Source organism: Alteromonas sp. BZK5 (assembly GCF_014349115.1).
Lineage (GTDB): Bacteria > Pseudomonadota > Gammaproteobacteria > Enterobacterales > Alteromonadaceae > Alteromonas > Alteromonas macleodii.
Genome location: NZ_JACSOE010000002.1, coordinates 57,672 through 115,342, shown reverse-complemented (window position 1 = coordinate 115,342; position 57,671 = coordinate 57,672). Strand labels below are relative to the sequence as shown.

Genomic DNA, 57,671 nt, shown 5'->3' with positions numbered 1-57,671 from the left:
TAGACGAACAAACCAACGTAGTGCTGTGCCCTACGCAAAACTATACAGCCTGCACGTCGAGTTGGCGCAATGCAAAAATGGTGTTTATAGATGCAAATGGAAACGGCGGCCGGGATAACAATGAGGTCTTAATTGTAGCAAGCGATCCACTTAGTAATGCCAATACCATCTCCGGTATAACCGGCAGCCTTATCTTCGACGAGCAAGGCGGAATAGACCGCGCCGCAACCATCACCTTATGTCCCAATAACAACGATGCAAACTATGCATCAGCACTTTTATTATCGCTTTACGGAAGAATATCTGTTGCCGTAGACAGTGATGACAACGGCAAAAAAGAAGACTTAGAAGGTAATGAGTTAAGCTGTAGCTAACCGTTCACTTTTCGTATCGTTAAGTTTCGAGCATTTTCTTACCAACATTCTGTGGGCGTCAGTGCGTCTTCACGTATTTTTATTACTCTACAGCTGTCCGTAGATGCTCTAGATGTCAGTGTAGCACTAATTTCATACATTCCCGTGTCGCTGATGGTTTGTGAGATGCGTACGCTGGCTATTCCAGAGGGTGGCAACGCATCGTGCGTTACGTACTCGCCTGTGAGTAGCCAACTTCGCGACTGAATTGCTTGGGCAGACAGAAGGTACGCTTTGACCTTGTTGAGCTGACTTAGTTGTTTGCTAGCGGTAATTGCCGACGTAGTCGCAACGCACAATATGCCTGCTATAGCCGTTGCAACCAGTATTTCTACAAGCGAAAACCCTTCAGTCAGATGATGTTGTATGTACGCTTTATAATTCCCTTCCATGGTACAGCTATCTCTCTAATTGAATTTCAGTACATTGAGATTACCAATATGAATTAAGCAGGGTAACTGGACTTACGCATGGCTTTTCACGCTTACACATCCAACAACAAGCTAAGCATTCCACAACGGAGATTGAATGGGTTTACGCTTGTAGAAATGCTAGTTGTACTGGCAGTAATCAGTCTCCTATCGTTAATTGCTATTCCTTCATTTGATGCATGGAATGAGCGAAATGCCTTTAAACATGCTGCCACCGGAATAGCCTCACTCGCAAAACAGGCGAGAATGAAAGCACTAATAAACAAAAAGAACATGTTCCTGATTGCGCAAATTGAACACAATAGCTGTGTGCTCGTGAGCGAAGAAGACTCGTGCTCTTGCGCCACCCGCCAAAGCTGTGCCTTGACTGAGTCGAGTTTCTTGTCATTGCCTTCGCGGTGGAATACAGAATTGAGCACAACCAATAATGAGGACAAGATTGTCGCGTTCAATAAAAACGGTACCCTCAATTTTGCGAGTAATACGACGCTAACGCTTTCAAGCCAGCGCTTCAGGGCAAAGTTAGTTATTAATACATTGGGGCGAATAAAGCTATGTAGCGTTCAGTCTATTTCTGGAATAGCGCCATGCTAATACATGTAATGCGTCGTGGCGCAATCAAGCCGTATTGTGGATATAGTCTCACCGAACTGCTGGTGGCCTGTGGCTTGGCAAGTATAGTGATTTCAGCCGTTGCAACTCAAGCGGCGCGGTCGCACATTGCACACTCATCAATTCAACACGCTACCAGCGTAGAAGACGACATACGTGCACTACAAAGTACAATTACACGACACCTAAGCAAAGCGGGTTTTGTTTACTCCCCTAACACCCTATCACCTTTCGGTGCGACCACAATCGAAAATACGGTATTCGAAGTAACCACTGGCCACCGCGCAAATGAGCCTGAAAATAGCTGTGTTACCTTTTCTTATGATAAGAACAAGGACGGCGTGGTATCGCAGGCTCAGGGGGAGTTTTTTGGATACCGATTGCACGACAATGCCATCGAGTACCGAGTAGCAGGGCATTCCTGTATACAAAGCGGTTGGTACGACTTAACCGATACGCAAACTACCGTTGCCACCAAATTCACGGTTAACCGAAGGCACAGCAGTAGCTGGGGAAGTGCCTATGAAATTGAAATAGAGTTGCACAGTAAAGTTGATCCTACCGTCAAAAGCGCCAGAACGTTCATAGTTGAGGCTGTCAATGCCTACGACTAATACCGAAATGCAGTGGCCTCAAAGAGGCAACAGAAAAACTGAGTTTAGAACAAGCCATGGAGGGGTTGTACCTACACGCCATACTGCACCGCTTCGTTTTCAGCAAGGCATCGCCGTGTTGGGAATTGTGGCCATATTATTAAGCGCTATTACCTTCTCAGCTATAAGTACATCACAGCAGGTTCAACAATTTTATACGATTGAAAAGACAAAGCGGGATACCGAGAAGGCGCATGTTACACACATGCAGCAAGTCAAAGAAATCGCCACGTTGTTACGAAGTCATTCGGTCTCGCAAACGTTGAATAGGATAGACACATCCAATGCAACGATACTTATTGAGCAGACCGATTTAGTTGGTGAAGAACAGCAGTCTTTGCAACACTTTGACGTGCGGGTTTCCCAAGACGAAAGTAATACGATTTTTACAGCTAAATTTCTGCGCTATCCGTCACTGTTAAGGCTACCTACTTCAACTCAACAATTATCATGGGACAATCAGCTTACCGAATGGCTGTTTAATCGAAGCATAGAGCACCTGAGTGCGACGTATTTTCCTCAAAGCGTTGCTAAACAGGATTGTGTGAACCTTCCGCCTGCCAGTATTTTCTGGATAGAGGGAGATTGCCAATTGGATAACGAAGATATTGCACACTCAGACGAAAACCAGCCTTTAATGCTACTGATAGTGGATGGCGACCTTTCACTTCACGCTGATACGCAATTCCATGGTTTGATAGTTATGCTTTCCACCACGCCATATACGCACACTTTGCATGTTTCACCTGAGGCATCTATAAAAGGCGCTTACGTTTCCAACCATCCCTTGAACACGAGTCTTGATGGGTCATTAACACCGTCCACCACGGTGCTAAAAAACCTTCAATCGCACACTACACTCGCTAAAATTATCCCTATCCCGGGTTCATGGTATAGGAATAACTCAACAAACGATTGAGCTGAATATTAGGTAAACGAAAAACCAGAAATAGAGGATCCTCAAAGATGCCTAAATTGAAAAATACAGGAAGTATTTTAATTGAAGTGTTGCTGGCACTGCTTATTTTAACAAGCACTACCACCTATCTACTTGCCACTCGCATTGATTCTAGGCTTCTCTTTCAAGTGACTTTGGATGAAAACGCTGAGCACAATGGCTCATTGAATTCGGATCGACTCGCTCTAGTTAACGACCCGGTTGACCAACGTTGGGATGACATCGCAATATTTGGTGAACCGTCATTACTGGTAATTTCAGCCCAATAGCACATCAACGCCACGTTTTTTAAGGCGTCAAAACGACCTGTGGCATTAATCGCTTAACGAATATCTACCAGTATTAATAATTAGCATGACCAGCAATATTCATCGGACTCAAGGGATCCATTGTTATTTTTATCCCACCCCTTTCTCCCATCACTGAAGTAAAACAACGTGCCATCTGATGCTTGACCTGTGCCGCTGACTGGCGTTGCCCTCAACTCATAAGCTGTTGCGCTGGCCGCTTGTATAGTTAAATTATAACGGCGATTTGCTTGGGGCTCAGAAGACGGAGAATAAGTAGAAAAAACGGCTGGCGCGCCGGTGTTTGCGCCACCACTTGCCGCACCTTCGTAACTGAAAGAACCACTGTGATGACGTTCCATTGCAGATGCGAACCCCAACAAGTCAGCCTGCCCTGTGCCGCGGTATCCATCGGCAATAACACCTTGGTAAGAAGGGTATGCAATGGCGGCAATAATGCCCACTATCGCCACAACTATCATAAGCTCAATTAATGAAAATCCGCTCTCTGTTTTTTTATGCTTCACAATTATTCCCTCTCTGTTTCTGAGTGCCAACTACCACGCTGAATTCGCTCGAATCTTCCGTAAATATTTTCAGCTAAACACTCAAATGCGTTAGTACATGCCTCGTCGTTGCCATCTTCATCAACGTCAATCACTGCTGAGACACATTCAGTACCCAAGCAAACCACTGGACTCACAATATCTTCTATAAGAATTTTGGTCTCTGGTGCGATGCCAGTTTGTTTTAATTCTGCTGAGCGGTCAGCGTCGTTAACTTCTCCGTCATTATTTACATCTGTGACGGCGTTGCCATTAAACATACTGACTAAATAAGCGCGACTATTACCCGTGGGCGGAGCACATGCACTGGTACTACTCACCGCCGGAACATAGGTCGTAAAGAACACCTTGTAATCGATAATTAGCGGAGAAGACAGTACCTTTTCACCGTTAGTGGTTAAATTCAAATACCACCCAGCCTTGTTAGCAAAGTCCTGTGAAGCCAACTCGCGCTCCCCCTCGTCACTACTATTTAAGGCATGACTCGTGGCGTTGTACATTCCACTCTCATAAACCGTTTGCATAAATGTGTAATTCCCATTTACATCACGGTTAAATACGCCGCTGTCTTTAAGCATATAAAAGTTGTCTTCAACTACGGTATCTAGCGGAGATGCACGCCATCCACTGCCAAGGGCTATGCCATAATACAACTCATCGCCTAGCGCTATCTCTGTTACGTCTGGCCCATAGTAGAAATGTCGGTTGGTTTCTGCTGTGTCGCCACCGAAGTCGGCAATGCGCGCGCCTTTTATAAAATTCGTACCTGAATTTCCATTATAGATGTCTAACCTGAATAACTGGCCGCCCATATCGGCCACATACATATGGTCCGCAAACCCATCGTTATCCCTATCAATAACTGAAATTCGCCCTGGAACGCTGTATGTCATATTCGTTAAGTTTAAATCCGCATCTTCATTACTTGCATGCCACAAGAGGCTGCCAGTATCAGCGTCGAACATAAACACAGCATTGCCAACGACATCATTTGCTCGAATAGCACGATCATCTTGTGCGTCATCGTAGCCACCGCCAACAATCATGACATTTTTAACTTGTCCGCCCATGTTCACTTTAGTGATTGTGGGTCTCGACCACGTCTGGCCCAACTTTGCCAGCGTCCCCGCCCCGCCTTCAATTTTGAATTTCAGCGTGGGTGAGGTCTTTTGCGTCACATCAAAGACATAATAATTACGTCCCCCCCTGCGCATACCAACATAAAGGTACTTGTTGTCTCCAACTGTTCTTAGAATCATGTCACCATCTAAGCCATATTTGTGCTCTAGCGATGATGTGTCTTTATAAAAATGATGTAGATTCTGCAGCAATGTTTTAGGCATGATGGCAAAGTTCTCTTCGCCTGTTGAAGTGTCGAATGAATGCAACATTCCTTGGTTGGTGGCGACAAAAATGGCCGAGTCGTCAGTACCGTAGTTAACAATTATAGGCTGAGAGTGAATGGGATCGCCCATTTGAGAGCGATAGTCAGTTGTACTTCCATCGCCGTTACTGTCTTTTACGTCCACGCCTCGAGTCCACTTTAAGATGGCATCTCTTAGTGCATTCGCATCAGTTTCATCCTGAATGGCAAGATCAGCATTCGTTATATTCGTATTGTTTTCGTGTAATTCATTGGCACTTCTTACAATGCTGCCCGTATCATTAAACACGTATATATTTCGGTTCCCGCCCAAGCGACTGGCTGCACCACCTTCACTTACCTCGCTACCGTCAGCAAGGGTTGACCAATAGCTGTGTGCATTTTCAGCAAAGAATCCCGTAACGCTATCCACCGCATTTAGGCTGTTTTTGTCGAGAATTTCATCACCACTTAAGCGATAACGTTTAAGGTTCCCTGGCCAAATCGCCCCCTCGCTCGGCTTAAATAATGCGAAGTATAATTCATCCCTATGGGTTAGACGGTTTAGCTGGTTAACCGCCACACCAGGCGACACAAAGGTTGCATTAATATCTTTTACAGAACGCAAAATAGTATTAAACGCCTCGAGCAAATCCGTACTGTTATCTGCCTGATAGAAACCACCACCACTTTGCAAAGCAAGCTGATTAAGGAAGTTGTTGGCGTTATTGTTCGCCGCAAACCCGATGGTGTGTGTAATAACCCTTGGGCCTATTACTGACGTTGACGCTTCACTGATATTTCTCACTAAATCTAGGCCGCACTTCTCACCGCTACTTCCGGTACAGCTTTTACCAAGTAACGTCTGAATTTTCGAAACACTGTGGTTGTTGTTCGCTTCACCGTCGGACAATAAAACAATGTGATTGTTTGTTTGGCACTGTAGGTCAGACACCGGTGAAATGTAACTTGCCGGTGTTGGGATCTGCTCAGTGATACAGTCGCTGTCTGACAAGTTGTCTTCCGAGCAGCCCGAAGGCAAAATTGAATCTGCACCTATGTAAGAGCTTCTGTGGCTCACACGAGTACTTCTTCGCACAGAGCTGCTAACGTCACTTTCCCCACGTTTTCGCCCATAATCTACGTCTCTACCGCCATAATAGTTAGCCGCTTCCAACAATGTGTCTACTATAGGGGTTAAACCGTTGGCGCTAAGCTCATCTATTTTGCTGATCAAATGTTCACGGACCGTTGCTGAAGCGTCAGGTGTCGCCGAGCCGTTAAACTTCACAATAAGCTTCGGTGCTTTAGATGGCGAGTTGTTATACGTATGCGCACCGCGGTACGACACAAAATCATCAAGAACAAAAGCCATATCGTTACCTGACCGCCACCCTGAACGATCCACAATTTGCTTAACAATGTTGCTCACGTCAGGCGTACGGTAGGTATAATTGTTGTAAAAATCAGGCATGGACCAGGTAATACCCGATGTTTTAGGCAAATTTCGTAAGCGGTTACGACGGTCTGGATGAAAATCAGACGCATCATCATCAGCTACGCCCCTAATGCGCATGCTCGGGTTACCATAGGTCACCGTACTGTAAGCAGTAAATTCAAGATACGCTTCTGTTACTACCGCCCCTTGAGGAATGTTCACATTGCGAAATCGAACGCCTATGTAATCATTGTAAGATGGGTGGAAGGTCAGTTCACTGCCGGTATTCGGGTAGCCGTTTACGTTCTCTTCCAAGTTATCTCGTGAACTGGCTACTTGATAAATTGCTTCGCCTTGAACACAGCCCGTAGCGGTAGAGTCATCATAAGTTACCACTAACTGTGGCGCACCACTTTGGCCTACGTCACTGGCTCTTACCTCACGAGAGCTTGCTGAATCGGTGCTAGAGCCTTCTATTAAAATATTAAGGTTCTTGCCGCCACACCATGCCGATAAATCGACGACTTCTTGAATGACTGCACTTATGTCAGGTGTGGTTATCACCTCGCCTGAGGCGGGAAAGCTATTATCGGTTGCCCACTCAACGTTAGCCGCGGTCTTCGTTCGCGCACTCAAATTGTTCGAAGACGAAGCAAAGGCCGTGCTTGATGCCGATGCTTCAGCTGATATAACAAGGGATGTACCCGCCACATTGAATTTTTCTGAAGTAAACCTAATGCTGGCATTAACGATTGTCGCGCCTTGAGGTATGTTTAACTCGGTAAAACGCAGACCAGAGGTTACGGTTTGGATACCGCTGCTTAATACAAGGTCATTGCTGTCAGTGGTAACGCTACCGTCTATTTCATGTGCGTCGTGATCGTCTTCGTTGGTTGAAATGATAATTTCAGGTCTTACCGCTTCATCTATATTGCGAACCGGATAGAGGATTGGGCCACCGTAATCCGAAAAACGCATCAAACCTGCGTTAATATTGGTCGCCGAACCGAGCGCTTCTTTTAGTGCATTCTGTACGCGCAACATTCGAGTTTGGCTGGTGTTATCGTAAGATCCCATACTTCCCGATGAGTCCATGATAAACAGCACATTCGGGTTATAGGTTACGGCGTTATTTGCGTTGCCTAGGTAAATATCAAGGTCGTCACCAAACGCAGAGAAACCGATACAGCTAAATAGTGTAATAGAGGCAAGGTAAGTCGAGAGTTTCTTCATATTAATACCTATTGAGACGCAGGGCCAAATACAGAGGCAGCCAAGCTGTTCGCCACAACAGAAGATTTACCCGCCACTTTCCCACATCCTCTGATAATGAATACATGGCAATTGACGTTACTTCCACCAATCACGTTACTCGAGCCTCGACAAGCCTGCTCTCTGATAAACGCAGTGCGCGACCAACTCTTTGACGAGGCCTCACTTTGATACGTGCCATCCACCACATGTCTGTCACCAACAGCAAGGCCGCCTTCAGTCATATATCTGTCAGTCCACTCCCCGTCATCGAAACAGCTCATTGAATCTGCTTCAGGGTCAAACACGTTACCCTGCCGAGCTTCCGAGAGCGGGTCTGTCTTATTCGGGTCGGTAAGTAGGGTTTCATCTTCAGATTCAAAGAAAACGCCCGCGATCGCTGCTTCAGCAGCATCAAAAGCCAAACCACTTTGCTGCATAGACACTGCCATTTTAGACTGAGACAAGCTACTGGTTACCGCGCTTACCCCTAAAACAGTGATTGAAAGCAACACAAGAAGTGCGAATACCATCACTAAGCCTTGTTGTTTCATCGCGAACTCCTGACAAAATTTTTCATATTTCGAAGTGCCAACGTTTTTGAGAACACTTGATAATAATGGGCCGTGTCCATCGTTTTAGATGCTTCGTTTAACAGCGCATATTTCTGAGACTGTGTTTGTCTCACTTCATTTTGATAGCTTTTAAGCATTAGCGCCCAGCGCAGTGACACAACTTGTTGATTAAGCGCCCTTAAATCTTCAATTTCATCTGCGGTTACATACGAAACAGCTTGCCCTTGAGAATTGGTAATGCTGCTTGAAACGCCGAACTGCACTTGGAAACTTTCGACGTTATCGAGCAATGTTACGGTAAGGGGCGATACTGTCTGCACCTTTAGGCCACGAAGTACCCGACCATCATATCCTGTGCACTTAAGTGTACTGCCGCTTACAAAGTAGTGATTGACAACGTGAAACTCGAGACCGCCATAGCCGTGCTGGTTTCCAGTACAATCTTCGTCACTTAGTAGGCTCACAACCAGCTTATCACTGCCGCCACTAGAGGTTTGTATGCTGCCTAGTGTCGCGTTGGTAGCGAAATCCCCTGCTACAGCGATGGGGTGATTTTCCACATAGGCCGCTTCGGCAACGATATCAACGGATGTATCCACATCCGCGACTATCTGATCATAACGGCCGACTTCATAGAATTCTGCAGAGAGGCGAGCCATGATAAAGCGGCCTGACTCTTGTACTTGAGCCACGGCTTGATTGAGCTTATTCGTCACACTACTACTGACGAGCACTTGAATAATCGCGCCTGATATCACTAACCCCAGCGTTAACGTAATCATTAACTCGACAAGGGAGAAACCCTGCTGTGGGCGGTGGCGACGTGCATTCATAATGTAATGTCCTTAAACACACATGCGTTACTGTCACCTTCAGATTCGTTACATCGCGCATTAAGGGTATGGGTCTGATTTCCCGAAGAAGCGACAGGCCACGTCAACAACACTTCTACACGAGAACCTGCACTACAGCTGTAAATATCTGCCGTATTGTTGTCGTCACACGATACCGACACTTTAGTTTGAGGATTGGTTTGTACCGCTGAACACGATAGCGCCCAACCATCGTACTCAGCCATCTGTGCTTCAGTACAAGCCTGGCCTTCGCAATTTGGGATCCCTGCCGGCCTTGCCAGACAGTAGCAGTGATAAGGATGAGACGAGCCAGAACAACTTAACGTGGCAAAATTATAGGTATCGCTAGAGAAGTACGCATTGTTGACTACCATGCCGTCTCCCACTGTTGCTGGGCGAGCGGCGGCTCTCAATCGTTCTGCAAGTTGTGCTGCCACCATTTCGGCCTGAGTTCGGCTTATTGCGTCTTTATTGGCAAAAGAGCCCGTGAACTGGAGCGCAGCAACACCCAGTAAGCCCACAGCTAATATAAATAAGGTGATTAAGATCTCTATAAGACCTGCACCGCTTTGTGCGCGAATATGACTTCCCTTCACTCGCTTCATTATCACCTTTTCAGCAATCATCTTTTTTTGCCATATACCTAACATTCAAATTGGTGTTATCACCAATGTAGTATAGTAAGACAAAAGCGTATAACACTGGGTATCAATGGTTATTAAAACGTATAATTTTCTGTGACCTGTTCTAGCAAGCAAGTACAAGGCAGACTGCTCGACCATTTTATCTTTAAAGTAACAGGCTCTAAATGGTTAGCGTGCTATAACACCGCTTTACAATGTACGTTTACGGCACAAAAGGTGCTACCTTAAAGCCGAACCGTGTAGCCTGTTCATGTTAAAATACCCAGTTCTAAAGGTATTATTATCCATTCGCAACTTGTTGAATTTCCAGTAGACAAAAGCATAAAAAAACACCGCAACTAAGTGCGGTGTTTTTTTATTTTGATAGTGCGGATAAATTAAACGACCTGTTTAACACGCAGCTCTTTAGGTACTGCAAATTCCACATTTTCTTCGCGTCCAGCACGCTCAGAAGCTGAAACAGCACCCCACGCTTTGAGCTTGTTTACCACACCTTGCACTAACACTTCCGGTGCAGACGCGCCTGCAGTAACGCCAATATGCTCTACACCTTCTAGCCATTCCTCTTGAATGCAATTAGCGTCAGCAATCAAATACGCTTTTGCGCCAATTTTTTCAGCCAACTCGCGAAGACGGTTCGAGTTTGAGCTATTCTGTGCCCCAACAACCAGTAAAACCTGACAATCTTGGGCTAGGTCACGCACCGCGTCTTGGCGATTCTGCGTGGCATAGCAAATGTCGTCTTTTCTCGGACCATTGATTTTGGGGAACTTAGCGCGAAGTGCGTCAATAACATCGGCGGTATCATCAACAGACAGCGTAGTTTGGCTGCAATAATAAAGATTGGTCGGATCTTTAACTTCAAGCGTTGCCACATCAGCTTCAGATTCAACTAAATAAATACCGCCATCTTCGTTGCTGTACTGACCCATGGTGCCCTCTACTTCAGGGTGACCAGCATGACCAATCAAGATACATTCAGTACCCGTTTTGCTAGCGCGGGTAACTTCCATATGTACTTTCGTCACTAAGGGGCACGTGGCATCAAAGACCTTTAAACCGCGATTTTCCGCTTCTTTTCTTACCGCTTGCGATACGCCATGGGCAGAAAATATTACTATGCTGTCGTCTGGTACTTCGTGAAGCTCATCAACAAATAGCGCACCACGCTCACGTAGCCCATCTACCACAAATTTATTGTGTACCACTTCGTGGCGTACATAAATGGGCGGCTCGAACATTTCAAGCGCGCGTTCAACGATGGTGATAGCTCTATCAACGCCCGCGCAGAAGCCACGAGGGTTAGCTAAATGAATTTGCATAACTAGTTTCCACCTTGTGCTGACACGCCAGGTTTAACATCAATAATTTCAACGTCAAAGATAACCGTTTGCCCTGCTAGCGGGTGATTGAAGTCTACCGTAACAGAGTCTCCAGCAGCACTTCGAATAATCCCCGGAATCTCTGAACCGTCAGGCTGAGCAAACGCTAAAATCATGCCTTCCTCAACCTGTAAATCTGCACCAAAGCGGCTTCTATCCATATAGTGAATATTATTCGGATCGGACTGGCCGAATGCATCTTCAGGGCCTAATTTAAATGACTTTTTGTCACCTTTTTTAAGCCCAAGTAAACACGCTTCAAAATTCGGCGTAAGGCTACCGTCACCCATCACCATTTTGGCAGGTTTGTTGTTTACACGAGTACTGTCAGCGGCAGAGCCATCTTCTAGCTTTAAATCAAAGTGAAGAATAACTTCGTTATCAGCACCAATTATCAATGAGTCTGTCATAACCTTTCCGAATACTACTTAATGGTTTCGCTATTGTCCGCGGCACTGGCTCGCGCGTCTGCACCGTTCCCTTCACTTTTTTTGTCGCCATTTTTAAACATGTCGATAATAAGTAAGGCAGCGCCTATAAATATTGCGCTGTCAGCAATGTTAAACGCTGGCCAGTGGTAGTTGTTTACGTAAAAATCTAAGAAGTCGATGACATAACCATGGACTAAACGGTCGTAAACATTGCCTAATGCACCACCTAGAATAAAGGCAAACGCAACGGGCAGCATTTTTTGCGAACGGGGTGACTGCTTCAGCCACCACAAAATCACTACACTTACCACGACAGCAATGGCAGTGAAGAACCAGCGCTGCCAACCACCTGCATTTTCTAAAAAACTAAATGCGGCGCCGTAATTATGTACGTAAGTAAAGTTAAAAAACGGCAATACCTGTATCGACTGATACAACGACATACTGTCGATAACCGTGTACTTACTCCATTGGTCGAGGATAAACGCAATTGCGCTTATCCACAAAAAACGCAAGCCTGTTTCGCGAAAAAGCTTAAGCATAGTGGCGTTCTTCTCCATCACCGTCAATGTTTGTCACACAGCGACCACAAAGCTCTTCGTGACCTTCATGTGAGCCCACATCTTCACGGTGATGCCAGCAGCGAACACACTTTTCACCGCTTGCTTTATTAACGCTCAACCATAAACCTTCTACGTCTGTGGCTTTCGCATCAGACGGTGCACCGGCAACTTTCGTTAGCGTAACGCCTGATGTAATAAGTACGAAACGTAGCTCGTCTTCAAGCTTTGCCAGTACGTTGTACAACGACTCGGTAGCATAAAGCGAAATGCTCGCTTCTAGTGAGCCACCTAGCTCGCCATCTTTACGCGCCTGTTCCATCGCTTGGTTTGCCGCGTCTTTTACGCTTAGCACTTGATGCCATAGGGCATCGTTAAACGTGTCGCTTTGCGTGAAGTTATTAAACCCTTCGTACCAGGTTTCAGTGAATACAAACTCGCTGCGCTCACCTGGTAACGTTTCCCAGATTTCTTGTGCAGTAAAACTGGTAATAGGCGCCATCCAGCGAACCAATGCTTCAATGATATGATACATGGCCGTTTGGCATGAACGACGGGCTAGCCCATCTGCTTTAGCTGTGTACTGGCGGTCTTTAATCACGTCTAAATAGAATGAGCCCAGCTCAATTGAGCAGAAGTGCGTAAGCTTCTGTGACACTACCAGCAAGTCGTAGTTGTCATACGCTTCGATAAGCTCTTCTTGAAGTGCCTTAGCACGAGCAACAACCCAGCGGTCAAGCGCGACCATATCTTCTTCTGCAACCGCATCTTCAACCGAGAAACCGTTCAGGTTTGCTAGCAAGAAGCGTGCAGTGTTACGTACGCGGCGGTAGCCATCTGCAGCACGCTTTAAAATTTCATCCGATACCGCAATCTCGCCGCGATAGTCAGTAGATGCTACCCATAGACGAAGGATGTCTGCGCCTAATTTGTTAGTCACTTCCTGAGGCGCCACAACGTTACCTACCGACTTCGACATTTTTCTGCCGTGGGCATCTACCGTAAAGCCGTGTGTTAGCACTTCTTTATAAGGCGCGTGACCGTGCATGGCAGTTGATGACATAAGCGAAGACATAAACCAACCGCGGTGTTGGTCTGAACCTTCAAGATATAAATCGGCAGAGGCCGGGATATCATCGCGACGGTCTACAACGAAGTAATGCGTCACGCCTGAGTCAAACCAAACGTCTAGGGTATCTGTCACTTTTTCATAGTTGTCTAATTCGCTACCAAGCAGGGCTGCATCATCGAGATCCCACCACGCTTGAATGCCTTTAGCTTCAACTTCTTGTGCCACCTTTTCCATTAACGCCGCAGACTCTGGGTGGATTTCACCGGTAAGTTTGTGCACATACAAAGGAATAGGCACGCCCCACGTACGTTGACGTGAGATACACCAGTCTGGACGACCTTCAACCATCTTCTCAATGCGGTTTTGGCCCCAGTCCGGGATCCATTTGGTTTGCTTAATTTGTTCAAGTGATTCAGCGCGAAGGCCTTTTTTATCCATGCTGACAAACCACTGAGGCGTAGCGCGGAAGATGATTGGCGTTTTGTGGCGCCAGCAATGCGGGTAGCTGTGCTCGTATTTTACGTTTAGGACAAGGTTACCCTTCTCTTTAACCGTTTCGATAATTTCATCGTTGGCTTTAAATACAAACTGACCTGCAAACAGCGGTGTGTTTTCAAGGTACACGCCATTGTTGCCTACCGGATTGTACACTTCGATATCGTATTGCTTGCCCACGTTAAAGTCGTCAACACCATGAGCTGGCGCTGTGTGTACACAACCTGTACCAGACTCAGTCGTAACGTGGTCGCCTAGAATTAACGGAACTTCAAGGTCTAAGAATGGGTGATTAACTTTAAGCTTATCAAGCGCAGCACCAGTACAGGTTGCCACTTCGCGGAAATCTTCAACGCCGTAACGGTTCATGCAGCTTTCAAGCAGGTCCTGCGCTACCACTAGCCATTCATTTGAAGGCTGAACTTCAACAATCGCATAGGTAAGCTCTGGGTGTAAGCTGATTGCACGGTTGGCTGGCAGTGTCCACGGTGTGGTAGTCCAAATAACTACACCTGCTTTGTGTGTGGTTAAATCACCTTCAGACACACCAAACGCTTCTGCAATAGCAGCCACATCAGCTACTGGGAACTTAACGTCGATAGCCGGTGATACTTTGTCTTTGTATTCAACTTCTGCTTCAGCGAGTGCCGAACCACAATCTGTACACCAATGAACAGGTTTGAAGCCCTTTTCTAAGTGACCCGAGTCTACAATTTTACTTAATGCGCGAATGATGTCGGCTTCAGATTTGAAGTCCATCGTTTTGTATGGGTTATCCCATTCACCAAACACACCTAAGCGTTTAAAGTCAGCCATTTGGCCGTCAATTTGCTTTTGTGCGTATTCGCGACACTTTTGACGAAATTCAGCCGCAGTAACTTTCTTACCTGGCTTACCAACTTTCTTTTCTACCATCAATTCAATCGGCAAACCGTGACAGTCCCATCCAGGAACGTACGGAGAATCGAAGTCAGAAAGGTTTTTTGACTTTACAATAATGTCTTTAAGAATTTTGTTAACCGCGTGACCAATGTGAATATCGCCATTTGCATAAGGAGGGCCATCGTGAAGAATAAATGGCTTTTTGCCTTTTTTCGCTTCACGAATTTTGCTGTATACCCCTTTTTCCTGCCAGTCTTTAAGCATTTTCGGCTCGCGCTGAGCAAGGTTACCGCGCATCGGGAACGCAGTTTCTGGAAGGTTCAGTGTGGCTTTGTAATCACTCATAAAATTGTATTATCCGGTTACCTTAATTTTCACCCAATGCACTAACACATTGTGAAGGCGATATTCATTTTGCGATGTTCAAATTAAAACGCTGAATGTAAAAGGTTCAACGTAAAACTGTGTGTCGCTCTTACTAGCGCAAGGCTGACATTATATGTTCTAGCACAGTGACTTACTTACGCGTTTCGCGAACAAGGATCCACGTTTAAAAAATCAAGCTCAATAAAACTGATACGCGCAGAAACTTTTCGTGACTTTATCACGTTTAACTATGCTAATAACAGACGCGCTTGTGCTGCATCTGCTTGAATTTGATCTTTCAACGCCTCAAAAGAATCAAATTTAATTTCATCTCTTATTTTTGCCATCGGAAACACCGTAATAGGCTTGCCGTATAGGTCAGATGACAAATCAAAAATATGGACTTCTAACTGGTTTCTTACCCCGTTAACAGTAGGACGGGTACCAATGTTCGCAACGCCGTTATAGTGTTTACCATCTACGTCGACACGAACTGCGAACACGCCGTGAATTGGCGTTTTTTGGCGTTTTAGCATAACATTCGCGGTGGGAAAACCAATGGTGCGACCTTTTTTCTCGCCGTGAACCACCCTACCGTGAATAGCAAACGGGCGCCCTAGCATTTCGGTAGACAAACCAAAATCGCTGTCAGCCAATGCTTCTCGCACCGCGGTAGAGCTTATTCGATGGGCATGCATGGTAAAACTGTGGGTGCTTACTACTTCGAAACCATATTGGCGACCTGCCGCCTCAAGCATTTCGAAATCCCCTTTGCGGCCATTGCCAAAACGGAAATCGTCGCCAACAACAAGAAATTTAACACCCAGTTTGTCCACCAGTAAATCGTGGACAAAGGTATCGGCACTTTGCTTAGCAAACTCCGCGTTAAATCGCACAGCAAGCAGCCTGTCGACACCTTGTTGGCGCAGCAATTCGTACTTTTCGCGAAGAGGGCTTATACGCGCTGGTGCTTTATCGGGCATAAAGACTTCTTCAGGCTGCGGTTCGAACACCATTACGGTGGCAGGAAGTGATAGCGATTTCGCTTTTTCAAGCACGTTAGCCAACACAGCTTGATGACCACGGTGTACGCCGTCGAACTTGCCAATAGTGAGCACACACCCTTTATGGTGCGGTTTTACATTGTTTAGCCCGCGGATAAATTCCACTGTTAGCCACTACCTTTTAACTGCTAGAAAATCAAAGCTCGCGATTATAGCCGACCGCGAGCACAATACCAAGCACACGGGCCATTCTGACTCCATGCGCTATTTCGCATCTATTGAATACTAATCGCCGCCGCTTCTGAAATGTCTGGGTCGCATGCCCAGCACCACCATGGTGGTCACAAACAATATAACCGACAGAGAAATGGTTATTCCTACCTCTACCATTTGGGCGGGAAGAGACAATTCAAAGAAAGCTAAGCCTTGATCGCGATAATAAATAAGCCCGCCCATGGCAGCACTTGCAATAACCACACGGGCAATAAACAAAACCGATGTGCGGCTTAACGCAAATACACCTTGTCTATGCAGTGTTATATAAAGCAAAGCGGCGTTAAGCGTAGCTGACATACTGGTAGCGACAGCAAGCCCTACATAACCAAACGGAATCGCTAAAATAAGGTTAAACACCATGTTTGCGACCATACACCAAATACCAAATTTCACTGGCGTCTTGGTGTCTTGGCGGGAGTAAAACCCTGGCGCGAGAATTTTTACCAGCATAAAGCTGAGCAAGCCAAACGAGTACGCGGTAAGCGAGTAAGACGCCATAATAGCGGTTTCAGCAGTAAACGCGCCGCGCTGAAAAATAACGGTCAAAATAGGCCTTGCCATCACGCCAAGTCCCACTGCAGCAGGTATGCCCAATAAACACACCATGCGAAACGCCCAATCGATATTCGCAGCAAACGCTTTGGGGTTATTACTGACGTGGTTTCGGGATAGCGTAGGTAAAATGACTGTTGCGATGGCAATACCAAACAACCCTAGGGGAAATTCAAGCAGCCTGTCTGAATAGTATAACCAGCTAATAGAACCGGTAACTAAAAAGCTGGCGATGAAGGTATCAAACAACAAATTGATTTGCCCTACTGACACACCGAATAAGGCAGGGATCATCAGGGTGCGTACTTTTACCACGTTTTCGTCATGCCAGCCCCACTTTGGCTTTACCAAGAGCCCTGCCCTGAACAAAAACGGTAGTTGAAACAAGAACTGTACGATACCGCCGATAAACACACCCCACGCTAGCGCGTATGCGGGTTGCTCCAGCGTAGGTGCTAAGTATATTGCGCATGCAATAATGCATACGTTAAGTAAAACAGGGGTAAAGGCAGCAACCGCAAACTTATTGAGCGTATTGAGTATCGCCCCTGCCAACCCAGTCAGAGAGATAAACGCTAAATAAGGAAAAGTAATTTTCAACATGGTCGACGCAAGTACAAACTTATCTCCGGCCTCGTCCCCCTCGAGCCACGCCACAAACCAGCCTGTACCAAATAACGCCGCCAAAACAGGAGATGCTATTACCCCTATGATAGAAACTACAAAAACAATAGCGCCCAACGTACCGCTGACTTTTGCAACGAACTCTCTGAGTTGCTTTTTATCGTCGTTCTCGTGAACTTCGGTTAATACCGGAATAAACGCTTGCGCAAATGCACCTTCGGCGAATAGACGGCGAAGAAAATTAGGAATTTTGTTAGCAAAGAAAAATACGTCAGCGGCTGCCCCATCGCCCATAAGCTTGGCAACAACAACATCACGTACCAAGCCTAATACTCGCGAGACCAAGGTCATAATACTGACGATAAGACCAGATTTTATTAACTTCCGTGACACGTCACACTTCCAATAAGAGGTAAAGAATAGGCTGAATAGCATCAGCCATTTGAAAGATAGTCAAAGGCATCTGCTAAGCGCAAAGCGGCAACGCTTGGTTGCAAGCGAGCCATAATAACTAAAGGCTATCGCAGGCGAAACGATTTCTTCAAAATAGTTGTGCATCTTTAACAACTTTCTTGTTATAATCCGCGCCCGGTATGGGGTGCTGTCGTTTATGCATGTCTATCGCTAAAATGTCTTGAAAGAATATCACTACGAATCTCTTTCAAAAAATGTCGCAGAGAAATGTCGCAAAGAATGTGCAACGTGTTGAGCATACTTTGTGTTCAATAGCTTGCGCGTTTTAACGCGGAACGATTTAAGTTTTAAATCGTTTGACATTTGGGCGTTTGGTAGGCACAATCCGCACCCTCGTTTTTGACATGAATTTATTTTGGGAGTTACACCTTGGCTAACATTAAGTCTGCTAAGAAGCGTGCAATCCAAGCCGAAAAGCGTCGTCAGCACAACGCTAGCCGTCGTTCAATGACTCGTACAAGCATCAAGAAAGTTATCGCTGCAATTGCAAGCGGTGACAAAGAAGCGGCACAAGCTGCACTTACTGCTGCTACTCCAGTACTTGACAGAATGGCTACTAAAGGCTTGATTCACAAGAACAAAGCTGCTCGTCATAAGAGCCGTCTAGCTGCACAAATCAAAGCACTAGGTTAATCTTTACGATTAGTAGTTAAAAAAGCGCCCTTCGGCGCTTTTTTTGTATCTGTAATCGACGCTAATTAGCATGGGTTACTGATTCCAAATTTAGACTTAAAGGCATAAAGCCCACCACTAGGCGAGCTCTGTTACAGTCTTTGCGGTGTGTTCACATCCCAGCTATCCGCTTATCAGCTCATTTTTCTTATTGAGCTTGCCGGTGCAATACGCATGATCCAGTGAAGGATGGCCCAAGGCCAGCTTGGCACAAACGCATTCGCTTTTTCTTTATTGATTGCATTGACCATCGCACGACAGCCCACATCGGTATCAACAATAAACGGTACTTTCTCTACTTTTTCGTTTATTTCGCTGCGAATAAAACCGGGGTGAATACAGGTGACGTTAATTGGCGTATTCATTACATCCATTCGAATGCCTTCGGTCATTGATGTAAGCCCTGCTTTTGTTGCCGCGTATACAGTCATGGCGCGTCTAAACCCGCGCACCGCGCTTATAGATGAAATCGTCACAAGATGACCACTATTTTGTGCCCTAAAGATAGCCATTGCCGCTTCACATTGTGCTAGCGCCGACACAAAGTTAGTCACCGCCGTTTGCTTGTTAGCGTGGAAATACCCAGTGCCAATAGACGCGCCCTTGCCCATGCCTGCGTTTACAATGACTCTATCAAGGGTTCCCATGTCGGCTTTGAATGCGTCGAATACTTCAAAAACCGCATCGTGATCATTGACATCCAGCGAGCGAATATACACATCAATGTTTGGGTTAATTGAATGCAATTCGTCTTTCAATTTTTCTAAATTCTCAAAGCGTCTTGCGCAGAGGGCTAGGTTACAACCCTGTTTGGCAAACTCAATCGCCATTCCCTTGCCTAGGCCTGAACTCGCGCCTGTGATCAGAATATTACGTCTTGTTGTCATTATCGTTTTCCTGATGCTTTTATGGCCTTATTACAACGCCACATTAAGTAATGAATGAAGATCCAAAAGTTTTTAAACGCTGGATTATTGGTTTGCTTGTGGTGGTATCGATAGTAGATTTGCTGGGCAATACCGGCTAAACGGAAAAGCCCGTATACCTCGTAAAAGGTAAAATCATCTACATCTATTTCCATCTCTTTGCAGTAGTACGCAACCACCTGCTTTCGAGTTAGCATACCGGGTAAGTGAGTAGGCTGGCGGCGCGTTGATTGGGCCAAAAAGTCATCATCCGCTTGTACCCAATACGCCAAGGTATTACCCAAGTCCATAAGCGGGTCGCCCAAGGTCGCCAGTTCCCAATCCAACACACCGATAATTTGCGTATAGTTATCTGGCTTTAACACCACGTTGTCGAACCGAAAGTCATTGTGGGTAATACAAATGCGTTCATTAGCGGGCATGTGGTTTTCTAGCCAGCGCATTATTTTTTTACCCGAGGGGACATTCCAGGTTTTTGCTTTACTATAGCGTTCGCTCCACCCGCTTATTTGGCGTTCTATGTAGCCAGCACCTTTACCTAAGTGCTCAAGCCCCGCTTTCTTATAATCCACTTTATGAAGCTCGATTAAGCTATCAAGTACATTAGTGCAGAGCTGTTTGGTTTGCTGCTCAGACGTGTTTAAGCCTTTGGGTAAGTTCTTACGTGGTATCACGCCGGTAAACTTCTCCATTACGTAAAACTCTGTGCCTATAACGCTCTCGTCTTCACAAAGTCCAAGCATTTCTGGCACATAGCGGTAAACAGGCTTTAACGCATGCTGTAATCGAAACTCCCGCCCCATATCGTGAGCCCCTTTGGCTTTAGTACCTGCCGGTGCCCGACGCAAAATTAACGACGTTTGTTCGCTCTGGTTTTGTTTACTGCCTTGATAGTCCAAGCAGTACGTCCAATTAGAAGCGCCCCCAGAATACTGGGTGACTTGAGGCAAGCTATCGCTACTTTGTATCATGGCCTTCAATGATGGACTGGAGGCACTAATATTTTCCTTAAGCCAATTGTGTACAGCGTTCACGTCTAGCTCTTCGCCTGCACGTACGCTGTCAGCTTTATCTACGACCTGTTGTTGCATATCTCAATCTTCTTGTAATTCTGTTTCAAAGGGCCTATTCAAAGTGCTAACTCACAATCTTTGGCTAGAAGATACTTCTGTTTGTGCCTGTACAAGAGCAGCTCGACAATTATCTTCAGATAGCTTGGCGACAAACACAGGTGAGCGCGTTTCCGTTTTACCTAATTTTGCTTAACTTTGCTTTTCCATTGCACGCTTCATCATCTTCGTTTGATTGAGCATATTTTTGATATAGCGCTGGGTTGGCAGCAGCTTCTTTAACAGAAAAGCGCGTTTACCCAGTTTATGGGTAAGAATTAGAAACTGCTTTTTATCGACTTGCTGAAATATGGACTCAGCCACGTCTTCTTTCGTCATGTCTGCTTTGGCAAAGAATTTATTGAGCATCTTGTGCGACGCTGGGTTGCTGCTTCGCATCGACTCATCTAAATTCGTTTTGAAGAAGCTTGGACAAACTACACTAACGTCAATATTGTCAGGTGCTAATTCCAACTTCATGGTTTCAGAAAACGACACGACTGCAGCTTTAACCGCGTTATAACTTCCCATATAAGGAATAGGCGTTAGCCCCGCTTGAGATGCAATATTAATGAAATAGCCACCGCCTTGCTCTCGCATTAACGGTAAGAGGGCACGACTGACTCTCACCATGCCTAACACATTAATATCAAACACCCACTGCCACTGCTCAATGCTCTCATCTAAAAGGCTGCCACCAGAAGCAACACCCGCATTGTTAAACACAGTGTCAACACCGCCCCAGCGAGTTTCCAAGGTGTTCGCTAACGTTTGAACATCATTTTCAGAGGTTATATCGCAATGGATGTAAAACGCATTGGCACCTTGGGCGGATAGCGTATTTACTGTTTCATCGCCTCTTTCTTGGTTAATATCGGCAATGCAAATATCTAACCCCTCGTCTTTGCCTGCCCACTTTTCCGCCCACTTAAGGGAAATGGCCTGACCTAAGCCGGTAGCGCCACCGGTAATCAATACGCGCATGATGTGTTTCCTAACTGTTCTTGTTTCATTATTCTTGTATCGGCGTTTATGTTTAGTTGCGCTTTATTGTGTTAAGCGCTAATCAGTACTTCACTATTCTCTCTAATTGACCGCCTTATCAATCCAATCAAACTGATTCCGTCTTTTGCAGTGACACTGATGGCTGTTCGTTACGCATTTTTCGTTTTGCCCACAGGGCCAATAGTGCGGGCCCGATGTACATTGCTACGCCATATACACCAGGTGCAATCGCGTAATCAGGTGCATCTAAAAAGGTAATACATATCAGCATTGCAAGCGCCGCGTTTTGCACGCCTATTTCAATGGCCAGCGTGAGCGAGTCTTTAAATGCTAGGTTTGAAAGCTTAGCAAGCCCGAGCCCTAACAATACCGATGATAAATTTAACGTTAAGCAAACCAAAAACGCGCTTTCAAAGGACGCGGCTAAATTGTTTCTTTCTGAAACCAGCACGCCCACAATCATAAGCAACATGAAGTACATAGAAAACTGCCGAAAGAAACTTTCAGTTTTAGTAGCAAACCTGCTGTTAAAGCGACGAATGGTCATGCCTAAAATGACCGGTACAATTGATATACCAACCAGCCCTATCACTGTTTGAATAATAGAAAAGTCTGGCGCGTTTTCTTTTACAAAGTAATCAAGAGCAAATAGAATGATAAAGGGCGTTGAGAAAACGCAAGCGATGGTAGAAATAGCGGTTAAGCTTACTGAAAGGGCCAGATTTGCTTTTGCGATGTGGCTGATTAAATTACTGGTCGTGCCGCCTGGGCATGCCGCTAAAACCATGACACCAACCGCAATATAATCGGGTAGACCAAAAACAAAGCACAGTCCTAGCGCCAACATAGGCAGCAATATAATTTGCCCTATAAAACCCGTTATTACTGCTTTAGGTGCTTTAAGTAGCCGAGCAAAGTCAGCAAGAGTTAGCGTTAGCCCCATACCAAACATAACAAATGCCAAAGCGAGAGGTAACAACACCTCGGTAAGTACAGATGCCTGCATACACACGCCCCTTACAAAAGAAGCCTCTATTAAAGAAACCTTTTATTAACATTTAAGCCAGTGTACTCTGTTTAATAATAAATAAAAATGATGCCTTATTATGGAAACCCATAAATAATATGCATGGAAAATTAGACCTAAATTTATTTGTTGTGCTGCGCGCGGTCTACGAGCAAGGCAGCATTACGAAAGCCGCCAACGCACTGCATATTACTCAGCCTGCAGTGAGTCATGCCTTAGGTCGTCTGCGAGAGAAATTTGATGATCCGCTGTTTATTCGTCATGGACGACAAGTTGTGCCTACCCCGTTTTGCCAAGGCATTATTACATCGGTTGTGAAATCAATAGAAACCCTTGAAAGTACATTAAAAGGTAAAGTGGGCTTTGATATAAGTGATAAACCCCGTCAGGTGAACCTTGGCTTAAGAGATGTTTTAGAATCTATATTTTTTCCGGTACTTATTCCTGAGCTTGTTAAACATACTCCTAATATCACGGTGAATAGCAGGCAGGTTACCTGGCCCGAGCTTGCTCCCGCGTTAGCCGCTAAAGAGCTTGATATCGTAATTGACGCGTTAGTTCCCACCAGCCGTGACATTCGTTCACAGTTTATCTGCGAAGAAACGTTTGTCGTGGTATGCGCGCCTAGCAATAGCTACGTAGATAACCCGAGTATCAAGAGCTACTCAGTTGCACAGCATGCGCTTGTATCTTTAAAAGACTCTAAACTAGATACGGTAGATCTAGCCCTTGCTCAGCACAATTTACATCGGAACATCGCATTGCAGTGTGAACACTACTATGCCGCCGTTAACGTAGTTAGCCAATGCGATCTTTTGCTGACCATGCCAACGCGATTCGCCCAACAATTCAGTAATAAATTCGATATCGAAATTCTGCCCCTTCCATTTGACGTCCCCCCACTCCCCGTACACATGTACTGGCACAAACACGCCGATGAAGACTTAGTGAATGTATGGATGCGAGATAGGCTTTTAGACGTGGCGAGTAAGTTGGGGTTATAGCGCGTATTTGTGTTGCTGTAACACAATGGTCAAGCAAGCGTCACGGTAGTGTCAATTTGCAAACCTATAGTGACGATCCAAGGCATCGCTTTGGGAAACCGCTATGAAAAAGACACACTATCGAACACTTTGGCTTTCTGATATCCATTTAGGAAATCGCGACTGCAAAGCTGAATACTTACTTTCCTTTCTTAATAGCATCACTGTAGACACCCTCTATTTGGTGGGAGATATCGTTGACATGTGGCAAATGACCAAGCAATTTCGCTGGCCACAGGCGCACAATCAAGTCATGCACAAATTCATGCAAATGAGCCAAGACGGCACGCGTGTGGTGTACTTACCCGGCAACCACGATGAACCAATTCAGTCTTATTCTGGTATGGCTTTCGGTGATATAGAAATAGAGCGAGAGTTGGTTCACACCACAGCACAAGGGAAGCGTTATTTAGTCTTACATGGCGATCAGTTCGATGGCGATGTAACTATGGGCAAATTCCATGCGTGGATTGGCGATAAAGGTTACGACCTTTTGCTTTTTCTAAATAGAGAGTTTAATCGCCTACGCGCGTGGCGCAAGCGAGAATACTGGTCACTTGCGGGCTATATTAAAAAACACATTAAAGGAGCGAATGAAGCCATCGCCCGTTATCGAGAAGCATGCTGCAGGCGCGCCGATGAAATGGGGCTCGACGGTGTTGTGTGTGGCCATATTCATCACCCTGAAAGCAGCTTTGAAAACGGCATTCACTACATTAATGATGGGGACTGGATAGAAAACTGCAGTGCACTGTCAGAAGACGTGAACGGTAACTTATCTCTTATTCATTACCTTGATTCATTAGAGTCAGCCACCGTAACACCAATTACAACCAAAACCTCTCGCTCAGAAGCAGCATAGCTGGCATTACACAAATGGGGCTGTAACGGCCCCTGACTTTTGCTATTCACCAAGCAACAGGTGAATTCCAACCCCATCCATCAAGGTTAGGGCCTGCTGACCTGTGCCTCATAGATTGGTCAGCAGGTCATAGTTACAACTTTTTAACACTGTCAAATAACTGCCATGAAACTGTGTGAAAAGCGTCACATTGCCCTGCTATTGTTCGCCAAAACCGGAAGAGAAACAGGTTCTATGTTTACTGTAAACGACGTACTGAACAAGCATTACCCTCAAGTAGCAAATAACCCCATTCTATTTAAGTCGCTGTCATTCGTCTTAAGGCACCTTCTTCACGAACGTGAAATTACCGAATTTGGTGAAGCATATCCGCATTACGAAGATATCGATTTCGTAGAGCAAGTGCTGGAATATTTTAATATCAGCTACTCCACCCGCGATGTAGAAAAAGAACGCATTCCAAGTGAAGGTAGAGTGGTGATTATTGCTAACCATCCGATTGGCTCACTCGACGCACTTGCGCTTATAAAGCTGGTTAGTGAAGTACGTCACGACTTGAAAGTGGTCGCCAATGAAATGCTTATGGCCATTGAACCGCTTCACGATATGCTGTTACCTGTAAACAATATGCAGGGAGGCACACCAAAACAGCATTTATCGGCAATTCAAAAACACCTTAACAGCGACGGCGCCATACTGATTTTCCCAGCCGGTGAAGTTTCTCGATTACGCCCACAAGGTGTTCGCGACACCAGATGGCACACAGGTTTTTTACGCATTGCAAAGCAAGCAAAAGCACCGATATTGCCGGTTTATATAGACGCGAAAAATAGCCCGCTTTTTTACGGCGTGTCCATGGTATACAAGCCATTAGCCACCGCGCTGCTCGTTAAAGAGATGTTCAAACAGCGTAAGAAGCATTTACCTATGCGCATTGGCGAACTTATTCCATTTGAAGCGTACCAGCAAACCAATATACCGCTAAAAGAGCAGGTAAAGCTGTTTAAGCGCCATCTGTATCGTATTGGCAGTAACAAGAAAGGCGTATTTGAAACCCAGGCTTCTATTGCCATGCCAGAAGACAGAAAAGAACTGGCCCGCGCTATGCGAGACTGCGAACATTTAGGTGAAACTGGCGACGGAAAATCTATTTACCTATACCAACACAAAAGCTGTTCACCGATTATGCGAGAGATTGGCCGCCTGCGCGAAGTGGCGTTTCGAGCCGTGGGCGAAGGTACCAACAAGCGTAGAGACATCGATCAGTACGACTCCCACTATTATCACCTTGTACTTTGGGATGACAACGATTTAGAAATTGTGGGTGCCTACCGCTTTGGCGATGCTGAGCTTTTGACAGCGCCAGATCACCCTACCGGGCTCTACTCTGCCACCTTATTTAATTACGGTAAGGACAACGATAAACTCTTCAAAGAAGGCTTAGAGCTAGGGCGAAGCTTTGTCCAGCCTCGCTATTGGGGAAAGCGTAGTTTAGATTATTTGTGGTTTGGTATCGGGGCATTTTTAAGCCGCTACCCAAAGTATCGCTATCTGTTTGGTGCGGTGTCACTCAGTAATGCCTACCCTGAACCCGCTAAAGATTTATTGGTACAATTCTATTCCACGTACTTCCCTGCCAAGTTTGGCGAAGCGACCTGCAAGCGACCTTATCAAATGGCGAACGACGCGTTACATCAATTTACAGGTAACGATTACAAGGCAGAATTTACGCAGCTAAAGCATTTACTGGCTAACATGGGCGTAAACGTACCAACGCTGTATAAGCAGTATTCTGAAGTGGCTAAAGACGGCGGGGTGGCATTTTTAGGCTTTAATGTCGACCCAGATTTTAACGACTGTATCGACGGACTGGTGGTGGTTGATATGCAAACGCTTACCGAAAAAAAGCGCAAACGCTATCTAACCGATATTCAGCTTAAAGCCACAGCCTAAGCGAAGAGGGAGCTTCTGACAAACGCTCCCTTTCTCATTTTACGGCCTTCCGCTTTACTGAAAATTTCAGAAGTCGTTATCGCTCGCCAACATACTTAAGAATGTCGGTATAAATATCTTCAAGAGTGAGCAAATCAGACACATGAATGTGTTCGTTTATTTGATGAATGGTGGTGTTTGGCACACCCACTTCAACCACTTGTGTGTGCTCACTAGCAAAAAAACGCCCGTCAGAAGTACCACCAGATGTACTGATAACAGGGTAACGCCCTGTAGCGCCCTTTATCGCTTTTTCTACGCAGGCAATTAAGCAGTGCTCCGCGTTACTGTTAGGCTTGCTCAAGTAAGCTTCACAGGGTCTTGAAAAGCTAACTTTGGCTTCTGTATCAATACTATTGATAATACTGCGCAGCAATACCGATAAACTGTTTTGATTAAACTGCCACGAATATCTGACATTAAACTCTATACGAACAGCACTAGGCACTATGTTATCTGTGAAGCTTCCTGTGTCCATGTGTGTTATTTGAAGCGTAGTACCAGGGAAATCATCACTCCCCTTGTCAAATGGGTACTGTGTTAGCGCATTAATCACGTTACTCGCTTTGTGGATAGCATTTACCGCTGTCTTTGGATAAGCCACGTGACCTTGCTTTCCTGCAATATGGATAGTGCCGGAAAGTGAGCCTCTGCGTCCAATCTTAATCGTATCGCCGGTTGATGCAGATGCAGAAGGTTCACCGACTAGGCACATATCAAGCTGGACATTTTTAGATGCCAAATACTCAGCTATCCATTTAGAGCCCCACTCCGCCTCCCCTTCTTCATCACTGGTGATTAGCCACCAGAAAGAAACCTTACTGCCATCTAGGGAATCAATGGTTCGCTCTGTTGCCGCTAGCATGGCTGCGATGCCTGTTTTCATATCGGCAGCACCACGTCCATATAATTTATTTTTGCTAATTACGGGACTAAAAGGCGGTGACTTCCACTTATCAAGAGGACCTGGGGGCACAACATCAGTATGGCCGCTAAATGCAAAGTGATTCGTGCCCTGCCCCCACCTTGCGACGAGGTTGCTCACTCCATTAATTGTGTATTTCTCACAAAAGAAACCGAGCTTTTCGAGCTTGTATATCAGGTAACTTTGGCAACCAGCGTCCTTTGGGGTAATCGACGCTCTTGCCATAAGTACTTCGGCAAAATAAATACTGCGAGCTGGCGCTATGGAAGGTAAAGGCTGAATTGACATGCATAAGAAACCTTTATGAAACGTGGGTCTATTACACAAATGTAAAGTGACACGGCAATAACAGATTTACGACAATGCCATGACAGCGGACAAGGTAACCTGAAGTTAAAAATAATAAAGGATGACAACAAGGAAGGCGACAATGGATGAGTTGGCGACTAGGACTGGCTCGTTAAGATTTGTCTAAATCAACGCGCGTTGTTATAACTAGAACATAACTTAAAGAAAGGCATTACTGTGTTAAAAATCATTGTTTTAATACCCCTTATTTTGTCACTACTCTGGTTTGGCTATTTACAAGCCAATAAATACACTCTGGAGCAAGGCAAGCAAGGGTTTCTGTACATATTCGTGTTATCTGGTGTTATTGCGGCATTTTATACACTGATGCTGTTCTTAACGAACTAACGCACTTCAAATAAATAGCCAATCACTGTGTTGTAAAAAAAAGCCAGCATCTATGAAAGAGGCTGGCTTTTTAGTATTTGCCGGTGTCACTGTTAGTCGCAGCGACAGCTTTTATGCAGCAGTGCTTATAGCGTCTGTGAGATAGTCACTTCTGCATTTGCGCGAAGCGCATCAATATATTGTTGATAAACGCGCTGACCTTGTACCTGAGCAAGGCGCTGCTTCAGGCTTTCACCCAACTCATTCTCAAGCTCTGGTGCTGCGTTAACGTTTTCAAGCATAACAACAGCAACGTCACCGTTTACCATTGTTGCAACATCAACTTTATCTTCGCCTTCAAGGGCAAGAGAGAAAAGCGTGTCAACGAGTGCACGTGCAAGTGTACCGCCCGCTCTCGGAACAGCCGCTGCTGTTTCCCAAGACACAGACTTTTCAGCTAGCTCGCTTTCAACGCTTTCTCCAGCACGCACTTTTTGTGCGATATCAAACGCCCAAGCTTCTGCAGCTTCTTTTGACTTTTCAGCCTTAACAGAGGCTTCGATGCCTTCGCGTACTTCTTCAAGAGATTGAGTACGCTGAGGCTGATGCTCAATAACACGCGCAACAACAACGGTTTCGTCGTCTAGTTCTATAATATCGCTATTAAGCCCTTCATCAATAAGTTCAGAAGAGAAAGCAACGTCCAGTAAACCAGGGAAGCTTAGATCAGCAGGTGCGGTGTTGCGACTAAATACCACTGACTCTTGCACAGGCAAATCAACCGCGTTCGCTGCATCTTCTAGCGTATCAGGTACTTCAAACGCAATTTCAGCTAACGTATTTTGAAGCTCAAAGTACTTTTCCATAGCCGCGTCATAAAGAAGCGTATCGCGAATCTCACCCGCTACTTCATCGAAAGATTTAACTTGTGCTTCTTTTAAGTCTGTTAACTTGATGATGTGAAAACCAAACTCGGTTTCAACTACGTCGGATACATCGCCAACATTTTGTAAAGCAAAAGCTGCTTCATCAAACGCTGGGTCCATCATTTCTGGCGTAATGAAGTCTAGGTCACCACCGTTTTCGGCAGAGAATGTGTCATCAGAGTTTGCTTCTGCAAGAGCCGCAAAGTCTGCACCGTTGTCGAGTTCTGCTTTTAATGATTCTGCCTTTGCTTTCGCTGCATCGGCATCATCGCCAGCTTCGATAAGAATATGAGAAACACGTCGCTCTTCTTCTTTGCCGTAGCTTCCCAGGTTATTTTCGTAGTACGTACGAACCGCTTCTTCATCAACCGAAACGCGATCTTTCAAGTCATCGACACTTAACTTAACGTAAGCAAGTTTAACCTGCTCGTCAGTATCGAAAGAGGCGATGTTGTTATTATAAAAAGCTTCAACATCCGCATCTGTCACTTCAATTGAGCCGGCAAATTCATCAGAGCTCACTAGCACGTATTTCGCATCACGAGTTTGGCGCTGTAGCGCATTCGCTTGCTGTACTTCACCGTCCAACGCAAATGAAGAATTCGTTAGCGCTGCAGCCAACTGGTTTTGTGTCATTTGAACGCGCAGATAATCACGGAAATCGGCTACTTGAAAACCGTTTTGACGAAGAATGGCTTGGAAACGTTCGTTATCGAACTGACCACCAAACTGGAATTCAGGCATTTGTGTTATGGTTTCGCGAATTTGTTTATCACTTACGCGCAATCCCATGTCCGTCGCTTGTTGCTGAATTAGTTTTTCAGCAACAAGTCTGTCCAGTACATTTCTTCTGAAATCTGCGAGGTATTGCTCACTAGAGAAAAGCTGTGCGATGCTTTCGCCGTATTGTGACTCCATTTGTGCACGCTGATTCTGATATGCACGCTCTAGTTCTTGTGCCGAAATTTCTTCGCCATTAACAGTAGCTACTGCAGTAGTACCTGATGATGTTAGGTAGCTACCTACACCTGCGAATACGAAACTTAAAACGATAAGCGCGATAATCGCCATCGCCCAAGGGCCTTGAGAACCTTCTCTGATTCTTTCTAGCATGATTGTTCTTCAACTCCGTTGCTTACTACAGTTACCTCAAACCATCACAAATCCGTGAGTGCGAGATAAAATAAGCGCTGATTATAACCCAATGCTGCCGAATATAAACGACCAAAACACACTATTTGTACTGTCTTTCGTTAAGTTCGAACGTTGCGAGGACATGTATAAAACTCATCAAGCCTCGTAGGGTTATTTCTACTCTTAAAATATTGGGGTCAGAGTCATTACTCTGACCCCAATATTGAATTCTTTGTTTTAGAAATAAAAAAGGCGATGGACTAGCCATCGCCTTTTTCTATAATTTTTGTGCTTAGTTACAAGCGTCTTTCAGTGCTTTACCAGCTTTGAAAGATGGAACTTTCGCTGCTGAAATCTGAATAGTCTCACCAGTTTGTGGGTTACGGCCACTGCGAGCTGAACGTTCGCGAACTGAGAAAGTACCAAAGCCTACTAGTGCAACTTGGTCGCCGTCTTTAAGCGCCGCAGTTACTGAGTCAGTGAATGCGTCAAGAGCACGGCCAGCAGCTGCTTTAGAAATGTCTGCACCAGCAGCGATTTGGTCGATAAGTTGAGACTTGTTCACAATTAGATCCCCTTCGATTGTTATTATACTGTTTATCCAAAACGATTTTGCTTGGACGTTATAGCAAGCTTGATCATTAACATCAAGCTTCAGTCACAAATAATTAACTTTTTAAATGAATCGCTGCAATCCCTTTTGTGGCAAGGCTTCAAGCGAATACCATTTAAAGGTAACACAACTTTTGCGACTTGAAAGCCCTAATTTTAAAAAAATCAGGTTTTCTTTTGCTCAATGCACATTTTTTGTTCATTTATTGCAATTTTATAGCAAAAAAACGGCTACACGCCTTTAAAAACAAAGGATTGTAGCCAGTCGATTAAGTTATTTTTTAACCACCTTGACACTTTCTACAGGTTCCTGCAGTGCAATATCAAGAACTTCATCAATCCACTTAACCGGATGGATTGATAAATCTTTCTTCACGTTGTCTGGAATTTCTTCCAAATCACGCTCGTTATCTTTTGGAATAACGACAGTCTTAATGCCGCCTCGATGCGCTGCTAGTAGTTTTTCTTTAAGTCCACCAATAGCAAGCACCTCACCACGTAGGGTGATTTCACCGGTCATGGCTACATCGCACTTCACAGGGTTACCCGTAAGTGATGAGACAAGTGCAGTACACATAGCAATACCTGCGCTAGGGCCATCTTTCGGCGTAGCACCTTCAGGTACGTGCACGTGAATATCACGTTTCTCGTAGAAGTCATCGTTTATGCGAAGCTTTTCTGCACGACTTCTTACCACCGTCATAGCAGCCTTAATAGACTCTTGCATGACATCACCTAACGAACCCGTTGATGTCATTTTGCCTTTGCCCGGAACCGATGTTGTTTCAATGGTCAGTAAGTCACCACCTACCTGCGTCCAAGCAAGTCCTGTAACTTGTCCAATTTGATTGTCTTTGTCGGCTTTACCGTAGTCAAAGCGTTGAACACCAAGATAATCTTTAAGATTATCCTGAGTTACGACTACTTTGTCTTTGCTCTTCTTAAGCAAGATATCTTTTACCGCTTTACGGCATACTTTCGACACTTCACGCTCTAAGCTACGAACCCCGGCTTCACGGGTATAGTATCGAATCATACCAATCACGGCAGAATCGGTAATTTCCAACTCCTTCGCTTTAAGTCCATTACGTTCCATTTGCTTACCAATTAAATGGTTCTTCGCAATATTGAGTTTTTCGTCTTCTGTGTAGCCAGATAGACGAATCACTTCCATACGGTCAAGTAATGGGCCTGGAATATTCATGCTGTTAGAGGTGGCTACGAACATAACATCTGACAGGTCGTAGTCGACTTCCAGATAATGGTCACTAAAGCTGCTGTTTTGCTCTGGATCTAGTACTTCAAGGAGCGCTGACGCAGGGTCGCCTCGCATATCCGATGACATCTTATCGATTTCATCAAGTAGGAAAAGCGGGTTTTTGACCCCTACTTTCGCCATTTTTTGAACTAGCTTACCTGGCAATGAACCAATGTAAGTACGACGGTGACCACGGATTTCAGCTTCGTCACGCACGCCACCTAGTGCCATACGCACATATTTGCGACCTGTCGCTTTAGCAATCGACTGGCCTAATGAAGTTTTACCTACACCTGGAGGGCCAACAAGGCACAGAATTGGGCCTTTTAGCTTTTTAACACGCTGCTGAACGGCTAAATACTCAAGAATGCGCTCTTTCACTTTCTCAAGGCCGTAGTGGTCTTCGTTAAGCACACCTTCTGCGCGGGAAAGATCTTTCTTCACCGGCGAGCGCTTGTTCCAAGGCACGTTAGTCAGCCAGTCAATGTAGCTTCGAAGCACGGTAGCTTCTGCAGACATTGGTGACATCATCTTAAGCTTTTGAAGTTCAGCTTTCGCTTTATCTTCCGCTTCTTTAGGCATTTTAGCGTCGGCTATCTTTTTAGATAACGCTTCAAATTCGTCAGGTGCGTCATCCAGTTCACCCAACTCCTTCTGAATAGCCTTCATCTGCTCGTTCAAATAGTACTCGCGCTGGCTCTTTTCCATTTGCTTTTTAACGCGGGTACGAATTTTCTTTTCGACCTGCAGCAAATCAATTTCGCCTTCCATCAGCGCCATCAGATATTCAAGACGCTCATTAACGCCCTGCATCTCTAACACTTTTTGCTTTTCAGTAAGCTTAAGAGGCATATGTGCAGCCATGGTGTCGGCTAAACGAGGCGCATCTTCAATGCCATTTAGTGATGTCAGTACTTCTGGTGGAATTTTTTTGTTTAGCTTTACATAGCCTTCAAACTGAGAAACCGCAGAGCGAATAAGCACTTCTTGTTCGCTCTCATCAATCTCTTCATCAGTTAGTTTGTCTACATTAGCAACAAAGAATGGCTCTGATTGCTTATAGCTTTCAATTTCACCGCGTACACTACCTTCCACCAGCACTTTAACCGTACCGTCGGGTAGCTTTAGAAGTTGTAGGATAGTAGCAATAGTACCGACGGTATAGATGTCGTCCGCTTCAGGCTCATCTACGCCAGCGTCTTTTTGTGCTACTAGAAAAATTTGTTTGTCATTATCCATTGCCGCTTCTAGACAACGAATTGATTTCTCACGCCCAACAAATAGGGGTATGACCATATGCGGGTAAACAACCACGTCCCGCAAGGCAAGCACAGGAATTTCAATGCGATTTTCACGCTCAACTGTCATACTTGTTCTCAATTAGTTTGAAATGTCATTTTTATATGGGGATGCAAGAGCAAAGTTCAATCGAAACTTATTAAAGTGCATTAATTCCTTAACCTTACCTTCCCTGCTCCAGGGCCTGTTGACCTTAGTATAACCATTATCGATTTTGCCTCGAATGGCAATACTAAACTCAAAAATCTAGTAGAAAGGATAGCGAGAATTGTTTTAACCGCTCAAATATCATCCACTTTCAAGGTATACCCCTTGATTAAACGTCGATCAGATTAGACAACGAAGTCTGAAACTTTAGCTGTTAAAAACAAAAAAAGGCCCTGAAGGGCCTTTTTTCACAAAACCAGCATCTATTCAGAGGCGGCTTTCTTTTCGTTGCTGTCGTAAATCAAGATAGGTTTTGATTCACCGCGAATAACGGTTTCATCAATAACAACTTTGCTCACGTCTTCCATTGAAGGAAGGTCGTACATAGTATCAAGCAAAACCGCTTCAACGATTGAGCGAAGACCACGTGCGCCTGTCTTACGATCCATAGCCTTTTTGGCAATAGCATTAAGTGCATCGTCACGGAACTCTAGCTCTACATCTTCCATCGAGAACAATGCACCATATTGCTTGGTGATTGCATTCTTAGGCTCGCGTAGAATTTGAATTAGTGCTTCTTCATTCAACTCTTCAAGGCTTGTTACTACCGGTAGACGACCAATGAACTCTGGAATCAAACCATATTTCACTAAGTCTTCAGGCTCAACTTGCTTAAACAGTTCGCTGATTTGTTTGCCGTTGTCTTTCGACTTAACCGTAGCACCAAATCCAATACCCGTGTCTTTTTGTGCGCGTTGCTCAATAACTTTATCAAGACCAGCAAACGCACCACCACAGATGAACAATATCTTAGAGGTATCAACCTGCAGGAATTCCTGCTGTGGGTGCTTACGTCCACCTTGCGGAGGAACAGACGCAACCGTACCTTCAATCAGCTTTAGAAGCGCTTGCTGTACACCTTCACCCGAAACGTCACGAGTGATAGATGGGTTGTCTGACTTACGAGAAATCTTATCGATTTCATCGATGTAAACAATTCCGCGCTGCGCTTTTTCTACGTCATAGTCGCACTTCTGCAGTAACTTCTGGATGATGTTCTCAACGTCTTCGCCCACGTAGCCAGCTTCAGTTAGCGTGGTTGCGTCAGCCATGGTGAACGGAACATCAAGCAGGCGCGCTAGGGTTTCTGCTAGCAGCGTTTTACCACTACCGGTAGGCCCTATTAGCAAAATATTACTTTTGCCAAGTTCTACGCCTTCGTGAACGTCGCCATTGCGCAAGCGCTTGTAGTGGTTATACACCGCTACTGATAATACCTTCTTTGCATGTTCTTGCCCGATAACGTAATCGTCTAGGTGAGCATGAATTTCGCTTGGTTTAGGTAAAGCGTCCTGCTTTTGCTTAGGCGCGATTTCCTTAATTTCTTCGCGAATGATATCGTTACATAACTCAACACACTCGTCGCAAATGAATACCGACGGGCCTGCTATTAACTTTCTTACTTCGTGTTGGCTTTTGCCACAAAACGAACAGTACAGTAGCTTATTATCACCGTCACCGCTTTGCTTATCACTCATTACTTTTGCCTCTGCCTTGCCTGAGCCGAAAACCAAAACGTGCTATGCACTGGCTCAGGTCTACTATAACTATACTACTTAGTTGCGGCTACGTCAGATCGATTTGCTAAAACTTGGTCAACAAGGCCATATTCTTTTGCTTCAGTTGCACTCAAGAAGTTATCACGGTCTGTGTCACGCGCGACTTTTTCATAGTCTTGACCAGTATGGTCCGCCATAAGGCGATTCAATTTCTCTTTAATAGACAGAATTTCTTTCGCGTGTATTTCAAAATCAGATGCCTGACCTTGGAAGCCACCAAGCGGTTGGTGAATCATTACGCGCGAGTTAGGTAGACAGTAGCGCTTACCTTTTGCTCCTGCAGATAGTAGAAATGCGCCCATGCTTGCAGCTTGGCCCATACATACTGTACTCACGTCTGGCTTGATAAACTTCATCGTATCGTAAATTGCCATGCCAGCAGTTACCGAACCGCCTGGTGAGTTAATGTATAAGAAAATATCTTTCTCTGGGTTTTCAGCTTCTAAGAACAACATTTGAGCAACGATGAGGTTGGCCATGTGATCTTCAACTTGTCCTACCAAGAAAATTACGTTTTCTTTCAATAGGCGAGAATAAATGTCGTATGAGCGCTCACCTTTAGAGGTTTGCTCAACAACCATAGGGACAAGTGCATTCATTGGGTCAAACGGGGTATTAGTCATAGCTACCTTGATTATCTAGCGTTAAAAACAAAAATGCTCGGAAGGCTCCGAGCATTTAAGCAGTTGCTGACAAGTAATGTCAATCAGACAGTAAAAAATTACGCCTGTTTGTTCATAACCTCGTCAAAAGCTTTAGTTACTTCGGTAACTTTTGCTTGCTCAAGAACCCACTCAATAGCTTGTTCTTCTAGTGCAACGTTCTGCATTTGTTGCATAAGCTCTTGGTTGTTGTTGTAGTAATCAACAACTTCTTGCGGATCTTCATACGCTGAAGCAGCAGTTTCGATCATCTCGTTAACTTTAGCTTCGTCTGCTTTAAGTTCGTTCTGCTTGATCACTTCACCTAGAAGAAGACCAATAGATACGCGACGTTTAGCGTTGTCAGTAAACAATTCAGCTGGTAGGTCTGGAAGGTTCTGACCACCGCCTTGTTGGCTGAAACGTTGTTTGGCTTGCTCGCGAAGTGCGTTCACTTCTTGATCGATAAGCGCTTGAGGAATATCAATCTCGTTAGCTTCAACTAGCTTAGCAATAACGTCTTCTTTAACTTGCGCTTTTAGCGTCTGGTTTAGTTCACGCTGCATGTTCTTACGAACTTCTGCTTTAAGCGCGTCAACACCGCCTTCTTCAACACCGAATAGTTTAGCAAACTCTTCGTCAACTTTTGGAAGGTTTAAGCCTTCTACTTTCTTAACGGTAGTTTGGAAAACTGCATCTTTACCTTTTAGGTTTTCTGCGTGGTAGTCTTCAGGGAAAGTTACTTCGATAGTCACTTCTTCACCCGCTTTCGCGCCAACAAGAGGCTTTTCGAAACCAGGGATCATGCGATCTTTACCTAGCTCAAGAGCGAAGTCTTCTGCTTTACCACCTTCAAACTCTTCACCGTCGATAGAACCAACAAAGTCGATGATAACTTTGTCGTCTTTCTTCGCTTTACGCTTAACTTCTTTCCAAGTTGCGTGCTGCTTCTGAAGTGTTTCCATCATGTTATCTAGATCTTCGTCAGTAATTTCTACTACTGGCTTTTCGATTTCGATATCGCTAACACCTTTTACTTCTACTTCTGGGTAAACTTCGAAAGATGCTGTGAATTCTAGGTCCTGACCGTCTTCGTCTTTAGTCAGTTCAAACTTCGGCATACCGGCAGGCTGAATTTTCTCTTGAATCACTGCTTGGTAGAAGTTTTGCTGCATAACATCGCCAGCAACTTCTTGGCGAACAGCTTGGCCGAAACGCTTTTTGATTACGCTTACAGGAACTTTACCTGGACGGAAGCCGTTGATGCGTTGTGTTTTCGCCAATTGCTGTAGACGTGACTTAACTGCTGAATCAACCGTGTCAGATGGAACGGTGATAGTAAGACGGCGTTCTAAACCCTGGGTCGTCTCGACTGAAACTTGCATTATGTTACCTCAACTATACGCCTCTGTAGGCGTTTTGTTCTCAATCCCCTCTCCCGTCATGCAAGAGTTGCATATCACGCCGGGGTAGAGGTCGTTATTCGACGTTTATAAAATCAAAGTTAGGACACGAAATTGTGTCAAAAAGCCAACCTGAAACAAACGTACTGGTTAAAAAAAGACGCGGTAGTATACAGCCGCATACCACAAGAGTCGAGAGGCAAACACAAGTTTGTAACAACCATTTGAACGCATTTTGACCAAATAGCGAAACTAATAGCTTAAATAGTGAAAAAGACAGAATTTATGCGAATTTATTGAGCAGTGAATAAAGAGGAGAGAAAGATAATGGTCGGTGAGACAGGATTTGAACCTGCGACCCCTTGTACCCAAAACAAGTGCGCTACCAAGCTGCGCCACTCACCGACAGATATATCTTTTTGAAAAGCCCTGCGAGAGCTTTAAATATGGTGCGGAAGGAGAGACTTGAACTCTCACGCCGTGAAGCACTGGAACCTAAATCCAGCGTGTCTACCAATTCCACCACTTCCGCAAAAAAGTGGGGTGGACGATGGGATTTGAACCCACGACAACCGGAATCACAATCCGGGGCTCTACCAACTGAGCTACGCCCACCATAGTAATCCTGTTCAGACTTATGTGTGAATTGAGAAACACATAAGCACCTACCGAGCTGTCAGGATCTTACATAGCTACTCGGTAGTTAATGTCGACTCATACCCTAGCCCATAGAGGATTTATCACTCCTAGCTAAAAGTATTTACTGAATCGAAGAAAGCATAAATGGTCGGTGAGACAGGATTTGAACCTGCGACCCCTTGTACCCAAAACAAGTGCGCTACCAAGCTGCGCCACTCACCGACTGGAATGCTTACGTTAAGCTTTTGATAAAGCTTGAAAATATGGTGCGGAAGGAGAGACTTGAACTCTCACGCCGTGAAGCACTGGAACCTAAATCCAGCGTGTCTACCAATTCCACCACTTCCGCGAAAAAGTGGGGTGGACGATGGGACTTGAACCCACGACAACCGGAATCACAATCCGGGGCTCTACCAACTGAGCTACGCCCACCATAGGGTGTGTTTGCAATTTACACGCTTTATTTTAGCAGTGTAAATACGAAAATTCAGCCTTGCTATCAGGACCTACCTGACTCGCATGGCGCGCCCGGCAGGATTCGAACCTGCGACCCACGGCTTAGAAGGCCGTTGCTCTATCCAGCTGAGCTACGGGCGCTTGGCGAATCTTCGCTGCAAAAAGTGGTCGGTGAGACAGGATTTGAACCTGCGACCCCTTGTACCCAAAACAAGTGCGCTACCAAGCTGCGCCACTCACCGACTGTCGTACCGACCTTAAAGCGTTAGCCTCTGTGCCGTTACGGGGTGCGAATATTACTGACATCCCCCCACCTCGTCAAACACTTTTTTAAATAAAATCATCAACCGCTCACAAAGCATCCATTCTCACGTTTTTTTGAACAATTACCCTTGTATTTGCCTGTCTTTAGCCTAGGTTTGCGCTTCTTTTAAAGGGTAAGCATCAGGCTTTCCATTAACGGTCGTTTACGTTGAACATTTGTGGCGAATAATTGCAGAGCAATAACTACTAGAGTATTAGTCCTATTTTATGAAACAATATAGGGCACTTGTTGACCACCCAACCATATAAGAATCGTACAAGACTATGACCGCCCATCTTATTGACGGCAAACTAATTGCCAAACAAGTTCGCCAACACGTAACCTCCTATGTTGAATCGCTTACGCAAGCAGGTAAAAGACAACCAGGCCTAGCCGTTGTCCTTGTTGGCAGTGATGCAGCTTCTCAAGTTTATGTTTCCAATAAACGTAAAGCGTGCGAAGAAGTGGGGTTCGTTTCTCGCTCTTTCGACCTTCCTTCTGATACCACAGAAGAGACCTTGCTAAATTTAGTGGACGAGCTAAACGAAGATAAAGAGATAGACGGAATTCTGGTACAGCTTCCTTTACCTGCAGGGTTAAATGCAGAAAAGGTACTTGAACGTATTCACCCTCATAAAGATGTCGACGGATTTCATCCATACAACATTGGCCGCCTTGCACAGCGTATTCCTGCACTACGTCCCTGCACGCCAAAAGGCATCATGACCATGATAGAGTCAACCAAGCGCCCTGTAAAAGGCTTAGACGCGGTCATTGTAGGTGCGTCGAACATTGTGGGGCGCCCTATGAGCCTGGAACTGCTTTTAGCAGGCTGCACCGTTACTACCTGTCATAAGTTTACTCAAGACCTTAAAAGTCACGTTCAACGTGCAGACCTACTGGTAGTCGCGGTAGGTAAACCGAACTTTATTCCTGGTGACTGGGTAAAACAGGGCGCGATTGTCATTGATGTAGGTATTAATCGCGTTAATGATGGTTCACTTGTTGGCGATGTTGATTTCGAAAAAGCGAAAGAGCGCGCAGGCTGGATAACCCCCGTTCCAGGCGGAGTTGGGCCGATGACAGTAGCCAGTTTGATAGAGAATACGCTGGAAGCTTACGTAAAATATCATTCTTAAAGCACAAATAGTTCAATCAAAATGTTAGGCAGAAATCAAATTTCTGCCTTTTTGTTTTATACTCCCCTCACGTTGAACACAGACTCAAACTGACCTACACCTTTTATGGCAGAACCAACATCTCCTTTATGGGAACAGCACGTAATTGATGCAACGCTTAAATGGGTTGACGACATTGTGATAAAGCACAACTTTTGTCCCTTTGCGCGCTATGTAAGAACACCTCATCAAATTCGGTGTGTGGTAATTGAGGGCGATGCGGGAAATGTCGTTCAATCGCTATACGATGAGTTGCGGCATTTAGAAGAGAACGACACCACCGCTACAACACTAATTGCACTCACGCATTCAACCCTTGCTGATTTCAACGAATATCTCGATGTACTGGCTATTAGCGATAATATGCTGCACGACTGGGGATACAGCGGCACTTATCAACTTGCCAGCTTCCACCCCAATTATGTATTCGACGATAGCGACGTAGACAATGCTGAAAACTATACCAATCGTTCACCCTACCCGCTTTTGCATTTGATTCGTGAAGCTGACATCACACGCTACATGAAAAAAGAAGAGGATGCCGAAAAGATATTCAGGCATAACATTGAAAAAGCACGGACGCTTGGGTGCCCTTATTTTGAGGGTGTGTTAGACACGCTTAAAAAAGATAAGCCCGCTCGATAAAACACGGGAAGCTTACCTTTTTTGTGCAATGTAAAAAACACGCACTAAAAAGGGAATAAGCTCGTGATGCGAGCAGGCCCAAAGTATTGGATTACTCCAGGGAACCCAAATAAGCAGCGCCTTATAACAAGCAGGATGTTTATTTGGCTCAAGCTTTCACTTGAAACGTCACTTTACCTGCAAATTATGTGAGTAATATGACAACGTTACACATTTTGACTTCGTTAGGGCTAAAACGTGAATACCCACAATTCATTTTCTCTCGAGGCGATAGCGACCGTCGCTACGCCTTTCAAGCAAAAGTTTGCTATTCCAAGGCAGCCCAACTTGGCTAACGCCGAAGGTATTATTACCTTCGAAGAAGGCTTTAACGATATCAATTTGCTTAAAGGGATAGAGAATTACAGTCACCTGTGGCTGCTTTTTATCTTTCACCAAAACATTGAACGCGGTTGGAAAAATACGGTAAAAGCCCCTCGTCTAGGTGGTAATGCAACTATGGGCGTATTGGCAAGTCGCAGTACCCACCGACCTAATGGGATTGGCATGTCTGTGGTGAAAAACAAAGGTGTGGTTAGCAGTAATGGACAGACACAGTTAGTGGTTGAAGGGGTAGATTTAGTCGACGGCACACCACTTGTCGATATCAAGCCCTATATCGCGTACGCTGATAGTGTTCCTAGCGCCAGCGATAATCTTGATGACATTAACCCCATACCCAATCGCGACGTATCATTCGCCGATACAATCCAGCCCACGCTTGCTGAAATAGAGAAAAAGCACCGTGGTTTTTCTGCCTTGGTGACTGCGGTACTGTCCCAAGACCCTCGCCCAGCCTATAAACAGCATATTGAAAATGATGAGAAAACCTACCGCGTGACGCTATACGATATTGATGTAGGGTTTGAAATAAGAGATGCCGCCGTTAAGGTGACCGAACTGGTTCATTTAGGATAATTACACTATTAGTGTTAACAGTCTGTGGCGAAATAGCTCACAGTTAATTAGAATACGCCCAAACGTGTGACACCTTATCTCGGTTCAAGCATTTCGCAATGTTTTGTTTTGCGAATTGCCGTTTGCGAAAGAGCATCACACTAACCGTCATAAATACATTTATAACAGGATACCTGCTTTACATGCGCACTAGTCAATATTTGCTTGCCACGCAGAAAGAAACACCTGCAGATGCAGAGGTTATCAGCCACCAGCTTATGCTAAGAGCTGGTATGATCAGAAAGCTTGCCTCGGGTCTATACACATGGTTGCCATCTGGTCTTCGTGTACTTAATAAAGTAGCCAATATTGTTCGTGAAGAAATGAACAAAGCAGGCGCGATTGAAGTGCTAATGCCCGTTGTTCAGCCCGCAGATTTGTGGGAAGAATCTGGACGATGGGAAGAGTACGGCCCAGAGTTACTTCGTATTAAAGACCGCCACCAGCGTGATTTCGTATTAGGCCCAACGCACGAAGAAGTTATTACTGCACTTGTGCGTAATGAAATTAGCAGCTACAAGCAGCTTCCACTGAACCTATACCAAATTCAGACCAAATTCCGAGACGAAGTACGCCCTCGTTTCGGCATTATGCGCGGTCGTGAATTTACCATGAAAGATGCGTACAGCTTCCACTTGGAAGATAGCTGCTTAGAAGAAACGTATCAAAAAATGTACGACGCTTACTGCAACATATTCTCGCGTATGGGCTTAGACTTCAGGGCAGTAATTGCCGACTCTGGCTCTATTGGTGGTAATCACTCTCACGAATTCCACGTACTTGCCGCATCAGGTGAAGACGATATCGCTTTCTCAAGCGACAGTGATTACGCAGCCAATGTTGAAATGGCTGAAGCTGTTGCGCCTGAAAAAGCTGTCGCATCGGGCGCTGCAGTTGAGACTAAAGATGCCAAAGGCAAAGATTTCAATGCCATCTTAAAAAGCGTAGAAGCCGAAGTGACAAACGCGGTCAAAGTCGTAGTAGTGAAAGCCGCTAATGAAGTAGACAGTAAAGGCGAAGAAGTAGTTTCTGACAAATGGGTAGCCCTTGTACTTCGTGCTGATCATGAGCTTAATGATGTAAAAGCAGAGAAGTTAGACGGCGTTGCAAGCCCGCTTGTTGAAGCATCATTTGAACAAGCAAAAGATATTCTTGGCGTTTCACCATTGTTTGCTGATGCAACCAACCTGCCTGTACCCGCTTTTATTGACGCCAGTGCAGCTGCCCTTGCTGACTTCACTACAGGCGCAGGCGCAGGCGGTAAGATAAATATTAACGTAAACTGGTCTGAAGATATTACTGGCGTTGATATTCGCAACGTTGTAGCAGGCGATGCATCTCCTGACGGGAAAGGCACGCTAGATATTAAACGCGGCATCGAAGTGGGCCATATCTTCCAGCTTGGCAGCAAGTATTCAGAGGCCATGAACTGCGGCGTACTAAGCGAATCAGGTAAGCACCAAACCTTAACTATGGGTTGTTACGGTATAGGCGTATCTCGAATTGTTGCGGCAGCTATCGAGCAAAACCACGATAAATTTGGCATAAAGTGGCCAGATCCTATTGCACCGTTTAAAATTGCATTAATACCAATGAATATGCATAAGTCTCATCGCATTAAAGAAGCAGCGGAAGCGCTTTATGAAGAGCTTGTTGCCCTTGGCGTAGAAGTGTTGTTTGACGACAGAAAAGAGCGTCCGGGTGTCATGTTCAATGATATGGAATTAATTGGCATACCTCACAGCATTGTTATTGGTGAAAGAAACCTAGATAATCAACAGGTTGAGTATAAGAATAGACGTACTGGTGAAAAGCAGTTGTTAGATATTAGCGCAGCAAAGGACTTTGTAGCCGCACTCTAGCGCCTGATCTCGCCGATTAGATTAGAAAAGAGGGCGTATGCGGTTAACATTTTATGGCGTAAGAGGGTCAATCCCTACCCCGGGAGCAGCTTACGTCCGCTATGGTGGCAATACTGCATGCGTTCACATTGAGCTTGAGGATGGTACCGATATCATCCTCGACTCTGGAACAGGGATTCGCGTGCTTGGCGAGCGCCTTATTCAAAAAGATACCCCCATTAATCTGCTATTGAGCCACAACCATTGGGATCATATTCAAGGCTTCCCTTTTTTTGCGCCTATCTATCAGGCTTCACGCGAAATCAACATATACCCGGGTCAAACCCTCCTTGATGAACCTGATCAAATTTTAAAGCAAATGGAAGGGTCGTTATTTCCAGTCCCCAGAAGTGCGTTGAAAGCTAACATTTCTATTGTCGATATTCCCAAGTCTACAAGCCGATTTTCAGTAGGAAGCGCAACCATAACTCGCTTAGCCATGAACCACCCCGGTCGTGGCAGTGCCTATTGTATTGAAGCCGATGACGCAAAGGTGGCTTACATAACAGATAATGAGCTTTACCCCCCCTACAAAAAAGAAACAGACTTTATCGATTTCGCAAAATTTGCACAAAATGCCGATCTGCTAATACACGATGCACAGTATATGTTGTCTGACATGCCAGCGAAGAACGGATGGGGTCATTCGGTCGCGGAAGAAGCGGTGAAACTAGCAATGGCATGTAACGCAAAAAAATTAGCTTTATATAGTCATGATCCAGAACGGACTGATAACGATATAGATGATGTTGTAAACCATTGTAATGTATACGTCACAGTGGCAGAGTCTAATCTACAAGTATTTGCATCTTCAGAAGGCCAAGCACTGGACTTCAGTTAAGCATAACAACAACCCCACGTTACGGAGAATTAAAGGTGTCTGTGTTAAAGCCTTTTGTATTTTTGGCAGCATTTGCTGCTTGCACGCCTGTGTGCGCTCAACAATCACAAGAAGTGGTAAGCGAACAAGCATCATCTTCAGAAAATAGTGAACAAGAGCGCACTGTTGAAAATGAAGAAAATCAATCGTCTCAGGAAGAAAGCGGTATTGAAGTTATCGATATCATCAAACGTGACACCATCACGGAAAGTGCACTGGATAACCGATTAGAAGGCGATAAAGAAGCACTGGATAATGTGTTTGCTATCACTCAGCATAGACAAAACTATCTACTTCCAATCACTTACGTTTCCAACCCAAGCTCTGTGGCAAGTGAAGAACTCACAAACGAGAACATAGACAATAAAGAAGCAAAATTTCAGGTAAGCGCAAAGCTGCCGCTTTATTTGGAAGATACAGGATTCGACGGCGTTTACTTTGGCTTTACGCTAACCTCTTTCTGGCAGCTTTATAACAGCGAAGCGTCGAAGCCGTTTCGCGAGACCAATTACGAACCAGAAGTCTTTTGGCAAGAAACAGCCGATTATTCCGTACTTGGCTACAAATTTAATACCTTTCAAGTTGGTTTCAATCATATGTCTAACGGTCAAAGCGGGCTGCGCTCTCGAAGCTGGAACCGTATATTTGCCTCTATTGTCTTTAGCGACGATGACGATATCTACTACCTAAAGACGTGGTACCGTATTCCTGAAGACGAGAAAACAGACCCGCTTGATCCTACCGGCGACGATAACCCTGATATACAAGACTATTACGGTAGAATGGAACTTGGTTATGGAAGGAAAATTGGCGCGTTTAAAGTACTGGCGCTTTTACGAAATAACCTCGACGTAGATGAGAACCGAGGCAGCATCCAGCTAGACTTCACCTACCCTATCTCTGATCGCTATGAAGTCTTGCTTCAATACTTCAATGGCTATGGCGATTCGCTTATCGACTATAACCGCTCACAAGAACGTATTGGTATCGGTTTTCAGCTGCACTTTTTGTAATAAATAACCACGTAGACACAGGATGGGCACGCCAAACCGCTTTTGCATGGCGTGCTCTTCTCATTTCGACATCACTGTTTGCTAATCAATCACGCCTGCCGCGCGATAAAGCTGAATATGCACCTCTACCAGCGCAGCAATATCTCTTTGGTAGCCTCCACCAATCACCGCAGCAATCGGAACGCCTAAACGCTCGGCTAACGCAAAGACTTGCGTATCTCTCTCGTACACGCCTTGCGTAGAAATATGTAAATGACCAAGGTCGTCGTTTACATGCACATCAACGCCTGCGTCATAGATGATGGCATCGGGCTGGAATTGTCTCATTACCATCGTTAGCGCTTGTTCTAGCGTAGTTAGATACTCATCGTCTTCGGTGCCCTTATCGAGCCCTATATCAATATCGGAACGCTGCTTTCTGTGAGGGAAGTTCTTTTCACCATGAATAGATAAGGTAAAAATATCACGGTCGTTTTCGGCAAGTTTTGCTGTGCCATCGCCTTGATGCACATCTAAATCGACAATAAGCACATTTTCAACGGACGGGGTTTGCTGCATAGTTTTCGCTGCCAAATATAAATCGTTGAACAAGCAAAAACCTGAACCAAAATCAGCAAACGCGTGATGATACCCGCCCGTTAAATTCAATGCTTTTCCATGCTCTAGAGCTAGCTTGGCTGTTAAACAGGTCCCAGCGACGGCAGTACGGGTACGCTCAATCAGCTGCTGCGACCAGGGAAAGCCTATGCGGCGCATGGCTTTCTTATCTAATGCGCCAGTACTTAGTGCATCAACATAGTCCGGATCGTAATAGGCTGTGAGAAAAGAAAGATCAACCGGTGATGGAGTAACAAAACGCGATGCTTCCACACCACGATTTAACAATTCATCGCGAATACCTACGTACTTCTCGATGGGAAATCGGTGTCGCTCAGGAAGATCTAACTGGCTATAAATAGGATGAAATACGAGTGGTGTTGTCATTATTATCAATACTGGTTTAGGACGTGCGCATCTATAACAGATAAAAGAAAAGGAGCGTGAACATTGTTCAAACACTCCCTTTTAACGTGTTTATACTGACAAAGCACAGTTAGCGGGTCAAACTGTTCACCACCTTTTCAACATTTTCTGACATACTTTTCATTGAGCGTGACATGTCATCACGCTGAGCAAGTTGATGATATTTTTCAGATGATGTGACCACATTACTGATAATTGTTTCCACCTGCTGAAGTACAGCCTCTTGCTCATCTGCGGCTTCGTTAAGCGCCACAACTACGCTGGCGGTTTCTTGAATATCCCTCACCACGTTATTGAGTGTTTCAAGCGCTGTCGCTGCTTCTGCTGCGTTTGTGTCTGACAGCTGCTTGCCTGACGACATCGCCGCAACGGCCCCTTTTGCTTCAGCTTCAAAGCTACTTAAAATGTCGTTAATTTCCTTGGTCGACTGCTGTGTTTTAGCTGCAAGTGCTCGAACCTCGTCGGCTACCACAGCAAAACCTCGGCCATGCTCACCTGCCCTAGCAGCTTCAATTGCTGCGTTTAGAGCCAGCAGGTTAGTCTGATCGGCAATTTCGTTAATAACATTTACCACTTTTAGAATATTGGTACTGCGGCTTTGCAGTTCTGACACGATATTACTAGATTCGGTTACCGTTTTTGCTAGTTGCTTAAAGCCTGCATTGGCGCTTTCAAACGTGGCATAACAACTTGCCACGTTCTTTTCTGAGTTATTTGTCGCCACAGCAACTTGGTCAGTGATTGCCACTAAATTTTGCACAATCTCTTTAAGTTTATCCGTACTGCTATCAAGCGAGCGCGACGCATCCCGTTGTCCATTGGCGCCTTCCATAATGGATTGACTGACGTTACCGAGGGTGCCAAACGCCTTCTCCATTTCGGTCTCCGCTTGTTGAAGCTGCGCAACCGAATCTTTTAATTTGTTTTGTAATGCCCTGGCAGATTCTGCCAGCATGCCCAATTCATGGTCGCTGGAATACGTTAACGCGTAGTCGTAACGGCTATGAGCCAAGTTAGATATACACGCCGCAACCTGCTTCGTTGGTTTAATAACCTGAGAGCGCAAACGAGCAATCACATAAGCAACAGAAAGCACAGAAAGCGCAATTGCTGCCAGTAGAATTATCCAGAGCATAGTGCGCGTATTGGCTTTAAGTTCAGCAATCGCATTCGCTGAATCCGCTGCAATTTCCGCCGCGATACCTGAGAGGAGCTTAGCAGGCTCTCTATCAATACCTCGAACAAAGCTATCTCCAACCTTTGGATCAAACCCTGAGTTAATAAATGCGTCGTATCCTTCACGGTATTTCTCGGCCATGACTGCATGGGCTTTTTGAAATTGCCTGATATCTGACTTCACGCTTTCACTTATCACACTACTTGATAGCATCAGGTCAAACTGGCGAGTGATGTCGGCCTCTCTCTGCTTGAATCGCTCCCAGTATTTTTCTCGGTCGTCTTTTTTGTGGCCACGCAACAATACGTTCTTCCACTCTTGCACTTGAGTTTTGAAAGTACTTAGCGTGGTATTGACGTCTCGTTCTGACTGAACAAGGGTGTTTTCTAACTCATCGAATGAATTAAGTAACGAGAAAGACTTTAGAATTGAGGCACCGTTTAATAGTACAAGAATTAAAAAGCTGGCGAGAACAGGCGTCATCACCAAACGGCTGATGCTTGTGTAATTGAACACGGCTTAACCTTTAGTATAAATTTAAAGAAGGACGTCGCCATTAAATGATATTTTTATGACGGTATGGTTACAAATTTGGTATGAATCAACATACCAATATATGCGAAAATATACACCCTTATAGTAACAGGCTTATTAACTTGTTCTTTTTTAAGTAGATACAAAAAAAGAGCCCGAAGGCTCTCTTTTCATTTCGGTAAATTTACACCCGTTTATTCCCACTCAATCGTAGCAGGTGGCTTACCAGAAATGTCGTATACTACGCGGCTAATGCCGTCAATTTCATTGATAATGCGATTCGACACTTTACCTAGGAAGTCGTAGGGTAAATGTGCCCAGTGAGCTGTCATGAAATCGATGGTTTCTACTGCACGAAGGCTTACTACCCAGTCATATTTACGCGCATCACCCATTACGCCAACTGAGCGCACTGGAAGAAATACGGTAAACGCTTGGCTTACTTTTTGGTATAGGTCAGCTGCATATAGCTCTTCAATGAAGATAGCGTCTGCACGACGTAGTAAGTCGCAATATTCTTTCTTAATTTCACCAAGTACACGAACACCTAGACCCGGACCAGGGAACGGGTGACGGTAAAGCATGTCGTACGGTAAACCTAGCTCAAGGCCGATTTTGCGTACTTCGTCTTTAAAGAGTTCACGCAGTGGCTCAACAAGACCTAGCTCCATATCTTCTGGAAGACCACCCACGTTGTGGTGCGATTTGATTACGTGCGCTTTACCCGTTGCAGAACCCGCTGATTCAATAACGTCTGGGTAAATAGTACCTTGCGCTAACCACTTCGCGTTTTCACGCTTACCCGCTTCTTCGTCAAATACACGAACAAACTCATTACCGATAGCTTTACGTTTAAGCTCAGGATCTTCAATGCCTTTTAGGCGATCAAGAAAACGCTCTTCAGCGTCTACACGGATGATGTTTAGGCCAAAGTGGTCACCAAACATTTCCATAACCTGATCAGCTTCATTTAAACGAAGCAGGCCATTATCTACAAACACACAGGTAAGTTTGTCTCCGATTGCGCGGTGAAGCAGCATTGCTGTTACTGACGAGTCTACGCCGCCTGAAAGGCCAAGAATAACTTCTTCATCGCCCACCTTCTCTTTTATGCGCTCAATGGCATCGTCAATAATTGCGCCAGCTGTCCAGAGCTTTTCACACTTACAGATGTCCATCACAAAGTGAGTTAATAGACGCATGCCTTGGCGAGTGTGGGTCACTTCAGGGTGGAACTGCACGCCATAGAATTGCTTCTCTGCGTTATACATTGCAGCATGTGGGCATGAAGCGGTTTGCGCGATGGTTTCAAAACCTTCGGGAATAGCTGCCACTTTATCGCCGTGGCTCATCCATACATCAAGCAGCGCCGCGCCGTTATCGCCTATCGCATCTTCAATTTTATCCAGCAGCGGGCTTGGCTTAATCACTTCTACTTGCGCATAACCAAATTCACGCTTGTCTGAACCCAGTACGCCACCACCTAGCTGTTGTGCCATGGTTTGCATGCCATAGCACACGCCTAGCACTGGCACGCCAGCTTCAAATACGTACTCGGGCGCGCGTGGTGAACCTTCTTCGGTTACTGACTCTGGGCCACCTGACAGAATAATCCCTTGAGGATTAAATTCGCGGATTTGCTCTTCGGTCACATCCCAAGCCCAAAGCTCACAGTAAACGCCTATTTCGCGAACACGACGTGCTATCAACTGCGTGTATTGCGAGCCAAAATCCAAAATAAGTATGCGTTGGTCGTGGATATTTGTGGTCATGTTTTATTTTTACCCGTTAAATAAAAGAACAAAGGCTGGTGTAGTACCAGCCTCGCAGTCGTCGGTCGCCTTAACCTAAACGGTAGTTTGGCGCTTCTTTGGTAATGCTTACATCGTGAACGTGGCTCTCGCCCATTCCGGCTGAAGTTACGCGCACAAATTGTGCCTTGGTATTGAGCTCTTCAATCGTTGCGCAGCCCGTTAAGCCCATGGCTGAGCGCAAGCCGCCCATTTGCTGATGGATAATATTAGCAATTGGACCTTTGTACGCTACGCGGCCTTCAATACCTTCTGGTACTAATTTCTCAGCGTTATCAGAATCTTGGAAGTAACGGTCTGACGAACCGTGGCTTTGATCCATAGCGCCTAGTGAACCCATACCGCGATATGACTTGTAATAACGGCCTTGGAAAAGTTCTACTTCCCCTGGCGCTTCTTCAGTACCTGCTAGCATGCTGCCAACCATTACGCAGCTTGCGCCAGCAGCCAACGCCTTAGCAATGTCACCCGAAAAACGAATACCGCCGTCAGCGATTACTGGAATGTCAGTATCTTTAAGCGCTTCTACTGCATCTGATACCGCAGTAATTTGAGGCACACCGCAACCGGTTACGATACGGGTAGTACAAATTGAACCAGGGCCAATTCCCACTTTAACAGCATCTACGCCGGCATCGGCAAGTGCTTTCGCGCCATCGCCCGTCGCAACGTTACCCGCAATAATTTGTACATCTGGATAGTCTGCACGTACCTTTTTCACGCGGTCAATAACACCTTGCGAGTGACCGTGAGAGGTATCGATAAGTAGAACGTCAACGCCTGCATCTACAAGTAGTGCAATACGTTCGTCAGTACCTGGTCCAACGCTTACCGCAGCACCAACACGTAGGCGACCAAGCGAGTCTTTACATGCGTTAGGCTTATTTTCTGCTTTCTGGAAGTCTTTAACAGTGATCAGGCCTGTAAGCTTAAACGCGTCGTCGACGACAAGAATTTTCTCAATGCGGTGTTCGTGCATAAGATCTAACACCACATCAGAGCTTGCACCTTCTTTAACGGTAACCAGATCATCCTTACCGGTCATTACGTTTCTAATAGGCAAATTCAAACGCTTTTCAAAGCGAAGATCGCGGCCTGTCACAATACCAATTAGGTTATTATCTTTGTCAGTCACCGGGAAGCCAGAGTAACCAAGACGCTTAGAAAGCGCGATAACTTCACCAATGGTCGCATTCTCTTCCACCGTTACTGGGTCAGATACCACACCACTTTCGTATTTCTTAACTTCACGTACGTGTTTGGCTTGCTCTTCGGGCTTCATGTTTTTATGAATGAAACCAATACCACCCTCTTGGGCTAGCGCAATAGCTAGACGGGCTTCAGAAACCGTGTCCATTGCAGCAGACACCATTGGAATATTTAACGTTACGCCACGCGTAAGGCGTGTTTGTAAGTTGGCTGTGTGAGGGAGGACGGTCGAGTGGCCGGGAACCAGCAACACATCGTCGAACGTCAGGGCTTCTTGGATGATACGTAGCATGCAACAACACCTATTCAGTTGAGGGTTAATTGCGGCGCAATTGTAGTGTTTTTTAGTTTTCAGGTAAACTCTAAATGTATTAAACCCAGTGATTTTTTTTATGTTTACAAATTCGCCATCTACGTCTCGACAAATTTTAACAGTTACCAAGCTAAATCGCTTAGCCAGAACCGTACTGGAAGGCGAAATTGGCCTTATTTGGCTATCGGCTGAAATATCCAACTTTGTGGCAGCCGCATCAGGGCATTGGTATTTCACGCTGAAGGACAACAAAGCCCAAGTTCGCGCGGCCATGTTCAAGGGATCAAACCGCAATGTTCGCATTCGCCCTAAAGAAGGCGACAAAATTTTAGTGCGAGCGTCGGTTGGCCTTTACGAAGCACGCGGCGACTATCAACTGGTTGTCGAACACATGGAAAGCGATGGCGAAGGTGCGCTTAAGCAAGCGTTCGAAGCCTTAAAGTTCAAACTCAACTATGAAGGCTTGTTCGATACTGCTAACAAGCGTGCGCTACCTGAACGTATTAATCGCATCGGCGTAATAACTTCATCAAGCGGTGCAGCGCTTCATGATGTATTGAGTGTATTAAAACGACGCAGCCCACAAACCGAAATCATTGTTTATCCGTCGATGGTTCAGGGTGAAACCGCACCTTTACAGTTAATTAATGCGTTAAGAACGGCTAACCGCCGCGCAGAAGTGGATGTGCTGTTACTTACGCGAGGCGGAGGTTCATTAGAAGACTTGTGGTGTTTTAATGATGAAAGCTTGGCAAGAGAAGTCGCTGCAAGTGCTTTGCCCATAGTTAGCGCCGTAGGCCATGAGGTAGACTTCACCATTAGTGACTTCGTCGCCGATGTTCGCGCCCCTACCCCATCTGCTGCTGCCGAAATCTTAAGTCAGGATTCTGCCGCTCTTTACCAAACGCTAAGTCAGCAAAAACAACGCTTAGCAAGGGCAATACATCAGTACCTTCAAACGAGTAAACAACAGCTTGTTTTAAAGAAACAACGGCTAAATGCGTTGCATCCACAAAGCCGCATCCAATCGCAGTGGCAAACGTTAGACAGACTACAACTTCGTTTAGCGCATAAGATGCAAAACGACTTGGCAAAAGCAGAGAAGCGATTACAAGGTCTTGATTACAGGCTAAACAAACAATCGCCATCAGCAAACGTGGCGCGTGCAAAAGACAAACTGAATTACGCTAGCACCAAGCTCTTATCAAGCATGAATACACTCATTAGAAGCAAAAAAAATGAACTTGGTGGTAAAGTTAGCCTCTTACAATCCGTAAGTCCTCTTTCAACGCTCGCCCGTGGTTACAGCATTACTTTGTCCGACAAAGCAGCCATTAATAGCGTTAATAAAGTAAATGTAGGTGATGAGATAAAATCTCGGGTGACTGACGGAGAAATAACCAGTACAGTGACACACATTCAACGGCAATAGGTAGCCTTAAGTATTATGCCCGTTCATGTAAACGCGTTTTCCTTTTCGAGTATTTACCAGCGGGCCTGTGCATTTTGGAGCCTAAAGTCACAGCGGTTCGCTGTTCCAAAAATTTTGACACCTTTGTGCATTTTTGTTCTGTTACTAGTGCCTGACTTCACCTTTGCTTCTATGGTCAATCAACCTGTCTCTGTTTTTTCTACCTACCCGAGCGAGACGTTACTCAGGGCTTGTGGAGCCCAGCGAGCATTAAGCGAAGCTAATGCTTCTCAATCCACTAATTTGTGTTTTGAAGATGCGATTTCGCCCGACAGCTTTATTAAACTCCTAAGCGAATCAGGAGAGTTCAGTCATTTGTTCCCTTATGGCGAAGGAAACGACTACGAACTATTGATTGCTAATGTTGGCGCAGCGCCTGGCATGCATCGACAGCACGCAAAACAATTTGCAGAATTCACTTTACAATGGCGAGGGATAGAAATTGACTCATCTTCATTTGATGCGAGTGCCGCAGAAAACACAGATGTGAAAACGGAAACCGCTTTAGCCGAAGAAGAAGCTCAATCGTTGATTGCGCGCTGGATTCAACATGCCAAACATTCTGGATTATTTACCAGCCAGTTTTTGTTCGATGCGCTAGAAGCTAGCGACTATAAGGGTGGATTACAGGTACCAAACGCCATTGGCGACTTCACTAAATTAGATACTCAGTTATATCCAGACCCGTTTAACGGTGCAATTACTCGCTATATACACCCTGAGTTTGAAGATGCGCTCGTTGATGTCACCGTATATCCCTTTTTAGATCAGCTTTCTTCAGATGAAAACGAGCTACTTCCTAAGCAACTAGAAAGTGATCTGCAACGAGCTAGTGCTACAGCCGATTTACAGCAGTTAACGTTGTCTCAAATCAGTCCAGCCTCACGCTACGAGGTTAACAGCGCATTAAGAGGATGGAGATTAGGGCTGAGCGCGGCATCTGAAACATCACCAACAATTTACGCGACAACCTATGTCTTTAAGCTACAAGATAAAATCGTAAAAGTGTCTACGACTTTTCCTCCTGACTTTTCAGACAATATTGTCAATCAATTGATTGTTAACGTAGAAGTTCCACAAGAGTCTGAAATGATGAAAAAGGTTCGCTCTCTGCTTTTGGAAAGCGCGCGTTAAGCTTTTTTCGCAGAACGTCGTTTAACTAGCGGCAAACTCAACGTTGGCTTTTCTTCTGTTTTGGCGGTGAGAATATATACTTTTTGCTGCTCTTTTGGTTTATACCTATCAAACCAGTTATACATTTGATTTTTTTGAAGTGGTGAGGCGACTTTAACCAATTTTTCTACTGACACTTTATCTCCCAAAACACTGCTGGCTGTCTGCTAAACAGGTAGTGTCTGCAAAAACAGCTCCAAATTTCACATTCGTGGTAACCTCCCGAATTCAAAGGTACGTACCTATAAATGACTGAATATGTGAACAAAGAGAAAGTGGGAATAGCAGGGAAAAGAATACAATCTAAGTGTAATAATGACCTAGCAGATTAAATCAATAAAACCGTCGAGTTGAATACGACTGGCAAAATGCAATTCACGCTAAAGCGAGTCTAATTGGGGATTTCATCATGCCACAATAGTGGGGAAATTGAGTAATGTAAAAGCATGGACGCTATCGCCACTTGGTCAGAAATAGCGCCCAATCCTTAAAAAGGCTACTTTTTATCTTTGTAATAAGACATCATACGACGGCGCTTGCGCTGCTGCGCCAAGGTCAAATTAGCCTTTTTACCTTCAAACGGGTTGTTGCCTTCTCTGAATTCTATCTTGATAGGCGTACCCATAATTTCTAGCGCTTTTCTGAAATAGTTCATCAAGAAACGCTTATAAGAGCTTGGTAAGTCATCCACTTGATTACCGTGAATAACAATAACCGGTGGGTTGTAACCACCTGCGTGAGCATACTTCATTTTAACTCGGCGACCACGCACCAGCGGAGGTTGATGGTCATCCTGAGCCATTTCCATAATTTGTGTAAGCAGCGCGGTATTAATACGCTTGGTCGCGCTCATATACGCTTCTTGTACAGACTCAAATAAATTACCAACACCCGAACCATGAAGCGCAGAAATAAAATGAATTCGAGCGAAGTCGATAAAGCCTAAACGACGGTCCATCTCGCGCTTTATGTCGTCTTTCACGTCAGTACTTAATCCGTCCCATTTGTTCACGGCAACTACTAATGAACGACCTGAATTAAGCACAAAGCCTAATAGGCTAAGATCTTGGTCGGTAATACCTTCTCTGGCATCAATAACCAATAGCACTACGTTAGCTTCTTCAATTGCCTGAAGAGTTTTAACAATAGAGAACTTCTCTACGGCTTCACTAATTTTCTTGCGCTTTCTCACGCCCGCGGTATCGATTAGGATATATTCACGCTCATCCCTTTCCATTGGAATGTACACGCTGTCACGGGTGGTGCCTGGCATGTCGAATACCACCACGCGCTCTTCACCTAAAATGCGGTTTGTCAGTGTCGACTTACCCACGTTGGGCTTACCTACGATAGCAAGTTTGATAGGTAACTCTTGAAGGCGTTGACGCTGCGTTTCAGCATCCTCTTCTTCTTCAGGCTCCTCATCGACAATTTCCATGTCCGGGAAATCAGATTCAAGTGGCTTTAAGGCGTCCTGCAGCAATTGGCTAACACCGCGACCGTGGGCCGCAGCAATTTGCTTAATATCACCTAAGCCTAAGGAATAAAATTCCGCACTTTCGCTATCGCCGTCAATTCCATCAACCTTGTTCGCCACAACAAACACTTTTTTGTTTATGCGTCGAAGATGATCAGCAATACCTTGGTCGGCTGGCAGCATACCTGCTCTGGCGTCAACCAAAAACAATACGACATCAGCCTCTTCTATAGCTAGCAAAGACTGTTGTGCCATTTCAGCATCAATGCCCTCTTCATCGCCCGTAATACCGCCGGTATCCACTACTATGAACTGGCGCTTTTCAAATTTCGCTTGGCCGTATTTACGGTCGCGAGTTAGCCCCGGATAGTCAGCAACTAGTGCATCACGGGTATTTGTAAGGCGATTAAACAAGGTTGACTTACCAACATTAGGGCGGCCAACCAAAGCAACAACGGGTAACATTTATCAGATCCTAGGGGTCATGAAAGCTAAAAAAGCACAAGCCGCATACACCATCTATTACAACTAACGTTCGGGAGCTGTATTCTCTAACGAGAGGTGAATTACTATGAGGCTTTTGAGAATGGGCGCATTATACCTTGTTCACTACCTAATACCAATGGCGTTCAATAACACGAAGAGAAACCGTCTACCCATTGATAATGGCCAAGTTTAGGCCCGAAAAAACCGCGGGGTATAAAAAAAGGCGCTTTAAGCACCTTTTCTGTTTAAATATTAGCGAAACGTTCCTGTTACTTTGGAACTTGCACCGACGCTATTACGCCATTACGTGTTACCGCTATAATCTTATCATCAACCTTCAACGGCGCAGCATAGATTGAATCATCTTCGTCATCGCCGCCAACATCTAGGCGTGCAACAACTTCACCTGTTTCTTGTTCAATCCAGTGTAGAAAGCCCCAGTTATCACCAACAACCACATGGTCGCCTACTGGAGTAGCAGCCGTTAATGAGCGATGCTTAAGTGAACCTTGAGACCAAAGCTCTACGCCGTTTCGTCTATCAAGGGCATAAACGTTAGAGTTGTTGTCTACAACAAAAATTTTATTGCCGTCGATATTCAAATTGCGAAACGATGCATATTCACGTTTCCAAATTACACGACCTGAACGTAACTCTACAGCAGCTAATGTTCCGTTGTAAGAAACCGTGTAAACCGTGCCGCCAAATAAAACAGGCGTTGTGTCGATATCAACAATACGCTCTAACTCTGTTGCACCAGAAGGCGTTGCAATTACCGTTTCCCACGCAAGTACGCCTGTTTCGATAAGATTAACCTGAATTTTACCTGTAGGTGTGCCGATGATAGCACCACCGTTAGATGCGATTGGGCCAGAAATACCACGTAATGTTAGCGGAGGAGTATCACCTTCGTGTCTCCACAACTGTTCACCAGTGCGGGTATTGAAACCAAATAGGCTACCAGCCCCCGTGTTAACCACTAAGATACCTTCATCAGCTGCCGGAGCCGCTAAAACCTCACCGGGAACAGACGCATCCCAAACCAACTCTCCGGTTTCTGCATCCATTGCAGCTACATAGCCGTTTTCTGTACCAATGAATACGTGTCTGTCTGCTACGGCGATACCACCAATACGTGCAGTCTCACCGCTACGCCACAAATTAGTGACTGAGCTTAGCATGCCCTCAGAGCGAAACTGTGCGAAATCTTTCTCCCACAACACCTTACCCGACTCAGGGTCCATCGCGACAACGGCGCCATGGCGATCGGCAGCATAAAGCTTGTCATAGGCATAAACAGGGCGAAGACGAGAGAAGTAATGATTAACGCCATCACCAATATCGCGATCCCACACTAATTTAGGTGTGAATTTAGCCTCAATAGGCTTTAAACGACGAATCTCTAATTCTTCATCATCTGCAAACCAGTCTGAAATAGTTGAGCAGCCAGACATTGTGATAGACACCGCGAGTACCATACCTATCGTGCGAGCAAATCGACCTTTACGGCCACACGTGTTGTGAAACAAATTGCGTACCTCTTTATT

Annotated in this window: 47 protein-coding genes and 8 tRNA genes (1 of these 55 only partly in view); 17 read left to right on the top strand and 38 right to left on the bottom strand. The window is 45.2% G+C overall.

The features are described 5' to 3' along the window. A protein-coding gene (locus BIZ39_RS01380; RefSeq protein ID WP_039228301.1) for a GspH/FimT family pseudopilin crosses the window boundary here: on the top strand, nt 1-374 show its 3' portion. The gene continues 172 nt to the left of window position 1, outside the view; only the last 374 of its 546 coding nucleotides appear in the window; its start codon lies beyond the left edge, outside the window; the stop codon is at nt 372-374. Nucleotides 375-412: 38 nt separating this feature from the next. Here BIZ39_RS01380 and BIZ39_RS01375 read toward each other — a convergent pair whose 3' ends face one another. Next, the gene (locus BIZ39_RS01375; protein ID WP_014977002.1) at nt 413-805 is read right to left on the bottom strand and encodes a type IV pilin protein; all 393 of its coding nucleotides are present in this window, start codon (nt 803-805) and stop codon (nt 413-415) included. Between the two features lie 78 nt (nt 806-883). Between BIZ39_RS01375 and BIZ39_RS01370 the strand changes: the two genes are divergently transcribed. Genes BIZ39_RS01370 through BIZ39_RS01355 form a run of 4 tightly spaced genes read left to right on the top strand, consistent with a single transcriptional unit; the run spans nt 884 to nt 3,336 of the window. Continuing rightward, nucleotides 884-1,438, top strand: coding sequence for a prepilin-type N-terminal cleavage/methylation domain-containing protein (locus tag BIZ39_RS01370; RefSeq protein ID WP_049586586.1), 555 nt, complete (start codon nt 884-886; stop codon nt 1,436-1,438). Next, on the top strand, nt 1,432-2,070 hold the full coding sequence (locus BIZ39_RS01365; protein ID WP_049586584.1) for a potassium:proton antiporter: 639 nt from the start codon (nt 1,432-1,434) through the stop codon (nt 2,068-2,070). Before BIZ39_RS01370 ends, BIZ39_RS01365 begins: the two co-directional genes overlap by 7 nt. Then, the gene (locus BIZ39_RS01360) at nt 2,057-3,028 is read left to right on the top strand and encodes a hypothetical protein (RefSeq protein WP_049586582.1); all 972 of its coding nucleotides are present in this window, start codon (nt 2,057-2,059) and stop codon (nt 3,026-3,028) included. The genes BIZ39_RS01365 and BIZ39_RS01360 overlap by 14 nt, the downstream gene beginning before the upstream one ends. Before the next feature lie 47 nt (nt 3,029-3,075). Next, nucleotides 3,076-3,336, top strand: a complete 261-nt coding sequence (locus BIZ39_RS01355; protein ID WP_039228309.1) for a hypothetical protein — start codon at nt 3,076-3,078, stop codon at nt 3,334-3,336. Nucleotides 3,337-3,416: 80 nt separating this feature from the next. Here the strand turns inward: BIZ39_RS01355 and BIZ39_RS01350 are convergent, their stop codons facing one another. The 11 genes from BIZ39_RS01350 to murJ all read right to left on the bottom strand — a co-directional run bounded on the left by BIZ39_RS01350 (nt 3,417) and on the right by murJ (nt 18,082). Next, nucleotides 3,417-3,881 carry a type IV pilin protein gene (locus tag BIZ39_RS01350; protein WP_014950123.1) on the bottom strand — a complete coding sequence of 155 codons (465 nt, stop codon included), beginning with the start codon at nt 3,879-3,881 and terminating at the stop codon, nt 3,417-3,419. Between the two features lie 2 nt (nt 3,882-3,883). Continuing rightward, the gene (locus tag BIZ39_RS01345; RefSeq protein ID WP_049586579.1) at nt 3,884-7,954 is read right to left on the bottom strand and encodes a PilC/PilY family type IV pilus protein; all 4,071 of its coding nucleotides are present in this window, start codon (nt 7,952-7,954) and stop codon (nt 3,884-3,886) included. Nucleotides 7,955-7,962: 8 nt separating this feature from the next. Next, a complete protein-coding gene (locus BIZ39_RS01340) occupies nt 7,963-8,526 on the bottom strand; it encodes a PilX N-terminal domain-containing pilus assembly protein (protein WP_014950125.1) in 564 nt (187 codons plus the stop codon). Next, nucleotides 8,523-9,380, bottom strand: coding sequence for a PilW family protein (locus BIZ39_RS01335; RefSeq protein WP_014950126.1), 858 nt, complete (start codon nt 9,378-9,380; stop codon nt 8,523-8,525). The genes BIZ39_RS01340 and BIZ39_RS01335 overlap by 4 nt, the downstream gene beginning before the upstream one ends. After that, the gene (locus tag BIZ39_RS01330) at nt 9,377-10,027 is read right to left on the bottom strand and encodes a pilus assembly protein PilV (RefSeq protein WP_187446169.1); all 651 of its coding nucleotides are present in this window, start codon (nt 10,025-10,027) and stop codon (nt 9,377-9,379) included. Before BIZ39_RS01330 ends, BIZ39_RS01335 begins: the two co-directional genes overlap by 4 nt. A gap of 395 nt (nt 10,028-10,422) precedes the next feature. Next, on the bottom strand, nt 10,423-11,367 hold the full coding sequence (ispH, locus tag BIZ39_RS01325) for a 4-hydroxy-3-methylbut-2-enyl diphosphate reductase (RefSeq protein WP_014977011.1): 945 nt from the start codon (nt 11,365-11,367) through the stop codon (nt 10,423-10,425). Nucleotides 11,368-11,369: 2 nt separating this feature from the next. Further along, nucleotides 11,370-11,837: an FKBP-type peptidyl-prolyl cis-trans isomerase gene (fkpB, locus tag BIZ39_RS01320; RefSeq protein ID WP_014950129.1), complete on the bottom strand. Its 468-nt coding sequence runs from the start codon at nt 11,835-11,837 to the stop codon at nt 11,370-11,372. A 14-nt stretch (nt 11,838-11,851) separates the two neighbouring features. Then, entirely contained in the window at nt 11,852-12,400 is a 549-nt protein-coding gene (lspA, locus tag BIZ39_RS01315; RefSeq protein WP_014977012.1) for a signal peptidase II, read from the bottom strand. Continuing rightward, on the bottom strand, nt 12,393-15,212 hold the full coding sequence (gene ileS / locus BIZ39_RS01310) for an isoleucine--tRNA ligase (protein ID WP_187446168.1): 2,820 nt from the start codon (nt 15,210-15,212) through the stop codon (nt 12,393-12,395). Before ileS ends, lspA begins: the two co-directional genes overlap by 8 nt. 269 nt (nt 15,213-15,481) lie before the next feature. Continuing rightward, nucleotides 15,482-16,402: a bifunctional riboflavin kinase/FAD synthetase gene (ribF, locus tag BIZ39_RS01305; protein WP_014950132.1), complete on the bottom strand. Its 921-nt coding sequence runs from the start codon at nt 16,400-16,402 to the stop codon at nt 15,482-15,484. A gap of 120 nt (nt 16,403-16,522) precedes the next feature. Further along, complete coding sequence (murJ, locus tag BIZ39_RS01300) at nt 16,523-18,082, bottom strand: murein biosynthesis integral membrane protein MurJ (RefSeq protein WP_187446167.1); 1,560 nt, start codon at nt 18,080-18,082, stop codon at nt 16,523-16,525. Nucleotides 18,083-18,532: 450 nt separating this feature from the next. On the opposite strand from murJ, the gene rpsT reads away from it, so the two are divergent. After that, nucleotides 18,533-18,796 (top strand): 30S ribosomal protein S20, encoded by a 264-nt coding sequence (gene rpsT / locus BIZ39_RS01295; RefSeq protein WP_014950134.1) that lies wholly within the window; start codon nt 18,533-18,535, stop codon nt 18,794-18,796. 173 nt (nt 18,797-18,969) lie between these two features. Here rpsT and BIZ39_RS01290 read toward each other — a convergent pair whose 3' ends face one another. From BIZ39_RS01290 to BIZ39_RS01275, 4 genes are all read right to left on the bottom strand, one after another. Beyond that, on the bottom strand, nt 18,970-19,722 hold the full coding sequence (locus tag BIZ39_RS01290; RefSeq protein WP_039216949.1) for an SDR family oxidoreductase: 753 nt from the start codon (nt 19,720-19,722) through the stop codon (nt 18,970-18,972). After that, nucleotides 19,722-20,852 carry a phosphotransferase family protein gene (locus BIZ39_RS01285; protein ID WP_187446166.1) on the bottom strand — a complete coding sequence of 377 codons (1,131 nt, stop codon included), beginning with the start codon at nt 20,850-20,852 and terminating at the stop codon, nt 19,722-19,724. The genes BIZ39_RS01290 and BIZ39_RS01285 overlap by 1 nt, the downstream gene beginning before the upstream one ends. A 171-nt stretch (nt 20,853-21,023) precedes the next feature. Then, complete coding sequence (locus BIZ39_RS01280) at nt 21,024-21,854, bottom strand: SDR family oxidoreductase (RefSeq protein ID WP_187446165.1); 831 nt, start codon at nt 21,852-21,854, stop codon at nt 21,024-21,026. Between the two features lie 127 nt (nt 21,855-21,981). Beyond that, entirely contained in the window at nt 21,982-22,881 is a 900-nt protein-coding gene (locus tag BIZ39_RS01275) for a bile acid:sodium symporter family protein (RefSeq protein ID WP_187446164.1), read from the bottom strand. A gap of 119 nt (nt 22,882-23,000) precedes the next feature. Here BIZ39_RS01275 and BIZ39_RS01270 point away from each other — a divergent pair, with 119 nt between their 5' ends. From BIZ39_RS01270 to BIZ39_RS01260, 3 genes are all read left to right on the top strand, one after another. After that, a complete protein-coding gene (locus BIZ39_RS01270; RefSeq protein WP_187446163.1) occupies nt 23,001-23,906 on the top strand; it encodes a LysR family transcriptional regulator in 906 nt (301 codons plus the stop codon). Nucleotides 23,907-24,009: 103 nt separating this feature from the next. Then, nucleotides 24,010-24,807 (top strand): UDP-2,3-diacylglucosamine diphosphatase, encoded by a 798-nt coding sequence (locus BIZ39_RS01265; protein ID WP_014979808.1) that lies wholly within the window; start codon nt 24,010-24,012, stop codon nt 24,805-24,807. Nucleotides 24,808-24,972: 165 nt separating this feature from the next. Then, entirely contained in the window at nt 24,973-26,760 is a 1,788-nt protein-coding gene (locus tag BIZ39_RS01260; protein WP_275444204.1) for a lysophospholipid acyltransferase family protein, read from the top strand. 76 nt (nt 26,761-26,836) lie between these two features. Here the strand turns inward: BIZ39_RS01260 and dapE are convergent, their stop codons facing one another. The 15 genes from dapE to BIZ39_RS01185 all read right to left on the bottom strand — a co-directional run bounded on the left by dapE (nt 26,837) and on the right by BIZ39_RS01185 (nt 38,775). Then, entirely contained in the window at nt 26,837-28,012 is a 1,176-nt protein-coding gene (dapE, locus tag BIZ39_RS01255) for a succinyl-diaminopimelate desuccinylase (protein ID WP_187446162.1), read from the bottom strand. 533 nt (nt 28,013-28,545) lie between these two features. Next, complete coding sequence (locus BIZ39_RS01250) at nt 28,546-30,438, bottom strand: SurA N-terminal domain-containing protein (protein WP_187446161.1); 1,893 nt, start codon at nt 30,436-30,438, stop codon at nt 28,546-28,548. Nucleotides 30,439-30,751: 313 nt separating this feature from the next. Next, nucleotides 30,752-31,024, bottom strand: a complete 273-nt coding sequence (gene hupB, locus BIZ39_RS01245; protein ID WP_012518978.1) for a nucleoid-associated protein HU-beta — start codon at nt 31,022-31,024, stop codon at nt 30,752-30,754. 321 nt (nt 31,025-31,345) lie between these two features. Further along, nucleotides 31,346-33,697 (bottom strand): endopeptidase La, encoded by a 2,352-nt coding sequence (lon, locus tag BIZ39_RS01240; protein ID WP_187446160.1) that lies wholly within the window; start codon nt 33,695-33,697, stop codon nt 31,346-31,348. Between the two features lie 341 nt (nt 33,698-34,038). Next, nucleotides 34,039-35,313, bottom strand: coding sequence for an ATP-dependent protease ATP-binding subunit ClpX (clpX, locus tag BIZ39_RS01235; RefSeq protein WP_187446159.1), 1,275 nt, complete (start codon nt 35,311-35,313; stop codon nt 34,039-34,041). Nucleotides 35,314-35,387: 74 nt separating this feature from the next. Then, nucleotides 35,388-36,017, bottom strand: coding sequence for an ATP-dependent Clp endopeptidase proteolytic subunit ClpP (gene clpP / locus BIZ39_RS01230; RefSeq protein WP_014950147.1), 630 nt, complete (start codon nt 36,015-36,017; stop codon nt 35,388-35,390). 98 nt (nt 36,018-36,115) lie between these two features. Next, nucleotides 36,116-37,420, bottom strand: coding sequence for a trigger factor (gene tig / locus BIZ39_RS01225; RefSeq protein WP_187446158.1), 1,305 nt, complete (start codon nt 37,418-37,420; stop codon nt 36,116-36,118). Between the two features lie 346 nt (nt 37,421-37,766). Beyond that, nucleotides 37,767-37,843 (bottom strand) — tRNA-Pro (locus BIZ39_RS01220). A 42-nt stretch (nt 37,844-37,885) separates the two neighbouring features. Beyond that, nucleotides 37,886-37,970, bottom strand: a tRNA-Leu gene (locus BIZ39_RS01215). Nucleotides 37,971-37,977: 7 nt separating this feature from the next. Next, nucleotides 37,978-38,053 (bottom strand) — tRNA-His (locus tag BIZ39_RS01210). Between the two features lie 169 nt (nt 38,054-38,222). Then, nucleotides 38,223-38,299, bottom strand: a tRNA-Pro gene (locus BIZ39_RS01205). Nucleotides 38,300-38,341: 42 nt separating this feature from the next. Continuing rightward, a tRNA-Leu gene (locus tag BIZ39_RS01200) sits at nt 38,342-38,426 on the bottom strand. A gap of 7 nt (nt 38,427-38,433) precedes the next feature. Beyond that, nucleotides 38,434-38,509 (bottom strand) — tRNA-His (locus tag BIZ39_RS01195). A gap of 88 nt (nt 38,510-38,597) precedes the next feature. Beyond that, a tRNA-Arg gene (locus tag BIZ39_RS01190) sits at nt 38,598-38,674 on the bottom strand. 24 nt (nt 38,675-38,698) lie between these two features. Continuing rightward, nucleotides 38,699-38,775, bottom strand: a tRNA-Pro gene (locus tag BIZ39_RS01185). A 346-nt stretch (nt 38,776-39,121) separates the two neighbouring features. Between BIZ39_RS01185 and folD the strand changes: the two genes are divergently transcribed. The 6 genes from folD (at nt 39,122) to BIZ39_RS01155 (ending at nt 45,450) form a co-directional block, all read left to right on the top strand. After that, nucleotides 39,122-39,976 carry a bifunctional methylenetetrahydrofolate dehydrogenase/methenyltetrahydrofolate cyclohydrolase FolD gene (folD, locus tag BIZ39_RS01180; protein WP_014950149.1) on the top strand — a complete coding sequence of 285 codons (855 nt, stop codon included), beginning with the start codon at nt 39,122-39,124 and terminating at the stop codon, nt 39,974-39,976. 105 nt (nt 39,977-40,081) lie between these two features. Next, a complete protein-coding gene (locus BIZ39_RS01175) occupies nt 40,082-40,660 on the top strand; it encodes a DUF1415 domain-containing protein (protein WP_187446157.1) in 579 nt (192 codons plus the stop codon). A gap of 237 nt (nt 40,661-40,897) precedes the next feature. Beyond that, nucleotides 40,898-41,617 (top strand): tRNA (N6-threonylcarbamoyladenosine(37)-N6)-methyltransferase TrmO, encoded by a 720-nt coding sequence (tsaA, locus tag BIZ39_RS01170; RefSeq protein WP_131138152.1) that lies wholly within the window; start codon nt 40,898-40,900, stop codon nt 41,615-41,617. Between the two features lie 182 nt (nt 41,618-41,799). Beyond that, nucleotides 41,800-43,518: a proline--tRNA ligase gene (locus BIZ39_RS01165; RefSeq protein WP_039231569.1), complete on the top strand. Its 1,719-nt coding sequence runs from the start codon at nt 41,800-41,802 to the stop codon at nt 43,516-43,518. A gap of 37 nt (nt 43,519-43,555) precedes the next feature. Continuing rightward, nucleotides 43,556-44,398: an MBL fold metallo-hydrolase gene (locus BIZ39_RS01160; RefSeq protein ID WP_187446156.1), complete on the top strand. Its 843-nt coding sequence runs from the start codon at nt 43,556-43,558 to the stop codon at nt 44,396-44,398. 35 nt (nt 44,399-44,433) lie between these two features. After that, nucleotides 44,434-45,450, top strand: a complete 1,017-nt coding sequence (locus BIZ39_RS01155) for a phospholipase A (protein WP_039231566.1) — start codon at nt 44,434-44,436, stop codon at nt 45,448-45,450. A gap of 81 nt (nt 45,451-45,531) precedes the next feature. On the opposite strand, the gene BIZ39_RS01150 is transcribed toward BIZ39_RS01155, so the two are convergent. The 4 genes from BIZ39_RS01150 to guaB form a co-directional block, all read right to left on the bottom strand. Continuing rightward, nucleotides 45,532-46,434, bottom strand: coding sequence for a histone deacetylase (locus tag BIZ39_RS01150; protein ID WP_049588927.1), 903 nt, complete (start codon nt 46,432-46,434; stop codon nt 45,532-45,534). 109 nt (nt 46,435-46,543) lie between these two features. Continuing rightward, nucleotides 46,544-48,166 carry a methyl-accepting chemotaxis protein gene (locus BIZ39_RS01145; RefSeq protein WP_014950156.1) on the bottom strand — a complete coding sequence of 541 codons (1,623 nt, stop codon included), beginning with the start codon at nt 48,164-48,166 and terminating at the stop codon, nt 46,544-46,546. Between the two features lie 212 nt (nt 48,167-48,378). Continuing rightward, the gene (gene guaA, locus BIZ39_RS01140) at nt 48,379-49,956 is read right to left on the bottom strand and encodes a glutamine-hydrolyzing GMP synthase (protein ID WP_014950157.1); all 1,578 of its coding nucleotides are present in this window, start codon (nt 49,954-49,956) and stop codon (nt 48,379-48,381) included. Nucleotides 49,957-50,026: 70 nt separating this feature from the next. Next, entirely contained in the window at nt 50,027-51,496 is a 1,470-nt protein-coding gene (gene guaB / locus BIZ39_RS01135; RefSeq protein WP_014950158.1) for an IMP dehydrogenase, read from the bottom strand. A 100-nt stretch (nt 51,497-51,596) separates the two neighbouring features. Here guaB and xseA point away from each other — a divergent pair, with 100 nt between their 5' ends. Then, nucleotides 51,597-52,949 (top strand): exodeoxyribonuclease VII large subunit, encoded by a 1,353-nt coding sequence (gene xseA / locus BIZ39_RS01130; RefSeq protein WP_187446155.1) that lies wholly within the window; start codon nt 51,597-51,599, stop codon nt 52,947-52,949. 15 nt (nt 52,950-52,964) lie between these two features. Next, a complete protein-coding gene (locus BIZ39_RS01125; RefSeq protein ID WP_187446154.1) occupies nt 52,965-54,122 on the top strand; it encodes a hypothetical protein in 1,158 nt (385 codons plus the stop codon). On the opposite strand, the gene BIZ39_RS01120 is transcribed toward BIZ39_RS01125, so the two are convergent. From BIZ39_RS01120 to bamB, 3 genes are all read right to left on the bottom strand, one after another. After that, complete coding sequence (locus tag BIZ39_RS01120) at nt 54,119-54,298, bottom strand: hypothetical protein (RefSeq protein WP_039218122.1); 180 nt, start codon at nt 54,296-54,298, stop codon at nt 54,119-54,121. The genes BIZ39_RS01125 and BIZ39_RS01120 overlap by 4 nt on opposite strands. A gap of 359 nt (nt 54,299-54,657) precedes the next feature. Beyond that, the gene (gene der / locus BIZ39_RS01115) at nt 54,658-56,103 is read right to left on the bottom strand and encodes a ribosome biogenesis GTPase Der (RefSeq protein WP_014979823.1); all 1,446 of its coding nucleotides are present in this window, start codon (nt 56,101-56,103) and stop codon (nt 54,658-54,660) included. 290 nt (nt 56,104-56,393) lie between these two features. Continuing rightward, entirely contained in the window at nt 56,394-57,653 is a 1,260-nt protein-coding gene (bamB, locus tag BIZ39_RS01110) for an outer membrane protein assembly factor BamB (protein ID WP_187446153.1), read from the bottom strand. Nucleotides 57,654-57,671: the final 18 nt, after the last annotated feature.

Coding starts and splice junctions, on each gene's coding strand:
- BIZ39_RS01375 (WP_014977002.1), bottom strand. CDS start 805: ATGGAAGGGAATTATAAAGCGTACATACAACATCATCTGACTGAAGGG.
- BIZ39_RS01370 (WP_049586586.1), top strand. CDS start 884: ATGGCTTTTCACGCTTACACATCCAACAACAAGCTAAGCATTCCACAA.
- BIZ39_RS01365 (WP_049586584.1), top strand. CDS start 1,432: ATGCTAATACATGTAATGCGTCGTGGCGCAATCAAGCCGTATTGTGGA.
- BIZ39_RS01360 (WP_049586582.1), top strand. CDS start 2,057: ATGCCTACGACTAATACCGAAATGCAGTGGCCTCAAAGAGGCAACAGA.
- BIZ39_RS01355 (WP_039228309.1), top strand. CDS start 3,076: ATGCCTAAATTGAAAAATACAGGAAGTATTTTAATTGAAGTGTTGCTG.
- BIZ39_RS01345 (WP_049586579.1), bottom strand. CDS start 7,954: ATGAAGAAACTCTCGACTTACCTTGCCTCTATTACACTATTTAGCTGT.
- BIZ39_RS01340 (WP_014950125.1), bottom strand. CDS start 8,526: ATGAAACAACAAGGCTTAGTGATGGTATTCGCACTTCTTGTGTTGCTT.
- BIZ39_RS01335 (WP_014950126.1), bottom strand. CDS start 9,380: ATGAATGCACGTCGCCACCGCCCACAGCAGGGTTTCTCCCTTGTCGAG.
- BIZ39_RS01330 (WP_187446169.1), bottom strand. CDS start 10,027: ATGATTGCTGAAAAGGTGATAATGAAGCGAGTGAAGGGAAGTCATATT.
- ispH (WP_014977011.1), bottom strand. CDS start 11,367: ATGCAAATTCATTTAGCTAACCCTCGTGGCTTCTGCGCGGGCGTTGAT.
- fkpB (WP_014950129.1), bottom strand. CDS start 11,837: ATGACAGACTCATTGATAATTGGTGCTGATAACGAAGTTATTCTTCAC.
- lspA (WP_014977012.1), bottom strand. CDS start 12,400: ATGCTTAAGCTTTTTCGCGAAACAGGCTTGCGTTTTTTGTGGATAAGC.
- ileS (WP_187446168.1), bottom strand. CDS start 15,212: ATGAGTGATTACAAAGCCACACTGAACCTTCCAGAAACTGCGTTCCCG.
- BIZ39_RS01290 (WP_039216949.1), bottom strand. CDS start 19,722: ATGACAACAAGACGTAATATTCTGATCACAGGCGCGAGTTCAGGCCTA.
- BIZ39_RS01285 (WP_187446166.1), bottom strand. CDS start 20,852: ATGCAACAACAGGTCGTAGATAAAGCTGACAGCGTACGTGCAGGCGAA.
- BIZ39_RS01280 (WP_187446165.1), bottom strand. CDS start 21,854: ATGCGCGTATTGATTACCGGTGGCGCTACCGGCTTAGGTCAGGCCATT.
- BIZ39_RS01275 (WP_187446164.1), bottom strand. CDS start 22,881: ATGCAGGCATCTGTACTTACCGAGGTGTTGTTACCTCTCGCTTTGGCA.
- BIZ39_RS01270 (WP_187446163.1), top strand. CDS start 23,001: ATGCATGGAAAATTAGACCTAAATTTATTTGTTGTGCTGCGCGCGGTC.
- BIZ39_RS01265 (WP_014979808.1), top strand. CDS start 24,010: ATGAAAAAGACACACTATCGAACACTTTGGCTTTCTGATATCCATTTA.
- BIZ39_RS01260 (WP_275444204.1), top strand. CDS start 24,973: ATGAAACTGTGTGAAAAGCGTCACATTGCCCTGCTATTGTTCGCCAAA.
- dapE (WP_187446162.1), bottom strand. CDS start 28,012: ATGTCAATTCAGCCTTTACCTTCCATAGCGCCAGCTCGCAGTATTTAT.
- BIZ39_RS01250 (WP_187446161.1), bottom strand. CDS start 30,438: ATGCTAGAAAGAATCAGAGAAGGTTCTCAAGGCCCTTGGGCGATGGCG.
- lon (WP_187446160.1), bottom strand. CDS start 33,697: ATGACAGTTGAGCGTGAAAATCGCATTGAAATTCCTGTGCTTGCCTTG.
- clpX (WP_187446159.1), bottom strand. CDS start 35,313: ATGAGTGATAAGCAAAGCGGTGACGGTGATAATAAGCTACTGTACTGT.
- clpP (WP_014950147.1), bottom strand. CDS start 36,017: ATGACTAATACCCCGTTTGACCCAATGAATGCACTTGTCCCTATGGTT.
- tig (WP_187446158.1), bottom strand. CDS start 37,420: ATGCAAGTTTCAGTCGAGACGACCCAGGGTTTAGAACGCCGTCTTACT.
- folD (WP_014950149.1), top strand. CDS start 39,122: ATGACCGCCCATCTTATTGACGGCAAACTAATTGCCAAACAAGTTCGC.
- BIZ39_RS01175 (WP_187446157.1), top strand. CDS start 40,082: ATGGCAGAACCAACATCTCCTTTATGGGAACAGCACGTAATTGATGCA.
- BIZ39_RS01165 (WP_039231569.1), top strand. CDS start 41,800: ATGCGCACTAGTCAATATTTGCTTGCCACGCAGAAAGAAACACCTGCA.
- BIZ39_RS01160 (WP_187446156.1), top strand. CDS start 43,556: ATGCGGTTAACATTTTATGGCGTAAGAGGGTCAATCCCTACCCCGGGA.
- BIZ39_RS01150 (WP_049588927.1), bottom strand. CDS start 46,434: ATGACAACACCACTCGTATTTCATCCTATTTATAGCCAGTTAGATCTT.
- guaA (WP_014950157.1), bottom strand. CDS start 49,956: ATGACCACAAATATCCACGACCAACGCATACTTATTTTGGATTTTGGC.
- guaB (WP_014950158.1), bottom strand. CDS start 51,496: ATGCTACGTATCATCCAAGAAGCCCTGACGTTCGACGATGTGTTGCTG.
- xseA (WP_187446155.1), top strand. CDS start 51,597: ATGTTTACAAATTCGCCATCTACGTCTCGACAAATTTTAACAGTTACC.
- BIZ39_RS01125 (WP_187446154.1), top strand. CDS start 52,965: ATGCCCGTTCATGTAAACGCGTTTTCCTTTTCGAGTATTTACCAGCGG.
- der (WP_014979823.1), bottom strand. CDS start 56,103: ATGTTACCCGTTGTTGCTTTGGTTGGCCGCCCTAATGTTGGTAAGTCA.